Source organism: Pseudotamlana haliotis, from assembly GCF_008806375.1.
Taxonomy (GTDB): Bacteria; Bacteroidota; Bacteroidia; order Flavobacteriales; family Flavobacteriaceae; genus Pseudotamlana; species Pseudotamlana haliotis.
In genome coordinates, this window is record NZ_WAAT01000052.1 from 57,672 (window position 1) to 115,342 (window position 57,671).

Genomic DNA, 57,671 nt, shown 5'->3' on the forward strand with positions numbered 1-57,671 from the left:
GAGTTTTTGGCCAAAAGCTAAATCGCCAGCATCACCCAATCCTGGAACGATATACCCTTTTTCATTGAGATTTTCATCAACAGTTCCAATCCATAAGTTTACATTTTTATCAAAGTGTTTTTTAAGAAAGTCCACCCCAGGTTTGGCACCTATCACACTTATTAAATGAATGTTCTTGGGTGTTCCAAAGGCTTTTAAAGCTTCAAAGGTAGCCAGCATAGATTGACCAGTGGCTAGCATAGGGTCAGCCAAAATAAGGGTTTTGTTTTCCAAACTCGGGCAGGCCAAATATTCCACTACAATTTCAAAACTCTCAGGATTTTCTTTATGCTGTCTGTAAGCTGAAATGAAAGCATTTTCAGCTTGGTCAAAATAGTTTAGTAAACCGTTATGTAAAGGAATTCCAGCTCTTAAAATGGAGCACAGTACGATATCGTTTTTTGGTAATTTGGTGGAGTGCTCCCCTAAAGGGGTTTGAATGGTTTCAGACTGGTAAGTAAGTGATTTACTCATTTCATAAGCCAGAATTTCTCCTATACGTTCAATATTTCGTCTAAAACGCATGGCATCCTTTTGAATATTAACGTCTCTTAATTCTGAAAGAAAGCTGTTTAATATGGAGTTTTCCTTTGATAAATTATGAGTTTTCATAGCTTCAAATTAAGTATTCAATAGTAAAGTTAGTGAATTATAAGTATCTTTGCATTTCAAAAATTGAGACTATGTTTACAGATAAAGCAAATGCTATTTTTCAAAAAGTTATCGAGAAGTATCACATCATAAATACGGTAGATCAACCTTTTGAAAATGCCTATCCTGAAAGTGACTTAATTGAGCATTTATTATACAGAAAATGTTGGATTGATACGGTACAGTGGCATTATGAAGATATTATTCGTGATCCGCAAATTGATCCGGTAGCGGCCTTGACTTTAAAGCGTCAAATTGATGCTTCAAACCAAGATAGAACCGATATGGTTGAATATATTGATAGTTATTTTTTAGAAAAATATAAAGATGTTTCTGTAAAAGATAATGCGACTATCAATACTGAAAGTCCAGCTTGGGGTGTTGATAGACTGTCTATTCTTGCCTTAAAAGTGTACCATATGAATGAAGAGGCAACTCGCGATGACGCTTCCGCGGAACACAATGCGGCTTGTCAAAAAAAGTTAGACGTTTTATTAGAACAACGTTTAGATTTATCTACTGCTATTGATACGCTTTTAAGTGATATTGAAAAAGGTGATAAGTACATGAAAGTTTACAAACAAATGAAAATGTATAACGACGACGAGTTAAATCCAGTGCTTCGTTCTCAAAAATAAATTCCTTCGAAAGCAGGAATCTCACCCTATGTCGACGAGGTAATAAAGACCTTATGTGACAATTTATGTTGAAAAAACAAAAGCATATATTAGTGATACGTCTCTCAGCAATGGGAGACGTTGCTATGTCTGTACCGGTGGTACGCGCCGTTATTACGCAGTATCCTGAGGTTGAAATTACGGTTTTAACACGTGGTTTTTTTAAAGCATTTTTTAGAGGGATTCCTCGTGTTTCTGTTTTTTCTGCTGAAGTAAAAGGCGAGCATAAAGGTGTGCTCGGACTCTATAAACTGGCGAAATCCCTTAACAAAATGGGTTTCTATGCGGTGGCCGATTTGCATCAGGTATTACGAAGTAAAATTTTAAAACAATTTTTAAATTCTAAACGCTTTATTGCTTTAGATAAAGGTCGTAAAGCTAAACGTGCTTTAATTTCGGGAGAAAAATTTGAACCGATTAAAACCACGCATCAACGCTATGCCGATGTATTTGAGAAATTAGGTTTTCCTGTTGATTTATTAAATCCAATCTTTCCGGAGCGTGTTGTTTTAAATGAAAAGTTACTGGAGCTAGTAGGACGAGATTCTAAAAAGTGGATTGGTATTGCGCCCTTTGCTGCACATCAAGGCAAGGTCTATCCTTTAGAGTTGATGGAACAGGTGGTAGAGAAGTTAACTCCCGATTATAAAGTCATTTTATTTGGCGGAAAGGAAGACCGTGAGGCCTTAAAGACTTTTCATAATACCGTAAATCTTGCAGGAGCACTAAGCTTTGATGAAGAGTTAGATATTATCTCCAATTTAGATATCATGCTTTCTATGGATTCTGGTAATGCACATTTAGCCGCTATGTTAGGCGTGCCTGTGATTAGCATTTGGGGGGTTACTCATCCGTATGCTGGCTTTGCACCGTTTAATCAGCCTGAGGATTATGCCTTATGTGCCGATAGAACTCAGTTTCCTAAAGTGCCAACTTCCGTTTACGGTAATAAATATCCAGAAGGCTATGAAAAAGCCGCAGGGAGTATTGCTCCCGAAGTGATTGTTAGTAAAATAAATGCTGTGTTAACTTCATATAAGAGTTGATATAGGCATAGAAGACATGTTCTCGACTCCGCTCGAACACCGTTTAAAGTTATGTTTAATTAAAAAACACCACTACTTAACTTCTTTACTACTATTAACTCCTCTAACTTCTTACACATCATCAAAATCAACCGTAATAGTAGGCGTTGTAGGGTGCGCTTGGCAAGTAAGAATTAAACCTTCGGCAACCTCGCTTTCAGTTAGAATATTATTTTGTCTCATGCTCGCTTCACCTTCAGTAATACGAGCTAAACAGCTGCTACAAATGCCGCCCTGACAAGAATATGGCGCATCTAAATCTTCATCTAGAGAAGCCTCAAGAATGGTTTGTTTTTGAGACATATCGAAGGTCGTTGTTTCATCATCAACCGTAACGGTGATTTTAGTCGTGCCTTTTTCAACAGATTCAGTAGTAGATTCAACTTCAGTAGGTTTTGCTGCTTTAAAAAGTTCGTAGTGAATACGAGAAGCTTCAGTGTTATGATCAGTTAAAACATCTTTAACCGTGTGTATCATCGCTTCTGGCCCACATAAGTAATACGCATCAATAAGCACATCTTTGTGTTCGTTTTTAATGACATAATTTACCGTGCTTTTTTCAATACGCCCGAAAATTGCATCTTCCTCATCACGCTGACTGAAAACAAACTGAATGGTAAAACGCTCTTTATAGGCATGTTGAAGCTCTAAGAGTTCGTTTAAAAACATGGTGTCATCAGTGGTTTTGTTTCCGTAAACTAAAATGATCTTACTGTTTACTTCTTCTTCTAAAGCACATTTTATAATACTTAAAACTGGTGTAATTCCACTTCCGGCAGCAAAAGCCGCAATGTTTTTAGTTTTAGAATCATTAGGCTCAAAAATAAAACGCCCTTTTGGTGGAGCCACTTCTAAGGTGTCACCAACTTTTAAGGTTGTATTCGCGTATGCTGAAAAGGTGCCATCTTGAACTTCTTTAATAGCTACTTTTAATTCGCCGCTTTTTGGAGAAACGCAAAGTGAATAATCACGACGCACCTCATGACCGTCAATCTCGGTTTTTAAAGTGATGTATTGCCCCGCTTGAAAAGCGAAAGTGTCTTTAAGATTTTCAGGAACATTAAAAGAGATGCTTATTGCTTTTGAAGTTTCTCTATTTATATTCTTTACTGAAAGTTTATGAAATGATGCCATGCGAATTAATTTTTAGCAAAAATAGTGAAGCCTTTAAAAAATAGTGTCGTTTTTAAGAAAATTATATGTACGAATATTATGTATATTTGAGAGGTGTGAAAAAAATAAGGTGTTTGAGAGTTAGTTAATTTTACGACCTTTGTACCATTTTTAAATATTTTTATAATCAACGATGAATTAAAATCCCTTAAAAAATGAAAAATTTATTATTTACATGTTTGCTATTAGTAGTGAGTTTTACTCAAGCTCAGAACAAAGAAGCTTATAAAAAAGACGCGATTAAACTTATAAAACTAACAGGAGCTTCTTCGGCTTTTGAAGCTGGTATTGAGCAAATAGGCGCTGTAGTTTCAGAGAAAAATAAAGCCAAATATACTAAAAAAGCCGAAGCGTCTTTAGTGGATTTGTACGATGATATGGCCGATTTATACATGGAGGAATTCACTCAAGAAGAAATAAAAGAGTTATTAGGATTCTACAATTCGCCCATAGGAAAAAAATTCGCTTCAAAGCAACTGGAGCTTACTAAAAAAGGTGTCGAGTTAGGAAAAGACTGGGCGACCGATTTACAAAATTTGGCTCAAAGGTATCAGTGGTAATCCGTTAAGTTTTATTAATAGGGATAATAAGTAAAATGAAATACGGCGAATTTAGCATAGAGTCTCATAAAGTTGAATTTCACAACTCCGTATGGGGTGTTGAAACCGTCTTTGTTGATAATCATAAAGTTTCAGAAAAACTTTCAATTACAGGGGCTGAGCATGAATTTCAGTTAGATTCTAAGGCATTTACTCTAAAATCTGAAGCTAATTTTGCATTAAAAAACAATATTTAGATTCAACTTATTGAAAATGTGGAAGTTATTGAAACAATAGCTTGTGAGTATCATAAAAAAATCGGATGTATTGGATGGCTTTTGGTGTTTTTGTGGGATTAACTGGTTTTAAACTGGCAAAATTGCTCGTTGAAAGTTTTTGACCTATAAAATATTTCGCGTAAGCGGTTTTATGAGTGCGCGTTCTCATTTTGATAGCCAACGTTTAATTAGAGTATCCATGAAGCAACCAATTTGTACGTTCAATATTTAGGTTAATTCAAAAAGTTGCTTATTTTTACCACTATATATAATAATAGCGTGTCTTTACAGTTATTATTTTAGACTAAAAAAACCAACGTTGAATAGATATTTTAAAGTCTTAGTCACTTGTGTGCTTTGTGCGGTATGCGCCTTAAGTTGCTCAAGGAAAAAAGACAGATTTATAAGCAGAAATTACCACGCCGTTACAGCCGAATATAATACGCTTTTTAACGGTTACAATGCTTTGGAAGCTGGTAAAAGAACCATTAATGATGCTTATTTCGACAATTATTGGGAAGTCCTTCCTGTTGAGCGCATGCAAATCTCGGAAGACATTCTACTCCCGGGGCAATCCAGAAATGAAAATTTTAATATAGCAGAAGATAAGGCAGCCAAAGCCATTCAAAAGCACGGCATGCATATCGATAGTAAGGAAAAAAATCCGCAAATTGATGAAGCGTATCTGCTTCTGGGAAAAGCGCGGTATTTTGATCAGCGTTTTATTCCTGCTTTGGAAGCTTTCAATTATATTCTTTATAAATATCCAGCAAGTGATAAGATTAATCGTGCGAAAATTTGGCGTGAGAAAACAAATATGCGTTTGGATAATAACGAACTGGCTATTCATAATTTAAAGCGGTTGTTAAAATATGCCAATCTTGAAGACCAAGATCTAGCTGATGCGACCTCAACCTTGGCTCAGGCTTATATCAACACAAAAGTTATTGATACTGCAATAACACAGTTGGGAATTGCAGCACAGGCTACAAAAAGTCATGATGAGCGTGGACGATACCATATTATTCAAGGGCAACTTTATAATCAGTTAGGACAAAGAGATAGTGCGAATATTGCATTCGATAAGGTGATAGAACTGAATCGTAAAACTCCTAGAATTTATTTGATTGCGGCTCAACTAGGTAAGATCAACAATTTTGATCATGAAAATGGTAACAAACTTGAAACTACAGAATTACTTACCGAAATTGAGAAAAACAGAGAAAATCGTCCGTATTTAGATAAGATTTACCATCAAATTGGGCTCTATCACCAAAGAAACGAGAATGAAGATTTAGCTATACGTTATTACAATAAATCTTTGAGAACCAATACCAGAGATGCCTATTTAAAGTCTAGAAATTATGAGATTTTAGGTGATATCTATTTCGATAATTCGGTGTATGCCAAAGCAGGTTTGTATTACGATAGTACAATGACGAACATGGCCGAAAATTCGAAGCCTTTTCGTGTGATGAAAAGAAAACGCGATAACCTCGAGGATGTTATTTTATATGAAGGTATTGCTAAGGTAGATGATAGTATTATCCGTTTGGTTAATATGCCAGATGCTACTAGAACAGTTTACTTTAAGGAATATATAGACGAATTAAAACGTAAGGAGGAAGAAGCTAGAGCTCAAGAAGAAGCGGCTGCACGGAATTCAGGAATTGTGACGGTTAATAATCAAATAGGTGGTCAAGTTGGTGTAGGAGGAGCAGGTCAAGCGGTGCTGTTTTATTTCTATAACCCAACTACTGTAGCTTACGGTAAAAATGAATTCGTTAAAACTTGGGGTGACCGTACCTTAGAAGACGATTGGCGATGGTCAACGCGAGGGGCAACAGGTGGCGCAACTATTATTGAGCCTATAGCTCTTGCAGATGTCGCTTCAGATGATCAACGGTATGATCCTGAATTTTATATTTCGCAAATTCCTTCTGATGAAAAAGAAATTGATAGCATTTCAAAAGCGCGTAATTACGCTTATTATCAGTTAGGATTGATCTATAAGGAAAAATTTAAGGAGTATGAATTGTCTAAAGATAAATTTCAGGATTTATTAGAAAGCCATCCCGAAGAACGTTTGATCTTGCCTTCAAAATATAATTTGTACAAGTTGTACGAGTTATTGGGTCAAAACGACGAAGCTGAAATTGCTAAAACAGAAATCGTTTCAAACTATCCAGATTCGCGATATGCGCACATTTTGGAAAACCCAGAATTGGTTTCAGAAGATGAAAATAGTCCGCAAAACTTATATGAAGCCCTTTATATTAAGCATGAAAATCAGGAGTACGAAGAAGTGATTTCAAAATGCGACGAGTACATCAACCAATTTGATGGTGATGCTATAGCTGCCAAATTTGAATTATTAAAAGCTACAGCCACAGGAAGACTCTACGGTTTTGAGGCTTACAAAGAAGCGGTAAATCGTGTGGCGGTAACCTATGCAAATACAGATGAAGGTAAACAGGCCAAACACATTGTAGCAAAGGTATTACCTAATTTAGCCAATAAAGATTTTGTAGAAGTTAGCAGAGAAGCTTCAGTGCAATACAAGGTGATTTTTCAGTTTGACGAGGCTGAAGAAGAAACCATCTTAAGGTTTAAGAAAACCCTAGATGAGGTGTTGAAAAATATACGTCATTATTATGTTTTAAGTGCTTCAATTGATGTTTATGATCCTAATACGACCTTGGTAGTGGTGCATGGCATAAAGACAAAACAGATAGCTCAAACATTCAATCAAATCTTACTGAGTAAAGATCAGAAAAAAATAAAAGCCCCTTATTTTGTAGCCTCGTCTACGAATTATCAAATCATTCAAGTTCATAAAAATTTGGATTCCTATTTGAATCTCTACAATAAATAAAAATAACCGATTATGTTCTCAGATAATAAAAAAGAAAAAAGCATGGCAGAAAGTGGATCAAGTCAGAATTTAATAGCACAGGGTACAAAAATAGTTGGAGACCTAAGCAGTGAAGGTGACTTTAGAATAGATGGCACTATAGAAGGTAATATTAAAACCACAGGAAAAGTAGTGGTTGGTAAGTCCGGATTAATAAACGGAACTTTAGATGGCACAGATGCTTATTTTGAAGGTAGTTTTTCTGGAAAGTTGACCTTGTCAGGAACCTTAACTTTAAAAGCTTCAGCGCGTATTGAAGGTGAAGTGGTTTCTGGGAAATTAGCCGTAGAACCTGGTGCAACTTTTAATGTGACTTGCTCAATGAGTGGTACAGGTATAGGATCTAAACATGGAGAACAAAAAAGGAAATCAGAAAAATCAGCTTAATAAGTATGTTAGGTTTACATCTATTGCACTCCAAATGGGGCTTACCATCTATTTGGGTAGTCTCCTAGGAACTTGGATAGATTCTAAAACCGGAAATACAGATCAATTATATTTTAAGGTTATAACCTTGCTAGCTGTTTTCTTGGCTATGTTTTCTGTGATAAGACAAGTACTTAATATCACCAATAACGATAAGAATGATTAAAAGAATACTCGTTTTTACATTAAGCATTCTTCTGCTTTTTGCGATTTCATTTACGGTCCATAGTTATTTTGTTACTCAGCCTATGGCTTTCGAGCTGTGGCAGGTCTATGTCTTTCATGCTGTGGCAGCACTTATTGTTTATTTATGCATAGAAGGTATTGCGAGTATACTGCCCAATCAAGCGGGTTATGCTTACTTGGCATTAATGCTTTTAAAAATAGGGGTTTTTGTGCTTGTTTTTAAAGAATCGGTGTTTGAAAATGATGCCCTAACTAAGGTTGAACGCTTTGCTTTAGTACTACCTTTATTCTTGTTTTTAATAGCCGAGGCTGCTGGGATAGCCAAATTATTGAATAACCAAAAATAAGTACTCAAAGACTGAAAATCATCAATTTTATAGATGTATAAATACTAAATAAAAAAAAGCGTTTGCCTTTTTAAATTATTGTGTACATTTGCACAAAATTTTAGAGAGCGTAATTTTTCATTAGTATAAAAAAATATGATGCTAGTAAAACAGACTACCAAGATTATTGCAATTTTAGTGTTTTTGATGACTTCAGTTTCGGCCTTTGCAATTAGTGGGGTGCCTGATGATCAACACCAAGAAGGAGGAGGAGATAAGGTAGATACTCCAGAGGAAATTAAAGCATATATCTCTCATCACTTAAAAGACTCTCACGATTTTCACTTATATACAAATCATGAAACGGGTACTCATGTTGGTTTTCCGTTACCAGTTATTGTATGGACTAGTGAAGGATTAAAAACATTCATGTCTTCAGAATTTCACCACGATGATAACGGCCAAGTTATTGTAAATAAAGATGGTGTACAATTAACAAAAATTCACAGTAAAATATACGAGTTAGCACCAGGAGCTGATGCTGTTGTTTTTGACGACCATCACCACGCTGAAAATGCACATAAAGTTTTAGATTTTTCTATTACTAAAAGTGTGTTCGGTATGTTGTTAACGGGCATATTAATGCTGTTAGGTTTTGTTGCCTTAGCTAAAGGTTACAAAAAAGGCGCTATCCCAACTGGGTTTTCTAGAGTTTTAGAGCCATTAGTAATCTATGTGCGTGATGAAATTGCTAGACCAAATATTGGAGAGAAAAAGTATAAAAAATTCATGTCGTTTTTATTAACCGTGTTTTTCTTTATCTGGATATTAAATTTACTAGGATTAACGCCGCTAGGATTTAACGTGACTGGACAAATTGCTGTAACAACCTGTTTAGCTATTTTTACTGTGGTTATTTACCTGTTTAGCGGTACTAAAGATTTCTGGGGTCACACTTTATGGATGCCTGGAGTACCTTACATATTAAGACCAATTCTAGCTGTTATTGAGTTGATTGGTTTTGTAGTAATTAAGCCTTTTTCGCTATTAGTACGTTTATTTGCTAATATTACTGCGGGTCACTTTGTGGTAATGACATTAATTGCTTTAATGATTACCATGAAAGAAGCGTTCGGTCCTGCTGTATCAACAGGAATGTCCTTAGTATTATCATTATTTATTATGGTGATAGAAATTTTAGTAGCGTTTTTACAAGCATTTATTTTCACGATGTTATCATCGTTATTTATAGGTATGGCTGTTGAAGAACATGACCATCATTAATAAGAATTTGTTTAATTAATATTTTAAAAATCAATTAGTATGTACAATTTAATTGGAGCAGGATTAATCGTAATCGGAGCTGGTATCGGTTTAGGTCAAATTGGTGGTAAAGCAATGGAAAGTATTGCTCGTCAACCTGAAGCAGCTGGAAAAATCCAAACTGCGATGATCATCATTGGAGCTTTATTAGAAGGTTTAGCATTCGGTGCATTAATCTTAGGTAAATAATTCCTGCAAGAAACAAAGACAAAGACAGCATTCTGTAACGGTTGGTTACAGAAGCTGTTTTTAAATTAAACAAAAAACAGAAGTAAAACTTTTTATATAGTTACACATGGATCAGTTGTTAAATGATTTTTCGCCAGGATTGTTTTTTATGCAAGCCATTCTTTTATTAATCTTAATTGTATTAATGAAAAAATTTGCATGGAAACCTATTTTAGAGGCCTTACAAACTAGAGAAGATGGTATTAAAGATGCTTTAGATGCAGCACAGAATGCTAAATTGGAGTTAGAGAACCTTCAAGCAGATAACGAAAAGTTGTTACAAGAAGCTAGAATGGAGCGTGAAACTTTGTTAAAAGATGCACGTGATATCAAAGCTAAAATGATTGAAGAGGCTAAAGATGAAGCTGAAACTCAAGCCAACAAAATGATTGAGCAAGCACAAGTAGCTATTGAAAGTGAGAAGAAATCTGCTATGGTAGAGCTTAAAAAGCAAGTGGCTGATTTGTCTTTAGAAATCGCAGAAAAAGTAGTACGTACAGAATTATCTAGCAAAGACAAGCAACTAGAGTTGGTTGAAACCATGTTAGCTGAAAAATCATTAAACTAATTTTACAATGGCAGGAGCAAGAGCAGCAATACGTTATGCGAAAGCAGTATTAAATGTAGCATTAAATCAAAATGCAGCCGAGGTTGTAAATAATGATATGAAGCTCGTAGTTAGTACTGTTGCTGAAAGTAAAGACTTAAGCGATATGCTTCTAAGTCCTGTAGTACCTTCTTCAGTAAAAAAATCGGTTTTATTAGAAGTGTTTGGTAGTTCAAATGCTATTACTGTAAACTTAGTAGATTTATTAATTCAGAATAATAGAATAGACATTTTTGCAAATGTAGCTTCTATGTATGTTGAGTTATATGATGAGTCTCAAGGTATAAAACATGCAACCGTAACTACGGCTATTCCATTAACTGCAGCATTAGAAGAAAAAGTTTTAGCAAAAGCTGTAGAACTTTCTGGGCAGAATGTTGACCTAGAAAATATTATTGATGAAAGCATTATTGGTGGTTTCATTTTACGTGTAGGTGATGTGCAATACAACGCAAGTGTAGCAAATCAGTTAAACAATTTAAAAAGAGAATTTACATTAAATTAAAAGTTTTTAGATAACGGTGTAAAGCATCGCTATTTTAAAGTCTAATACTAAATAAAGATGGCAGAAGTAAAACCAGCTGAAATATCAGCAATCTTAGAAAAACAACTTTCAGGTTTTGAGGCAAGCGCTTCATTAGATGAAGTAGGAACTGTATTAACTGTAGGTGATGGTATTGTACGTGCTTACGGATTATCTAACGCACAGTACGGTGAGTTAGTAGAATTCGAAGGCGGATTAGAAGGTATTGTACTTAACCTTGAGGAAGATAACGTTGGTATTGTATTATTAGGTGCTTCAGTAGGAGTAAAAGAAGGTTCTACCGTAAAACGTACTAACCGTATTGCTTCTATTAATGTTGGTGAAGGTATTGTTGGTCGTGTTGTTGATACATTAGGAACACCAATTGATGGTAAAGGCCCTATTGCTGGAGAAACTTACGAAATGCCACTTGAGCGTAAAGCGCCTGGTGTTGTTTTCCGTGAGCCAGTAACTGAACCTTTACAAACAGGTATTAAGTCTATTGATGCTATGATTCCTGTAGGTCGTGGTCAACGTGAGTTGGTTATTGGTGACCGTCAAACGGGTAAAACTGCGGTTTGTATTGATACTATCTTAAATCAAAAAGAATTTTACGATGCAGGTGAGCCTGTATACTGTATATATGTTGCCGTTGGTCAAAAAGCATCAACAGTAGCTTTAATTGCTAAAACTTTAGAAGAAAAAGGCGCTTTAGCTTATACGACTATTGTTGCAGCTAACGCATCAGATCCTGCTCCAATGCAAGTATATGCGCCATTTGCTGGTGCTGCTATTGGTGAGTATTTTAGAGATACTGGTCGTCCTGCTTTAATTGTATTTGATGATTTATCAAAACAAGCAGTTGCCTACCGTGAGGTATCTTTATTATTACGTCGTCCACCAGGACGTGAGGCGTATCCAGGTGATGTATTCTACTTACACTCGCGTTTATTAGAGCGTGCAGCAAAAGTGATCAACAATGACGCTATTGCTAAAGATATGAATGATCTTCCTGACTCATTAAAACCTTTGGTTAAAGGTGGTGGTTCATTAACAGCTTTACCAATTATTGAAACACAAGCGGGAGACGTTTCGGCATATATCCCAACCAACGTAATTTCGATTACAGATGGTCAGATCTTCTTAGATGGAGATTTATTTAACTCTGGGGTTCGTCCAGCAATTAACGTAGGTATTTCTGTATCTCGTGTTGGTGGTAACGCTCAAATTAAATCCATGAAAAAAGTATCGGGTACTTTAAAACTTGATCAAGCACAGTTCCGTGAGTTAGAAGCTTTCGCGAAGTTTGGTTCAGATTTAGATGCGGTTACTTTAAATGTAATTGAAAAAGGTAAACGTAACGTTGAAATCTTAAAACAAGCACAAAACGATCCATTTAAAGTTGAAGATCAAATTGCAATTATCTATGCAGGATCTAAAAACTTATTAAGAGATGTGCCTGTTGAAAAAATTAAAGAATTTGAAAGAAACTATTTAGAGTTATTAAGATCTAAGCATAGCGACATCTTAGCAACTTTAAAATCTGGAAAATTAACTGATGAAGTTACAGATACGTTAACAGCTGTAGCAAAAGATTTATCAGCACAGTATAAATAGCCCCTCCCAACCTCCCCTAAGGGGAGGAGTTATATGGAGGATCTAAATTATTAAATACAACTAATAAAATCCCTCCCCTTTTGGGGAGGTTAGGTGGGGCCAATGGCAAATTTAAAAGAAATACGTAACAGAATATCATCGGTATCTTCAACGATGCAGATTACCAGTGCCATGAAAATGGTATCAGCTGCTAAGTTAAAGAAAGCCCAAGATGCTATTACAGGAATGCGTCCGTATTCAGATAAGCTTACTGAACTTTTACAAGGTTTAAGTGCGACTTTAGAAGGCGCTTCTCAAAGTAAATATTCTGAAGAACGTGAGTTAAAAAAAGTACTTATTGTCGCTATAACGTCTAATAGAGGTTTGGCGGGTGCTTTCAATGCAAATATTATTAAGGAGGTTAACAGACTAACATCTCAAAAATACGCTAACCAAGAAGTATCGTATTTAACTGTTGGTAAGAAGGCTTTTGATGCTTTCAAAAAAACCGATAGAGTTATAGCCAATGAAAGTGAGCTTTATGACGACTTAACTTTTGAAAACGTAGCTGTAATTGCAGAATCTTTAATGGAGAAATTTGTTGAAGGTGAGTTTGATAAAATCGAAATCGTATATAATAAGTTCAAAAATGCTGCAACTCAAATTGTAACAACTGAACAATTTTTACCTATTGTTCCTGTTGAAGTTGAAGAAGATACTGATACTTTCTATATTTTCGAGCCATCACAACATGACATTATCGAGCAATTAATTCCGAAGTCTTTAAAAACGCAATTATACGGTGGTATTAGAGATTCGTTTGCTAGTGAGCACGGTGCACGTATGACAGCTATGCATAAAGCAACCGATAATGCTACAGAATTAAGAGATCAACTTAAATTAACATACAACAAAGCACGTCAAGCGGCTATTACTAACGAAATCTTAGAGATTGTTGGTGGTGCTGAAGCTTTAAATAACTAAGTTTAGATTTAAATCTAAGTTTTATAATAATACAAAAGCCTTCTATATGTTTATAGAGGGCTTTTTTTATGCGATTCTTCTATTAGTTTTAAACTATTATATAGTTGCTTTACAAGGCCTATATGGCTAATAAAATTTCCTTAAGGAAATGAATGTTGCTAGAATAATTGTTTGTTTTGCTTAGGTATTAAATTGGTTATTCCCATGTTGCTTTCTTTGGTTTACAATTAGAAAAGCGTACTTTTAGCGGTAAAATTATTGGACCATTGGGCGCACTAAAAAATTTATTTAAACAAACTTTTATTTACGGCTTAGCCACGGTTTTACCTCGAATGTTAAGCTTTTTATTGGTACCGCTCTACACCACCAAAGGGGTGCTTGCCTCGGTGGCAGAATATGGTGAAGTCTCTGTGATTTTTTCCTACTTCGTGCTGTTTAATGTGATTCTCGCTTATGGTATGGAAACGGCCTTTTTTAGGTTTTTTAATAAGGAAGATGATAAAAATAAAGTGACCAGTACCGTGTCTATTTCGCTTATTGTGACTTCGTTCTTTTTTTTTCTTATAGTCTTCATCTTTAAAGATTTTATTGCTGAACTTGTGGAGATAAAAGTGAAATACATCAAAATTGTTTTCTGGATTCTACTTTTAGATGCACTGGTCATTATGCCCTTCGCTTGGTTGCGAGCTAATGAACAACCCATGAAGTACGCTATTATAAAATTCTTTAATGTCTCAGTTAACATTGGTTTAAATTTATTTTTTCTTTTAGCACTTAAAAATTTAGTTGAGAAAGGCGTTATTTTTGATAAGCTTTATATTCCTAATTTTGGTGTTAGCTATATCCTAATTGCTAACGTTATAGCTAGTGGTATTACCCTGTTAATCATGCTGCCGTTTTATGCAAGAATTAGCTATAAGTTTGATGCTTCTTTATGGAAAACCATGATGAAATATGCTTTTCCTGTGTTGGTCGCTGGAGTTGCCTTTTCAATTAATGAAACCTTTGATCGCATTTTATTAAACCATCTTTTGCCAGCCGATGTCGCGAAAACTCAAATTGGTTTGTATTCGGCATGTTATAAAATAGCCTTGTTTATGACCTTGTTTGCAACGGCATATAGGTTAGGTATTGAACCTTTTTTCTTTAGTCATGCTAAGGCTAAAAATCCGCAAAAAAATTATGCCCTTATTTTGGAGTTTTTTGTGATTTGTGGGTCTATTATTCTATTGGGGGCTATTGTTTTTGTAGATACCTTGAAAGTGATTATAGTGAGAGGTCAAGGCTATTGGGAGGCCATGTGGATTGTACCACTTATTCTTATTGCTAATTTCTGCTTAGGAATTTATCACAATCTATCGGTTTGGTATAAAATCACTGACCGCACGAAGTTTGGAGCCTACATATCTATTATTGGTGCCTTAATAACCCTAGCTTTAAACTTTTGGTTGATTCCAATTATTGGGTATAAGGGCTCGGCTATTGCTACATTAGCCGCTTATGCCACCATGATGTGTTTGTCGTATTATTTCGGTAGAAAATATTATCCCATTCCATATAACTTAAAGAAAATAGGGCTGTATATGGGGTCATCCATAGGACTTTCATTACTATCTTTTTATGAATTTAGAGGTGATTATGTTATTGGAGTATCTATGTTAATCGTATTTTTGGGTGTTGTATTTTATTCTGAACAAAAATTTATAAAGCAACTATTAACAAGAAAGCATGCAAATTAAAATCATAAATAAATCTACGAACGATTTGCCAAATTACGAAACTATGGCATCGGCTGGAGTGGATTTAAGAGCAAATTTATCGGAAGCTAGAGTGTTGAAGCCTTTAGAGCGAACCGTTGTAGGAACAGGATTATTTATCGAGTTACCTGTTGGTATTGAAGCACAAGTACGCCCAAGAAGCGGCCTAGCAGCCAAAAAAGGTGTTACCGTACTCAATGCACCTGGAACCATTGATGCCGATTACCGAGGTGAAATAGGCGTGATTTTGGTAAATCTTTCGCAAGAAAATTTTACCATTCAAAATGGTGAGCGCATTGCACAATTAGTAATAGCAAAACACGAACGCGCCGAGTGGCATGAAGTCGAAGAACTCACCGAAACCGATCGAGGCGAAGGTGGCTTTGGGAGTACTGGGGTGAAATAAGCCCCCTAACCCCCAGAAGGGGAACTCGTACGTTACGCAAATAGGAAAAAAAAATTTAATAATATAATAGTTTCTTCCCTTTGGGGAGATTAAGAGGGGCTTATGAAAATAATAGTACCAATGGCGGGACGAGGATCACGTTTACGCCCGCACAGTTTAACCGTACCAAAACCATTAATTCCAGTTGCTGGGCAACCTATTGTTCATCGCTTGGTAAAAGATATTGCTAAAGTATTGAAAGAACCTATTGAAGAGATTGCTTTTGTTTTAGGTGATGCTGCTTGGTTTGGTGATGATGTTGTAGCGAGTTTAGAAGATTTGGCTAAAAGTTTAGGCGCTAAAGCTTCTATTTACCGTCAGGATAAACCATTAGGAACCGGTCATGCCATTATGTGTGCCAAACCGTCCTTATCTGGACCAGCAGTAATCGCATATGCCGATACGTTGATTCGTGCGCAATTTGATTTAGATCCTGAAGCCGATAGTGTGATTTGGACTAAAAAAGTAGAAAATCCTGAAGCTTATGGTGTGGTAAAATTAAATACCAAGGAAGAAATTGTAGAACTGGTTGAAAAACCAGAAAGTTTTGTTAGTGATCAAGCTGTAATTGGTATTTATTACTTTAAAGATGTTGCTGTTTTAAAAAGTAAATTACAAGAAATACTCGATGAAAACGTTATGAACGGTGGCGAGTACCAAATTAATGATGGTATTAAGCGTATGATGGCTGAAGGCAAGGTGTTCAAAACCGGAACTGTTGATGAGTGGATGGACTGCGGAAACAAACCGATTACCATTGAAACCAACCAACGTATGTTGGGCTTTTTAAAGGCTGACGGTGAAGAACAACTCGTAGCCGATTCTGTGACATTAGAAAATGCAAACATTATCGAACCTTGTTTTATTGGTGAAAATGTCGTGCTTAAAAATACTACTGTGGGACCTTTTGTTTCTATTGGAAAAGATAGTGTGATTGAAAATTCAACCATTAAAAACAGTTTGATTCAAACCAACTCAAGCATCAAAAACGCCAATTTAGATCAAGCTATGATTGGAAATTATGTGAAGTATAACGGGGAATTTACGAGCATTAGTATTGGGGATTATTCGATTTTAGAATAACATTCCTGCGAAGGCGGGAATCTCATTAATATTAGTAGTACCTATGCAAGGTGTTCATCTGTGAAGTATTGCATTTCAATCAAGCATCTTGCTGCGTTAGGGATTGTAGCGGCATCCTTTTTGCCATTAGAAGCAAAAAGATATAGTCTTTCGACTGCGTTCAAGATAAACAACATGCCGACCCTTGTGGTAACGCCCATATGAAAACAGAAGTGTTGCATAAAAAATGAAACAAAAAATCTACATTCTTTTTTTATTTTTCGGAATAATTTTATCTCCGATAAGCAGTCATGCGCAGGTAGATTTTAATAAAAAGCCTGACGACGATTTAGGTAATCATGAAGACGAATTTCAAGAACTGTTTTATGAGGGCTTAAAGCAGAAAGGCATTGAGAATTACGATCGTGCGGCTGAAGCTTTTTTGAAGTGTATTGATATTGATAAATCGGTTCCGGTACTTTATTTTGAATTGGGTAAGTGCTATAACCATCTTAAAAATTTTGGGGAGGCTGAAGATGCTTTAAAAAAAGCGGTAGATAAAGATCCGGATAACGAATGGTTTTTAGATGAGTTATATGGATATTATGCGGCACATAATGAACACAATAAAGCTATTAAAACGGTAAAACAACTGGTTAAATACCACCCGGATTATAAGGAGGATTTGGCTGGCTTATATGCAAGAACCGAAGAATATGACGATGCCTTGGAGATTTTAGACGAACTGGATGCTGAGTTTGGTACTACGATGAGCCGTGACATTATGCGTAATAGAATTTACGAAGCTACGGGACGTAAAAAAGATCAAATAGAAAACTTAGAAGCGCGGGTTGAAAATAACCCTGAAAAGGAATCTAATTACTTGGCTTTAATTTTCCGCTACAGCGAAAACAATGAAAAGGATAAAGCCTTTGAAATTGCTAAGGAGTTACTCAAAATCAACCCGAATTCACAATTGGTTCATTTGGCTTTGTATAAATTTTATTTAGACGATAATGAAACCGATAAAGCGGTAGAGTCTATGAAAATTGTGGTTAAAAGCAATGAAATTAAGCCCGATGCCAAAATGAAAGTCCTAACTGATTTTATGGCCTTTGTTAAAGAACACCCAGAGTACGAAGCCGATTTATTGGAGGCTACTGCTTTGGTTAGTGATGCTAATAACAGTAAGGCAGTGATGGAACTCGGACAGTATTATTTGACAAAGGGCGATAAAGAAAAGGCTTTAATTCATTTTGAAACAGCTTTGCAATTAGAGCCTAATAATTTTAATATGCTGCGTAATGTGATGTTATTGTATATTGATTTAGGGCAGTATGAGCAAGCCAGAGATCTAAGCGCTCAATCCTTAGAGAATTTCCCATCACAACCCCTATTTTATCTAGTGAATGGCGTGTCTTTAAATAAATTGAAAGCACCTAAGGAGGCTTTAGAATCGTTAGAAATGGGCTTAGATTTTATTATTGAAGACTCTAAAATGGAAGCCGATTTTTATACTCAAATGAGTCAAGCTTATACTTTACTTAACAATACAGCCAAGGCTAAAACGTTTAGTGATAAAGCGAAACAAATACAATCCTCAAATTAATGCGTAAACACCTCTATTTTAGTTTAAGTTTAGTCTTTTTACTGCTGTTTAATTGTAAGTCGTCCAAAACCATTAAACCTGGTGAGGCGAATTACAAATTATCTACTAAGCAGCTGATAAAAGCGAATAAAGCGCAGGAAGCTGATTTTAGAACCCTGCAATCTAAGCTGAAAATTGGTTTTACTCAAGGCGGAAAAACACAAGCCTACACGCTTACTTTTAGAGCGAAAAAAGATGAAGTTTTATGGATAAATGCACCTTTTTCGGTAGTTCGAGCCATGGTCACACCTGAAAAGGTGAGTTTTTATAACAAATTGGATAACACTTATTTTGATGGTGATTATGAATATTTGAGCGATTTGTTAGGTACTGAACTTGATTTTCAGAAAGTGCAAAATTTATTGTTTGGCGAGGCTATTTTTGATTTAAATAGTGATACTTATAACGCGTCTGTAGCTGATGGTGCTTATGTGGTAAGTCCGAAGGAACAACGTGCTTTGTTTGAAATATTCTTTTTAATGAGTCCGAAGACTTTTAAAGTCACTTCACAACAAGTTTCTCAACCTTCAGAACATAGGCATTTGCAAGTCGATTATACTGCATACCATCTGGTAGAAGCGCAAAGACTGCCAGAGCGCATTAAAGTGATTGCCGTTGAAGCTAATGAAGAAACGATTGTAGATTTAGAATTTAGAAACGTGACGCTGAATGAAGACTTTAGGTTTCCGTTTAAAATACCTTCAGGGTTTAAAAAAATAAAACTTTAATGCAGCGCACCACATCATATAAAACCTTTTTTTTATGTCTAGTATTGCTTTGCAGTACACTTGGTTTTGCTCAAAGTAGTAAGCAAAAGCAGCTGGAATCGCGTCGCCAAGAATTACGTCGAGAAATTCAGAAAATTAATGAACTTCAAAAAGAGCATAAAACAAAAGCAAAAACAGAGCTTAGCTTAATTGAAGACTTCAATTATAAGATTAATGTGCTTACTAATTTGATTAAAGTTACTAATCAGCAGGCCAACTTATTAACCCGTGAGATTAATACTAATCAAGATCATATTTCAGAATTAAGAGACGAATTAAAGCAATTGAAGGAAGCTTACGCGGCTATGATAGTGAAATCATATAAAAGTAGAAATGCTCAAAGTCGTATTATGTTTTTGTTGTCTTCAGAAGATTTTAAACAGGCCTATAAGCGTATTCAGTATATAGAGCAGTATTCTAACTATCAAAAGAAGCAAGGCGCGCTTATTAAGTCTAAAACAGAAGAGTTACAAGAGACCAATGTGAAATTATTAAAGCAACAAGAGGATAAAAAGAAGCTTATTGCTGAGAATAGAATCACTCAAAAATCTTTAGAAAAGGAACGTCGAGATCATGAAGTTTTAATGCAGTCTATAAGAAAGAACCTGTCAATGTATGCTACACAAATTAAGCAGAAGCAGCGTGAAGCAGATAGAATTGATAAAGAAATTGATCGTTTGATTAAAGAAGCCATAGCAAAATCTAATGCCAAGGCTGGTAAGAAATCAAGTTCTAAAACTTTTGCCTTAACGGCGGAAGAAAAGGTGTTAGCGTCTAACTTTATAGCCAATAGAGGAAAATTACCTTGGCCAGTTGAGCGCGGTGTAGTACGTTTAGGTTATGGAACTCAACGTCACCCTATTGATAATTCTTTGACGATTAAAAGTAACGGCGTACGTATTGCCACGTCAAAAGGCGCTAAAGCACGTGCCGTTTTTGATGGTGAGGTGAGTGAGATTTTAAGAATGAAACACGTGAATCCTATTGTGATGATTCGTCATGGTAATTATTTAACCATTTATAAGAATTTATCGAAGGTTTATGTGAAAAAGGGTGATAAAGTGACTACAAAACAAGAAATAGGAGAGGTGGCTACCAACCCAAGTAATGGCGAAACCATTTTAAGTTTCATCTTGTCTAAAGGGCGTGACACTGAAAATCCAGCACGTTGGATTTATAAGATGTAATTAGTGTTATTGGGTCAACTAAAAATTAAAAGATGTTAGGATTAATTTTACTGTATTGGATCGGGAAGTATTTTAAGGAATTGGCTGAGGCTTATAATAAAAGTAAGTGGGGTTTTGCTATTTTAGGAATACTCTCTTATTACAGTGGCATTGTTTTGTTTAGTTTTATTATAGGGCTTCTGTTTGAACTTTTTTCTCCAGGGTCTATTGAAGGTGTTAATGATACGCTTTTAGGGATATTAATGTTGCCTTTCGGGATTTTAAGCTGTTATTTACTTTATAAATTTCTAGAAAATAAATGGAAGAAAAACAAGCCGAACCCCTTCGAATCTATTGAAGAAATTGGTAGATTGGATTAAATTTATTTATTGAAATACCATAATTTAATAGGCCTGCTTTAAAATGCCTTTATTTTATCGCACAGCTCTAATTAGTGCCGACCCAGTCTTAGTTTTATAATTTTAAGAATATTACATTCTTTTTTATTTCATTTTTTTTAAGAGTAGATATACTGGTTTTTATGGAGGTTACTTGACTGTGTATAGGTCTACAAGTTGAGTGTTTTCTCATTAAAAATGTTTATAGAGTATCGAATCTAGCTTGCCTTTTGTTTGGTAGATATAATCGAGATGTGTTATGAAATAAACACATCCTTGACTTGTAACATTAAACATATAATTAGTCGTTTAGGTATTATTAATTTATACTTAAGAAAAATCTCAAATAAAAAAACAGGCCTAGAAGTAAATCTAGACCTGTTTTGTTTTATAGTTATACGAAATGATTAATGACTCATTAACATACGCCTGGCTTCAGCCTCAAGGTTTCTATATGGTTCACCTTCTACGGATACTGCAACACCTCCAATAGTTCCACCTTCAAACTCTCCAGGTGATTTATAGTGCTTACTTACAGTATCTCCACTATCGTATCCAACACATAAACCATCACCTGAAAGGGTAAATTTAGCTGGCTGCGTTTTCATAGGACCTTCAGCTACAACCTGATCATTAATATACAGTTTCATTTGGCCTAAAGACTCTCCGTGCTCACCTGCTTTTTCGCGCGTAAACTCCATACCTAAAGTGTATTTACCAGGTTTTAAAGTGGTATTAGAAATAAAAGTTTGCTCTTCGATACCTAAGAAATTATAAGTATAATATAATTTATTGTTTTTGATAAACAATGAATGTCCTCCAAATCGCGATCCATGTGCAAATATTACACCAGAAGGTTTTTTATCTAGCTCTACGTTAGCTAAAATTTTATAATCACGTCCTCTTATATTTACAGCAACACCTTCAGGTACAGGAGCTGTGCCTGGGTAGTATATATAACGGTCTTTAGGTTCTTCTTCAGCAGGTCTTTCAATAGTTAGAATTTCTGCTGCTGACCTATCATCTAAAGGTAATACTTTGTTAATCTCTGCTTGATTAAACCATTCCTTTTTTAATGCTTCTAATTTTTCTGGGTATTCCGCTGCTAGATTGTGAGTTTCAGATCTATCAACATCAACATGATACAGTTCCCATTCATCTTTATCAAAATTACCTTTCCCAGTTAAAGGTGCATGTACGGCTACAGCTTTCCAACCGTCTTTCCAAACACCTCTCGTGCCCAACATAGCATAATACTGTACGTCTTTTTGGGTCTTACCATTTGGTTCTGCATCAAATGTGTATAACATCGATTTACCCGAAAGCGGTGTTTGTTTAACTCCGTTATATTCCTTTGGCATTTCTATACCACAGGCTTCTAGAAGGGTAGGTACAATGTCTACCGAATGATGATATTGGTGTCTAATCTCACCTTTAGCTTTTATACCTTTAGGCCATGAAATAACTAGTGGGTCATTTGTTCCTCCAGCATAATTAGAATAACGTTTAAACATTTTAAACGGTGCAGAAAATGCGGCTGCCCAACCTGTTGGATAATGGTTATAGGTGTCTGGTCCTCCTAATACATCCATATATTTTAAGTTTTCTTCTAACTCATCTGGATAACCGTTAAAGAATTTATTTTCATTTACAGAACCATCCGGACTTCCTTCTCCTGAAGCACCATTATCCGCAGCATATAGTACGATAGTGTTTTCTAATTGACCTGTTTCCTCCAAATAATCTATAATTCGCCCTACTTGAGCATCTGTGTACTCACTAAAGCCGGCGTATACTTCTGCCATTCTTGCGAAGAGTTTTTTCTGATCGTCATTTAACTGATCCCATGGGCGTACATAATCTGCTGGATTAGCAATATTTTCTGGAAGGGGATTAAACCCGACCATATCTGTATCTTCAGGTAAAATACCTTTTGATTTCATACGCTCAACAACCCACTCACGGTAAGCATCATACCCTTGGTCAAACTTACCTTTGTATTTAGCCGTATATTCTGCAGGAGAATGGTGGGGTGCATGATTAGCACCAGGGTTAAACCATAGGTAAAAAGGTTTTGATGGATTTGAAGCATTTTTATTACGTAGCATTGTAATGGCTTGATCTGCTAGGTCTTTTGATAAGTGATAGCCTTCCTCTGGAGTAGTTGGTGCCTCTATAAAGTGATTGTCTTCTACTAAATCAGGGTACCAATTGTTAGTTTCTCCTCCTAAAAAGCCATAAAAACGATCCCAGCCATTTTGAGTAGGCCAATGTGCTCTTGTAGCACCTGGTGCAATGTCAGTCTCTGAAACGTTATGGTTTTTACCTAACCAAAATGTACTCCAACCGTTGTCCTGAAGTATTTGTGCAAAAGGAACACAGCTCGCAGGAACTTTACCATTAGCGCCAGGAAACCCGTCTGCAGTTTCTGTAATTGCTGCCATTCCGTTTAAATGGTGATTTCTACCTGTTAATATCGTAGAACGTGTTGGTGAACATAATGCTGTAGTATGCCATTGTGTATAAGTTAAACCATTAGCGGCCAATCTATCCATGGTAGGCATGTTAATGGCTCCTCCGTAAGGAGACCATGCTCCTAGTCCTGTATCGTCATATAATACAAATAAAATATTAGGTGCCCCTTCAGGAGCTTTCTTGTCGGTATAAGGTCCCCAATCTGGTTCAGAATCTCGAACATCTAAGGCAATTTTACCTTTGAATTCAGGGGTGTCGGTTGTACTTTCTGCCTTTGAAGACGAAGGGTCTTTGGAGTCGCCAGCTGAATTACAACCTTGAAATAAACTTAAGCCCAAAAGTAAAATACAAGGGATTAAGTACGGTTTAAAAACATTTTTCATAAGGGTTGGTTTTTGTTTAAATTTATTTAAATGGATAATTGTTTTTATTACAAGGTACTAAAATATAGTATCTTACTTTGTTTTTATTTGAAATTGGGCTTGAAAAAGACAAAATTTAATATAAAAATAATAGTGCCTTTGCTTGGCGCGAGTAGTTGGAAGAGGTGTTAATTTATGAATAGACGCCATACTAGGCCTGCGGTCTTAAATAAAACTGCTTTTTAGGGGTTTATTAGCATAGATCGTGTTACGACCCGACTCCTGAATTTCAAAAATAGAATTAAACAACTTTATTCAAATAAAGCTTTTAATTCGGTAGCATCTTGAGGTTTTATTTTTCCCGCAAGTAGTAAGCTCAATTGTTTACGGCGTAAAGCGGCCGCAAAACGTTCTTTTTCTAGGTCGGTTTCTGGAAGGACCTCAGGAACCGCTACTGGGCGCCCGGTTTCATCAACAGCTACAAAGGTATAGATGGCTTCATTGGCTTTGGTACGTGCTCCAGATTCACGATCTTCAATCCAAACATCAATAAAGACTTCCATGGATGTTCTAAATGCACGTGACACTTTAGCTTCTACCGTCACGACACTGCCTAAAGGAACCGCGCTATTAAAAGCCACGTGATTTACCGAAGCCGTAACCACAATACGGCGGCTATGGCGTCTGGCTGAAATGGCGGCAGCACGATCCATTCTAGCTAATAATTCACCCCCAAATAAATTATTTAAAGGATTAGTCTCACTTGGTAAAACCAAGTCTGTCATTATTGTTCTAGATTCTTGAGGTGCTTTAGCGTTCATTTCTAACTTTTAAAGGCAAAGGTACAGCGTTTAAACGATTTTATTTAGTCCATTTTCTGTGGTATTGGCTTTTTACCAACTTGTAATAAGGAATGAAGACTTAATTGATAACAAACAGCAGAAAAATGTTAATTTTTTTAATAATTCCTATTAAAAGGAACTAAGTAAATAGTTGTCACTATTTTGTAAACCTTAATAATAAAATAATACCCCCTAAGACAATGGCAATCCTTTACCTTGTTTTTTCATTATAAGTAGAAAGGTTTTTGCATCCAAATCAATTTTTTTGATTGTTTGGTTATGGACTACCAAAACTTCGCCTTCTAAAGCATTGGTTGTGCTAGGAAAGAATACCACCGAGTTTTCTTCTTTTTCTTCAATGAGAAGCCCCGGTTTGTCGCCCATGGCGGTGCTAACTAATACAGGAATGCGGTTGTCTGGTTTCGGACTTATTTTATTTTCTAAATCGTTTTTATATTTACTGTATCCTGGAATAACATCTAACAACATGCCTTCAAACCAATTGTAAAACTTCATAAATCGCGGTAGGGTTGCTAGAAAACCAAAAACGTAAAAAATGACGAGTATGAGGACTCCTGTTGTGATGGTGATAGAATATTTACCAAGGAAGGCATCCAAATGTAAATTGTGGGCAATAAATTTTCCAAGGTGATGAATTTTGTACCAGAATTTTTCGACAATCACAAATAGAACAAACAAGGGCAATAAATACATCAAACCGCTTATAATTTTATTACGTGGTTTTTCTAGTCGTTTTTTGTAATTTCTCATGTGGTGGTTTTTTTTTTTTTTATTAACGATATTTTACTGCTAAATTAAAAATAAATAAAAAAATTCAGTTTGTTACGATTTGATCAACTTATTCATTATGAGTTTTCTGCATGACATTTTGTTGTTTTCTTATCACCTGAATGTATTTAACTTTTTTGTATAAAAAAAGGTTAGCTTCTAAAGAAACTAACCTTGTATTTATATGCGTATTTGTTCTAGTCTAATTCCTTCACTAACAACCAGGCATCAGAATTATGCGTTCTTTTAATAGTGCGTAGTGCTCGTAATGCTTCTAAGCGGTCTTCATAACTTGCATAAACTACTTGGTGCAAGCCATACTTGTTTACGCCAATTTTTCTAGCTTTAAAACCATCAACCTTAAGGCCTTTAATGATTTTATCGCAGTTTTCTTCAACGCGAAATGCACCAGCAATAATGTGATAATTGCCTGTTTGCTTGGTCACGTTTAGTTTTACGGCTGGAAGTGGATTTAAGTTAAAAGTAGCTTGCTGAATTTTAGTATCCAATTGTTTTTCAGCTTCTTCTTGTGCAATTTGATTGTGTGTTTCAACTTGATTTACATAAAATTCAGAAGCACCAAACCCACCTAAAGTTAAGGCAATTAAGGCAACTGCAGCATATTTTAAGTAAGATCTAGAAGCACGCTTTTCAGGAGTTACTGAAATAGGAACTACTTTTTCAATTTTTTCAGCTTCTCGCTTGTAAACTTCACGCTTAACTTCGGTCGAAGACAATTGGGTTAATCCAAAAGCATCGGTTAAGTAATTTAACTGATAGGTTGGTTCAAATAAAACCTTACCTTCTTTGTTTAAAACAATGTCACCAATGTTTTTAAACGTTAAGGTTTCACCTTCCGTTAAATAAGATTTAATCAGCCTAACGCGTTTTGCTATTTTTTTGTTTGCAACTTCAAAAGGGATTTTCTCAACATCAGCAATATAACTGGCTAACAAACCATCATTTTGCTGAATTTGCTCATTAAAAGACACTACTTTTTTTGGAGCATGAAAAGTATTGGTGTCAGCATTAATCGTTGCCGATACAGATTGTGTTAAAAATGCACCAAACTCAGGAATGGTAACACACTCATATCTATAGAGTAAATCGCTTATGTATGTTTCTAGTTGCATAAGTTCAAAGTTATAAAATTATAAGTTTAGATGAAATTTACGCTTAACTTTTTATTAACAGAATGAAAAATATTTTACTTTAGTTTAAAAATCAATGAGATAGAATGACAGAAATTGAGTTGCTTTATGCATTAGCTTTACAGCATGTTCCTAATATTGGCGATATCACAGCTAAAAAACTAATCGCGCATTGTGGTTCTGCCGAAGCGGTTTTAAAAGAGAAAAAGCAAAATTTACTTAAGATAGATGGTATTGGGCAAGTGGTTTTAAAGGAATTGTCTAAATCTCATCATTTGAAGGATGCCGAAAATGAAATGAAATTCATAGCCTCAAACAACATCAAAGTCAGTTATTTTGAAGAGGACAATTATCCTGAAAAATTAAAGCATTGCATTGATGGACCTATCTTATTATTCCAATCAGGGCATATAGATTTAAGCAAACAACCGATTATTAGTATTGTTGGTACACGAAAAATTACAACCAGCGGGGTTGCTTTTTGTGAAGACTTAATTGAACAACTCACGGTTTATAATCCCATAATTGTTTCTGGTTTTGCTTATGGTACTGATATTACAGCGCACAAAGCAGCCATGAAGCACGATTTGCAAACGGTGGCTTGTTTAGCACATGGCCTCAATCAAATTTACCCTAAGGTTCATAAAAAATATATGGTTGATATGGAGAAAAATGGGGGCTTTCTATCCGATTTTTGGAGTACCGATAGCTTTGATAGAAATAATTTTTTAAAACGAAATCGGGTAATTGCCGGATTGAGTTCTGCGACGGTCGTTATCGAATCGGCTGAAAAAGGCGGCAGTCTCGTGACGGCTGATATTGCTAACTCCTATAACCGAGATGTTTTTGCCGTTCCTGGAAGACCAACCGATAGCCAAAGTATTGGCTGTAATAATTTAATTAAACATCAAAAAGCACATATGCTCACCACGCCTCTAGATGTGCCCTATATTTTAAATTGGGAACTGGAAGATGTGAGTAAACCCGCCGTGCAAAAACAACTTTTTGTAGAGTTAGACGCTTCCGAAAAACTCATTTTTAACTACTTGAAAGATTTAGAACAGCAGCAACTTGATAGTATAGCCTTGCACTGTGAGTTGCCTATTTTTAAAGTCGCCAGTTTGTTATTGTCTATGGAATTAAAAGGTGTGGTGCGGCCTTTACCGGGCAAGTTGTTTGAACTTATTTAATTCCCGCTTTCGCAGGAATGTTTAAAAACCAATTTTAGCGCGTACACGGTCTAAAACATCATGGGCTACGGCTTGTGCTTTTTCAGCACCAATAGCTAAAGCTTTGTCAATTTCTTCTAGGTTATCCATGTAATAAGCAAAGCGCTCGCGTTCGGTTGCAAATTTCTCTACAATCAATTCGAATAAAGCTTGCTTTGCGTGTCCGTAACCATAATTGCCATTTTCATAATTGGCTTTCATGGTTTCTATTTGAGCGTCATCGGCTAAAAGCTTATAAATGGCAAAACAGTTACAAGTTTTCCAATCCTTGGGGTCTTCTAGGGCTGTGCTATCGGTTTGAATCCCCATAATTTGCTTGCGAAGCTTTTTATCGTTTAAAAAGATGTTGATCGTATTATTTCTACTTTTACTCATCTTTTCACCGTCAATACCTGGAATAAGCATGGTGTTTTCCTGAATTTTCCCTTCCGGCAACACAAAAACCTCACCCATTTTTGCATGGAAACGAGAGGCGACGTCACGCGTCATTTCAATATGTTGTAACTGGTCTTTTCCAACCGGAATGATATTGGCGTCGTATAATAAAATATCGGCCGCCATAAGCATGGGGTAGGTGAAAAGTCCGGCGTTAACGTCTTCCAAGCGATCTGCTTTATCTTTAAAACTGTGTGCTAGGGTTAAACGTTGGTATGGGAAGAAGCAGCTTAAATACCAAGAAAGCTCAGTGGTTTGAGGCACATCACTTTGTCTGTAGAATACTGTTTTTTCAATATCTAGTCCGAAAGCAAGCCAAGTCGCTGCTACCGCATAAGTATTTGCTCTTAAGGTTTCTGCATCTTTAATTTGTGTTAAGGTGTGCAGGTTTGCTATAAATAAAAACGATTCATTTTTAGGATCGTTAGCCATTTTAATCGCTGGAATTAGTGCTCCTAATATGTTTCCTAAATGTGGTATTCCTGTACTTTGAATGCCTGTAAGTATTCTTGCCATAGTTTTTCGTAAAGCGCAAATTTAAAGATAACTTCGCCAATAAAAAAAGTGGCAGCTGCCACTTTTTTAAATAAGATAGAAATGGTTTATTTTTTAAACAAGCTGGCAATAAATAATATCACCGAGGCACCAATGGCACCAGTAATAACATCGCCAATAAAGCCATCCATAATTGATACACCCAGTGCACCAAATAGCCAATTTCCAACAATACCACCAATAATACCAATAATGATGTTAACGAGTAGTCCAAAACCACCACCTTTCATAAGGTTTCCAGCTAACCAGCCGGCAATTGCACCAATTAATAGAGCGTACAGTAATCCCTAATTTATATTTTTAATAATTGGTTAGGCTTAAATATAGTCAAATTATAATAGTATTTTTGATGCTTATGAAAATTCTGAAATACATTTTCTGGACACTCTACCGCATCTATTTTTACATTTTGGTGGTTTTACCTATCCTAGTGATGTTTCCCATTTTAGTAATTTCTATTTTAAAGGAGTCTTGGTATCCTTTCTTTTTTAGGCTAGCACGTATTTGGTCAAAATTTATTTTAATAGGTATGGGATTCGCGTATCATATCAAACGTGAACAAAAACCAGAAAAAGGAAAAAGCTATATGTTTATAGCCAACCACACCTCTATGGCCGATATCATGCTCATGTTGGTCTCAGTAAAAAGTCCTTTTGTTTTTGTGGGGAAGGCTGAGCTGGCTAAAATTCCACTTTTCGGGTTCTTCTATAAACGAACCTGTATTTTGGTGGATAGAAGTTCTGCGAAAAGCAGGCATGCTGTATTTTTAAGAGCGCAAAAACGGCTACAAGCGGGATTAAGTATCTGTATTTTTCCTGAAGGCGGTGTGCCTGAAGAGCATATCGAATTAGATAGCTTTAAAGATGGTGCTTTTAGGTTGGCCATTAACCATCAAATTCCTGTAGTACCTTTAACCTTTGGCGATAATAAGAAGCGTTTATCTTATACGTTTTTTAGCGGAGGACCAGGACGTATGCGGGTTAAAATCCATAAGTTTATTCCAACAAAAGGTCTCACTATTGAAGATACTAAAACCTTAAATGCTCAGGCACGAGGGGTTATTCTGAGGCAATTGAAGGTTTTCAACCCTGATAGGTAGTTACGTTGCAGTAGTTGCTATTCGTCTCGAACACCGTTCAAGTTAGATTACTATAATACACGCTGATTTGCCGTTAACCGAAGCTTTAATACCAGAGTTAACAGCCTAAATTTTAGAACTTCGTTTTAATAAATAGCCAATACTGAAAATAAGAAGGGCGCAAATAACAAACATGAGGCGACCCCAAAGCGGATTTGGAATTAGCGCCATCAGAAGAATACCTGCACTCATCACTAAAACCATACCTCCTAGTTTATTGCGTTGCTGACGGTCAAAATCACTTTGTTGAGCATCTGAGATGAAAGGTGTTTCAAAATCTTTAAAGAAACGTTTGGTTTCTTCACTATGGGTATCGCGTTTTTCACTGTAAAATAAAGCCGTGAAGCAGAAAAATCCACCAGTAACAAATACATGCGAAGCCACCATAAGGATGATATTCATATCAATGGTTTCTCGGTTGGTGAGTGCGTCAATGCCGAATAAAGAACCTACAACATCAGCTGTAAAGACATTCATCACTAGCCAAGACACGAAAAGCCCGAGTACAATGGTTGCCCAAGGTGCCCATTTTGGTGTTTTCTTAATGAAAATTCCGAATACCAAAGGAATCATCATAGGTACTTGAACCATGGTAGAAACCGACATCATCAATTCAAATAAACTCAGCTCCTTAAGTGAGGCGAACCACCAAGCTACAGCAATAACCCCCAGACCGCTAATGGTGCTCACCAATCTACTAATATGTAATAATTTCTTGTCGTTACTAACTCTTTTACGCTTAGCAAGAAAGGGTTGGTAAATACTTCTCACAAAAATACCTGCATTTTTATTAAGCGCTGAGTCCATGGAAGACATGGTTGCGGCAAATAATCCTGCCATGAGCAAACCAGCGGTTCCAACAGGCATGATATTTCGGGCAAATTCTAGATAAATGGCATCTCCTGCTTTATTACCAAGTTCAGAATAACCCGCAACAGCATCCGGCATAATACTGGCTGCTGCCCAAGGTGGAATAAACCAAATAATGGTACCAACGCCCATTAAAGTCATGGCTAATAAAGCGGCTTTTCGTGCGTTAAACGAATCTTTAGCATTCAACCAACGAAAGGAATCGTGTAGATTCATAACCGTAATGACTTGTTTTGGAAGAAAGAAAATAAAGGTTCCGAAGAGAATTAAAGGATAATTCATATTCGGACCAATAAGAAAGCCACCAGGGAAATTTTCAATCATATTCGCTGGCCCTCCTACTTTTACAAGTGCTACGATAGCGCAGGCTACTGATACTACAGCCACTACTAAGGTTTGTACAAAATCTGAAGCGACAACGCCCCAAGCTCCTGAGAGTACCGATACGAATAATACGGTGAGTCCTATGGCTACAATGGTTAAACTTAAATCGGTTTGAAAAACAGCACTGGTAAAAACGCCCAAAGCATTAAGCCAGACACCAGCATTAAGAAATGAAAAAACAATTAAAGCACATGAAAAGAAGAGTTCGTTTTCAGGGCCAAACCGTCTTTTTATGGCCTCGGTTGGGGTGTCAACTCGCATTTGTCTAAAGCGATGCGTAAAATAGGCCCAACCACAAAAATAGGCAAAGGTATTCCCCAGATAAACGGCACAAATGGCAAAACCATCAGCAAAGGCTTTTCCTGCCGAACCAGTAAAAGTTACTGCCGAAAATTGCGCCATAAAAGCACTAGACCCAACCATCCACCAAAGCATTCTACCACCACCACGAAAATAGTCACTTGTAGAATTACTAGCCATTCGGGAAAATACCACGCCAATGGCTAGTATTAAAATAAAGTAAATTCCGATTACGAGATAGTCGTAAAACATGCTTTAGTTTTTAGTGTTGAAGATGACGAACATCGGTCCAGTTGTTATTTTCTCTAATCAAATCGATAAGTTGCTGGTACAGGCTGCCGTCTTTAAAAGATTGATACGGCGCAACGTTTTCACCTTTAATGTCTTTTACAAATTCTCTCACGAGGTAATGCCAGTTACGTTCGGTATCGCCATCAACTTGCGGTTGATTGTCAACAATGTCTTGGGGTAATGCTTGCTCGTTCCAAGTTTTAGAATCGTCCCATAAATATAATGGGCCCATACCATAATGACCTTTAATATAGATTGCGCCTTTAGTGCCATAAAAAACGATATGGTCTTCATTAAAACGAGGGTTCAATCCGCCGTGTTTAAAAAGCACCGATACAGGTTTTGTTGCAATCTGACTTTCTAGTTGCGCCATAACGGTATACGACCATTCTACGTTACTCTCGCCCCATTTTAGGGTGGGGTCGTTTAAATCTTTAGGTATAAAATCACGTCGAGTTTTAAAATTATGCACGCCTTCAACAATAGGGGCTTTTCCAAGATCATCGCGAACTTCCCCGATAATCGACAAAATGTTTTCACCAATGACAGAGGTAACAATAGACATCATATGGGTGAAGTTATTGTTGAGTCTTCCGCCGCCATCTTCCTTGCGGTGCGACCAACCAAAGGGAATATCACGTTCTAAATTAAAGTGTGACATGCATTCTACTTCGGTAGGTTCACCTATAGCCCCATCAGCAATAAGTTGTTTGGCGTGAAGGATATGAGGCATATACCGGAAACTCGACGCAAAGGCGGTTTTTACCTGTTTCTTTTCTGCTAACTCATAGAGTGCTATCGCAGTTTCGCCGTTATGCGTTAATGGTTTATCACTAAACACGTGACAACCATAATTAATAGCTTGCGTGATGGTTTCGTAATGGGCGCCACCGGGTGTGGCTATAGAAACAATATCAGGTTTACAATCTTCCAAGGCTTGTTGCCAGTTCGTGCCATAATAGGAAATGCCTTTTTTTAGCGCCACTTCTTCTACTACTTTTGGGGTTCTCCCAACGATACCAACCACTTTGACGCCAGCGGCTCGAAAGGCATCGGCGTGACCTTGACCGGCAAATCCAGTTCCAGAAATAAGTACTTTTAATGTGCTATTCATGGGTTTTCGTTTTTTATTGATGATTTCAGAAGCGAAAAGGCTTCTTATGTGATGTTTTTATGATTGATGTTGTGATTACCAGCTCCAAAGTGTACCATCTTCTAGTCGGGTTACGGGCAGATAAGAACGTTTATACGGATACTTTTCAGCGGCAGCTTCATCAAAGTCAACGCCAATACCAGGTACATCTTCAATGTGAATGCTACCATCTTTTAATTCGGCTTTATACTTAAAAACCTCGTTAAGGGTTGAGGTTCCAAAGCCAATAAATTCTTGAACTCCGAAATTAGGTGCCCATAAATCGAGGTGCATGTGTGCCATAAAACAAATTGGCGATAAATCTGGAGCGCCATGAGGTGCCATTCTAACATGGTAAAGCGCCGCAAAATCGGCTAGCTTTTTTAAGGCTGTGATGCCACCACCATGAGTTGCTGCGGTTCTTACAAAATCTATGGTTTGGTTTTCAATAAAGGGTTTGGCATCCCAAATGGTATTGAATTTTTCACCAAGAGCTAAAGGCATGGCGGTTTGGTTTCTAATCACTTGATAGCCGTCGGTGTTTTCATAAGTGACGGGGTCTTCAAGAAATTTTAAACGATAGGGTTCTAACATTTTACCTAATTGTACCGCCTCAATGGGTGTTAATCGGCTGTGGACGTCATGACACAATTCGATATCGTAACCAAAGCGTTCACGGGCTTGTTTAAATAATTCAGTAATAAAATTGAGGTATTTTGTAGTAGACCATCCGTGTTCTGGAGGTAGCGGTCTGTCTCCTTGTAATTCGTAGTAATTCTTCTTTTTGCCTAAAGTACCGTAAGTGCCAGCAATCCCAGGAATGGTACATTGCAATCGGGCCACTTTATAACCTTGGTCAATGGCGACTTCTAAATTGTTAAGCACATCATCTACGGTCTCACCGTTTACATGGGCGTAAACAGTTACTGCTTTACGGCTTTTTCCGCCTAATAATTGGTAAACCGGGAGTCCAGCGATTTTGCCCTTAATATCCCAAAGTGCCATATCTATAGCCGAAATGGCCGCGATGCTTATGGCGCCATTTTGCCAATAGGCCCCTTTGTAGAGGTATTGCCAAATGTCTTCTATCTGTTGGGCATCTTTGCCGATTAAGCATGGAATTACATGTTCTTCTAGATAGGCGACTACCGCCATTTCTCTGCCGTTTACGGTGGCATCACCAATGCCGTAGGTAGCGTCTTCTGTAATGACTTTTATAGTGACAAAATTTCTGCCAGGACAACAAACAAATACTTTTATTTCTTTAATTTTCATTTCAACCAATTTTTAGTTGCTCAGAGTTTATTTTATTAATATACCTTTTTTTATAAAGGTATTCATTTTATGGCGCCCTTAAATCATAAGCTAAAGAATACAATTTGCTGCACTATATTGGTAAACCAAACTGGTGCACCAAATATAATAAAATTAATATGCTATGCTAAAAATTTCTATGAATTCTCTATGTAAATTCTTAGAAATAGGAGTGAATCATTGTCATCTAAGAAATATTAGACTTAAGATTTTTGGGTAAAATATAAGGTATTACGAAACCATGATACCAAAAGAAGTGAAACTAAACTACCCGCTGTTTAAAATCGTTACAAAATTCAATAAGGAGTTCAAAATGGAATTCCATGGCTTTAATTGCTTGTTCGGCGTCTTTGTTTTTAATGGCGTTAAAAATGTTGTCGTGCTTATTGACTTCATAATTAAAACCTTCTTCATCACGCACTCTGGTTTTTTCAAAAATGCCAATTATTTTCGGCATAATTTGCAACATCATGGCGTAAATCGTCGTGTTTTTACTGGCTTTGGCTATAGCTAGGTGAAACAGAAGGTCTTCCTGTAAAGCATCTTCTTTACTTAAGATTTTAGATTTGTAGCGGTCAAGAATATCTTCCATTTCAACCAAATCCTCATCTGTTCGACGTGTTGCCGCCAAAAACACTGCTTTATTTTCTAGCATGAGTCGTGACTCAACCACTGATAGAAAATCATCTTCACCTAAACTTAAAATACCATTGATAATCGCCATAAAAAGGACGCGACCGGTATTGATGAAAATCCCAGCCTGAGGCACCGATTTTATTAAACCGTATTGCTCTAATTTTTGAATGGCTTCATCAACATTTCTTCGACTTACCTGAAGGGTGTCACACAAGCTACGCAGCGATGGTAATTTATCGCCTGGCGCTAAGTTTCGTAATTCGATGTAATCTCTAATTTTAGAAATGACCAAATTATGGACCTCGATATTGTCTTTTATCCTTACGGGCTTCATGTATGTATTTTGGTGGTTAGGTTGGGATAAAATTACGAAAAAATTGAATGAGAAGCCTGTGAATATACGGGAAACCCGTAAACAATTATGAGGTTATACTGTTTTTGTCTTATGTTCTTTAGAAGCGAAAAGGTTATAAAAATCAGTGTTTCAGATAATTACATTTTGTAGTTACCACTAACCTTTAACACCCGATAATTAGGAAGTTTTAAAAAAAAGCTAGAAATTCGCAGCGTGAAAACAGCAACCCTTTTTTTAGCGGTATTTCTACTTGTTAAGCCAGTGCTTCCATTGGTTGACTATGTTGTTTTCTACGATTATATAAAAAATGAACTTTGTGAAAACAAAGAAATAGTTGAAATGCAGTGTAACGGTAAGTGTCACTTAGCTAAAGAAATGGCTAAAGCTTCTGAAGCACCAGATAACGGAAATGATGAAAAACTCGTAAGTTTTGAAACCACCGTTGTTTTTTATCAGGATATTGTTAATCAATTGCCTCCACCATGCGTTTACTTCAGTAAAAACGCCATATCTACAGATTATAATCAAGAATATTCTTATTTAAATCTAGATGCTGTTTTTCACCCACCTCAGGTTTAATACCAATTAGTTTTTAAGTATGTATGCACTACCAATGTTCGCATTGGAAGCAGTCTTTGCTTGTATTAGCACGATGCTGCATATCACGGCATGCTTTTTAAAACTACACCCACCCACATTTTTCATACTTTGAAATCTGTTTTTTGGCTATTTTAAACATGATTTTCTTCGCAAATTCAGGTTTAAGTTGTTTTGAAAAAATCGGTTTTCATGAGTATTTACGTTAATTAACTCTAGGAGTGATCCAAAGTGTTGTTCGTCATAAATTGATTGCATTGTAGCACCGTCATGCTGTGTAATATGCAGAGGTAAACAGGTTTTTAAATCATGAAATATTCAAATTATTTGCTACTGGCTATTAGTGTGGTTGCGGTTTCTTGTACTGTAGAAAAAACAGACTATGAAGCTGAAATTGCTACAGATACTACCGAATATTTCGATTTTGAAGAAGTAAGCACCATAAATACTGGTGATTATAATTTAACTATCGAAGCATTAAACGGGACGCTTTACAAAGGTTATAATGAAATTCATGTAACTCTTGAGCATGCACAATCGCAAGAAGAGCTGAGTAACGCAGCAGTTACTTTTTTACCCATTTTGACCGATGCTAATGGGAAACAGTCTTCTTGTCCGCATGACTATCAACTCACTTATGATACCGCTAATGGATATTATGTGGGCTATGCAGTTTTTACAGATATCACCAGTAGCACGGCAGGTTGGGAGCTTTTTATGGAGGTTACCCTTTCGGGGGAAATCCAAGCCGTTAGTCAAACTATTACAGTTGAAGAACAGGTGAATAAAAACTTGAATATGACAGCTTTCACCGGTAACGATAATGTTCAATATTTTATCGCACTAGTAGCACCTCAACGTCCCGATGTGGCTGAAAATCATTTGGTAGCGGGGGTTTATAAATACATTGAACCTACTCAAGTCGCTGGTGATTTTCCTGATCCCTCGCAGTTTATCTATGCCGTTGTAAATGACCATACTTTGCTGCTAGATCCACGAATGCCTGAACCTTCTATGGGGAATCATTCGTCACCTAATAATGAAGATTTAACTCAGCAAAATGACGGACTCTACCACGGGGTGGTGAATTATACCATGACAGGTAATTGGACGTTGAATTTCATTTTTCAGGATGCTCAGGGTAACACCATAAAAGGCACCGAAGTCCCAACAGATTTCACACCAGGTATTGAAGGGGTTAAAAGCGAACTTTATATCGATATCTTATTTTAAATGCGATTAGTAACACTTATCATATTTGTTTTAGGAACTTGGGCTCATGCGCAGGATAAGCCAGTCAAAAGCGATAGCTTAGATGTGGTCTTAGACGAAGTTCTAATCGTTGCGGCTAAAAAGGCTAAAATTGAAACCGATATGAAAATGGCGGTTTCGGTAGATGAATTTTTAGCGTCTTCTGAAAGTATCAGTTTCATTAAGCGTGGCGCTTATGCTTGGGAGCCTTTACTGAATAATATGAGTTCCGAACGTTCTATTATAACTATTGATGGCATGCACATTTTTGGTGCTTGTACCGATAAAATGGACCCAGTAACGGCTTATGTTGAAAGTAATAACTTGTCTGAAATTGATATAAAATCGGGGCAAGAAGGAGGTTTACAAGGGGCTACAGTAGCAGGAAGTATTGATTTGAAGCGAAAAAGCTCTGCTTTTGGGCGTGCCAATATTTGGGATGCTGCCTATCAAACCGGTTTTGAGTTTAACAACAAACAGTTTTTTAACCTGGCCAATGCCTCGTATTCAAGTGATAAATTAGTGGTTGACGCTAGTATGTCGCATAGAAAAGCTGATGATTATTTCGATGGCAATAATGATGAGGTAGATCATTCACAATTCACAAAGTTTAATACTTCTTTAGGAGTGGCTTATAAAACCAGTGATTTGTCGTCCCTGCGTGTCGATGCCATTTTTGATAAGGCTCAAGATGTGGGGTACCCAGCGCTTCCTATGGATTTGTCGCTTTCAAGAGCTTTAATTACTTCAGCAACCTATAAGCAGTTTTTTGAAAATAAACTCCTAAAGGTTTGGGATTCTAAAGTCTATTACAATGCCATAGAGCATTATATGGACGATACCACGCGCCCTGAGAATTTAGTACACATGGACATGCCGGGTTGGAGTACCACCTATGGTTTGGTTTCAAAAGCAAACCTAAAAAGTGCTAATTATTCGGCCGAAATTCAGCTTAATGCTTATGATAATTTATCAATTGCTGAAATGCGCATGTATCCGCAAGACCGCAGTGAACAAACCATGTTTGCTTACAGCTGGCCTTGGGTGACCACACGTTACGCTGGACTTTCAATGAGCAATGCTTTAGATGTGTCTAGCAGCAGCGTTTTGAATTTTGGCGGTACCATGGGTGTGAATTATAACTACTCTAAGTATATTGAATTCAATAGAATTTTTCACCCAGGTGCTTCACAGGAAAAAACCAGATTTCTACCTAGTTTATATGCCAGTTATCAATGGTATCCAGGTAAATTTGATGTTTCTGTAGGTACGGGTTACGGGCATCGTGCGCCGTCGGTTTCTGAAGGTTACGGCTATTACATCTATAACAGCTTTGACCGTTACGATTACATAGGTGACCCCGACTTAGAAAATGAAATTTCTTATGAAGTGAATGCCAGTGTGGGGTTCACTCATAACAAAGGTCATGTGAAGGCTAAAGTGAACTATTTCTACATTCAGAATTACATTATTGGTAGAATTTTGAGCGCCGGAAGCCCCATGAATTATCAATCGGTGGGCGTGAAGGGCTATACCTCTTTAGATTATGCCACCCTGTTTAATTTTTCATTACAGGCCGATTACCACTTACTGCATAATTTGCATTGGAATGGGACACTTACCTATGCCCGTGGCCTTGATGATAACCAGAACAACCTGCCATTTATTCGTCCGCTAAGTTACCAAACCGCTTTACATTATAGGTTTGGTGATTTCAGGTTTCAAGCCGAATTAAATGGTGATGCCATGCAAGTGAATTACAGTCCGGAATACGGTGAAGATGAAACACCGTCTTACACCAATTTAAATGTTTCAGCTGATTATAGCTTTTACATTAGTAATTACAAAACAGTCGTACAAATTGGTGCCGAAAATGTATTTAATACGTACTACAGTACCTATGCCGACTGGGGGAATATCCCAAGAATGGGACGTAATTTTTTTACGTCATTAAAAATAAATTTATAACAATTAAAAAAGTATAACAAACCATTAAACACAAAAAACAATGAAAACACAAACTATTAAAAACATGAAAAAGTATCTTTTATTACCTGCAATCGCTTTAGCCTTCGTATCCTGTAGTGACGACGATGTGCCTGTGGCCAACGATGTGACTTTAGAGTTTAACAATACCTTTAAAGGCCAAACCATTGTGCTTGGTGATGCAACTAGTGCAGAGGCTACGACTAACACTTCCGTGGAAGATCAAGTACACCATTTTTCAGAATTAAAATATGTGATAAGTAATATCATTTTGGTTAAAGAAGATGGTACTGAAATTCCATACAACGTGAATGATTTAGATGAAGGGGCTATAGTAATTGACCAATCTAAAGAAGAAACTTTAGAATATGTTTTAAACGATATTCCAACGGATGATTATACTCAAATTATATTCGGATTAGGAGTGCGTTCAGATTTAAACACTTTAGATGAGGTGAGTAATCCAGAATTTTACGCTGAAGCAGGAGCTAATGATACGCAAATGCATTGGGAATGGGGAACAGGATACCGTTTCACAAAAATTGAAGGCTTCTATGATACCGATAATAAAACATTGTCTTTCCACTCAGGAAGCACAGTTGAAGGTACTGTAGATGATGAAAGTTCATATATTCCAGGTTTTGATGCCTACAGAGAAATTACTCTAGATTTACCTTCAATGGCTAAAGTTGGTGAGCACAGTCCTAAAATTGTAATTGAAGCTGATTTTGATGCTTTACTAAGTGGGAAAACCAATACCATTTTACTAGATGATAAAAATGCAACACCAAGTGTGCATACTTCAGTTTCTATGTCTAAATATGTAGATAATATTGGAGGTGATGGTACTAACGATGTTACTGGGATGTTCTCTATTTCTAAAGTAGAAAACTAGAATCATTGGGGTTAGTAATTAATAAAGAAAATTATTTGACAATCAATATGGTTCTCGACTCCGCTCGAACACCGGTTCAATTCACATTTTTAACGGTCTTCGAGGGCAGTCGAGATTGGGATTTTACTGTTAAGCGTTCTCGTTTACACCATCATTGATGTGATAAGACCCTTCAGGTTTCAAAAACCTGAAGGGTTTACAAAGCCACATTTCAACATCCGTTATAGATTCATCGAACTACTAACCCCTATTTTAATCATGAAGCTTTTATTTCCAATGAAAAATTTAATCAGAAGTCTTATTCTTTTTGCTTTGTTTTCTGCTTGCAGCAGTGAGGATACTGTTCTTGTTTCTTATGAAAATCCGGAGCTCGAGCTAAACGTACCTTTTGGGTTTCCAGACTTTAATAATTCGGTTTATACCAACAAACCTACTAAGTATGGTGTGGCATTGGGAGAAAAGTTATTTCATGATACTAAACTTAGTACCGATAACAGTATTTCCTGTGCGAGTTGTCACATTCAGGAAAATGCTTTTGCCGATCACAATGCCAAAGGGATTGGTATTGAAGGTCGCATCGGACTCCGAAATACACCACCCGTGCAAAATATGGCTTTTATGAAGGTATTTAATTGGGATGGTAACATACGTGTGTTAGAAAACCAACCCCTAGTGCCTATTATCACTCATTTTGAAATGGATTCTTCCATTTTAGAAGTGATGGGCAAGCTTGAAGAAGACCCTGAATATATTGAATTATTCAACAAAGCATTTAATGGCGAAGGCATCACCGCTGATGGTATTTACAAGAGTATCGCACAATTTGAATACACGCTAATATCGGCCAATAGTAAGTATGATCAAGTCATTCGAGAAGCAGGTGGGACCTTTACGGAAACTGAAGCTTTGGGTTATCAAGTGTTTCAGGATAAATGTATAAGTTGTCACAGTTCAGAATTATTTACAGACCAAAGTTTTAGAAATATAGGCTTTCCGTTAAATCCAGACCATGAAGAAGCCGGACGTGCTCGTGTTACCGGTTTGGCTGAAGATTTTATGCGTTTTCGAGTGCCCTCATTACGGAATATTGCCCATACCGCACCTTATGGTAGCTTCGGACAATTTGAAACCTTAAGAGCTGTTCTTGATTATTTTGATAATGGTGTTTTAGATGTTGAAAATCTGGATCCAATTTTAAAGGAAAACAACAACCGCATTCCGCTTTCTGAAGCTGAAAAAGATCAGTTGATTGCCTTTATGCAGACCTTAAGTGATTCCGAATTTATTGGAAAATAATAAATTGGAATAAAACTTTAATTTTAGCCTAATAATAGCATTAGGCTCGGCGATCAATAACCATTAAAGGTTTTCTACTCATTTTTGGGAATTGAATCTTTTGAATTTCCTTCCTATCACAAAATTCTATCTTCGGAAGTACTCTTAATTTAGCTCTAAAATGATCTTTGATACGTCGTAAAAACAAATCAGTTGGATTGGTAGTGGCAATTTTAAGCAGAATTTCATCAGTACCAATGCTGTTATGTGAAATCTCAATGATATACGATTCAATCTCGTTAAAATCATTCAGTATGTTATGCATGGCTGGCGGATACAAAGTGGTACCCTTATACTTTATCATTTGTTTCTTTCTGCCTATTACGGGGCCTAAACGTGTGGTATTTCTACCACAGGAACAAGGGTCATGGTGCGCTTTTACAATGTCACCGGTTTTAAATCGCAGTAAAGGCATGCCTTCAACTCCTAAAGTTGTAATCGTTAGTTCACCAGATTCGTTGGGAGCTACAGGCTGATTGTTTTCATCTAGAATTTCAATGATAATTAATTCTGGATGGTGATGGCCACCCTGTTGGGCTTCACATTCGGTAAACGCCGTGTTCATTTCTGTAGAAGCGTAGGTAGAAAACAAATTGATATCCCATTTTTCTTTAATCTTTTTAGATAAAATATTTAATGAAAAATCTTGTTCACGAAGGGATTCGCCAATGCAAATAGCTCCTTTTACAGATGAAGCATTTAAATCGATGCCCTGTTTTTCAGCGTGTTCTATAAGTTTCAGTAAAAAAGAAGGTACGGCAATGATGTAAGTGGGTTTGAATTTTTTAATAGAATCCCATTGCAATTCCGGAATGCCGTTTCCGACTCTAATAATACCAGCACCCAGTTCACGAGCGCCCAAAAAATATGCCAGTCCTGCCATAAAACGACGGTCTATGGTGGTCATTAGCTGAATCACATCCTCTTGTTTTACGCCAGCGCAGGCAAAAGAAATGGCCTCATTGTGTGCTAAACGTTTTAAATCATTATCGGTTAAAGCAAAGGTTACGGGCTCGCCTAAGGTTCCAGAAGTCGTTACATAATCAATAATTTTGTGTCGTGGCACGCAAATAAAGTCGTCGTTAAACTGTTGTAAATCTTCTTTTGTTGTCGTTGGAATGCTCGCTAAATCCTCTAAGGTTTTTAACTGGTTGATGTCTATGTTCTCAGTTTCAAAAAGCCGTTTATAGAATGCAGAATGTGTACTTAAATAATTAAGTAGGGTTTGTAACTGCCCTTCTTGAAATGCTTTTATTTCGGCTGAAGATGCTTTTTCTATATCTGGAATCATAAACGTAATTTTCTTTTTAATTTTTTAATATAGTCTTCTACATTTTCACGGTCTGGAACCGTAGTAATTTCTTTGGTTTGGGCCAATTCAAAGGCTTCTAGCGCAGCTGTATAATAACCGTTGTTGTATTGGTACAAACCTACTAAATAATAAGCTTCCCAATATTCAGGATTTGTTAATTTTATTTGTTGGAGTACCTTATCGTCAAGTGCTGTTTTGTTGTTTATGGCTGAAGTGACCTGAGTTCTAAGTTGACGGTAGTTTTGGTAATTTTTATAAGTTTCGGTGTACTGAAACGGATCTTTTTCAATGGTTAGCTCTTGCTTTGAAAAACCGGTTTGCTGCGGGTTATCAAACACCTCGTTTAAATTATAGGCCACAAACTCTCCCAGTTGATAAGGGTTTGAAGACACCCAAACTAAGCGCTGCTCAGGTTTAAACACCACGGCGTGATGCGCCAAGAGCTGGTTCAAGGCTTTTTCATTGCCATAACCTATAGTTTTGTTGTTTAAACCTTCTTTGTTTCTTAATATGTCAACCGCAATTTGGGGCGTGATTTTGCTGTGTGCCTTCAGAAGCTCCTCCATACGCTCATAGCGGTACATGGAATGGCTTTCTTCAATATGTTTTTGGTTGTTTTTGTCTTCCGCGTAAGCGTCACTTTGAAAGTGATTGGAGCAAATTAACTGATTGGCATTCTCCACCTCATAAACCCCGAAATTATCTGGAGAGACTTCAATAATCACGGCTTTATTGTCTTTAGCACTGCCTACAAAAATAGATTCTGAAACAAAGACTTCACGTTTCTTAGCAATGTTAATGGCTTCTTCAATATTTGTGGCATATTGTAAAATCTCACGATTGACAATAGATATTGGTGTTTTTGCAATTAAAGGTACTTTTGATTTTCCGGCGTTAATGGTCACGGTTAAGCCGTGTTCGTTCATCCCTGAAACTACGCCAATCATCCCTGCCCAGGCCACCGACATAAACTTGTAACCTGATGTTGGACTTACAAAACTCACAATTTTATCTTTTGCGAAATCATCACCAGCGTAAAAATCAAAATTCCTACCAATAATTAACTGACCGTCTGCTGATTTATCACCCCAGGCTGCAAATGAGGAGCAGCCCACTAAAGCGAGGTCTTGTAATGCATGGCCAATGTCATGAGCACTATGAAAGTACAAGCCCCTTAGGTATGCATTGTCAAAAGCCGTAACATCAGTTATGGCATATTGTGACAAGCCGTAAATTTCTGTTTTAAATTCGTTGGGTACATGGAGATACATTTTACGGTTGTACCAGGATAAAAAGTGGCGTAAAAATTTTTGACTGCTTTTTGATGGCACTAAATCTTCAATTTTAGAAATGAAATAGCGCTCTTGATTTTGGAATAATTCTTCTGTAAGACTGCCTGTGATTAAGCCTCGTTCATAAGGGTCGCCTTGTACATAAAGTTCCCATAGGCCTTGCTTGTTTTTGTTAAGCGAACTATTTGCCAACACAAAACTAGAATCATTGGTTTTAGTACGTTGCGGAATGGAATCGTTGTACTGACTAATGTCAGGCACATGATTTAAGGAGTTGGACACGCCACAAGAAGTGATGAGAAGTAAAATAGCACCGTAAACAAGGGCTTTGAAGGTTGTTTTAGGCATGTTTTTTCATCAATTTTTCGGCTTTTTTAATAGAAAGGCGCTCTTTGTAATCCAACCATTTCTGTCCGTTAAAACGACGCATCCCATTATCAAAATGGCGCATAATAAACACGTTATAGAGCATAGTTAAAAAAGCTTTAGGACGTCTAGGTAATGCTCTGAGTGTCATTGAAAATCCGCCGTCTAAATACTTGATGTAATGCCAGTAACCGCTAGGCATAAAGAGGGCATCACCGTGTTTCATTTCGGCTTGAATCCCTTCGGCATACTGTAATGCTGGGTATTTCTCGAAATCGGGGTTATCCATATCTATTTTTTCTAGGTTATGGATTGAATACGGAATTTGATAAAGGTATTTCGATTGCTCTTGTGAAAACAGAGTCACACTTTTATGGCCATGAAAATGAAAATGCATACTGTCTGGTAAGTCAATATCGTAATGCATAAAGACTTTAGATTCGCCACCACCAAAAAATAAGGCTGGCAAACGTTTAAAGAATTTTAGTCCGATATCTGGGTAACTAAAGTCTTTAAGGAGTTCTGGCATGCTATCTAAAATATTATAAAAGAAAATACGTAAATCTGTAGGTTCTGTTTTTAACAGTTCGATATACTCACGGAGTTTGACTTTTTTTACGGGTTCGTAAACACTCTGTTTTCCAGAAGCTGGTTTATTATTGTATAAAGGCACAATTTGGTCACCCGCACGCTCTTGAATGTAATCGAGGTTCCACTTTTTAAAAGCAGGCCAATCTGCAGTGAGGTTTTCAATTAAAACAGGACGCTGGGGTTTGTAGTAATGCTTAATAAAATCTGCTTTACTAATGTTCTTTACTCTGGTGATCGGCGTTGTATTAAATTGTCCCATAGCACTAACTTAAAGGGTTCTCTTCTATTTTATTTGCTTCTTGTATTTTGTTTAATAAGGGTTCCATACCAACAATTTCTGAACTCGTAAGCACAGCCCCTATTGTAACGCCTAAAATACCATGCATATTTAAACTTTGTCCCGTTAAGAGTAAGTTTTTAATTTTTGTTCGAGGCGAAACAAATGATTTTAAGGGATTGTTGGCATCTTTAACATAACCGTACATGGTACCGTTGTGCGAGCCGATGTAATCACGATAAGATAATGGGGTTGAGGTATACGTTTCTTCAATGCAATCTCTAATATTTGGGAACTTTTTTTCTAGCTCATCAAGGAGTATTTCGGCTTTTTCAGCTTTAAATTGTTCGTAGGTTTGGCCTCTGTCGTTTTTATTAACCACGGTGTTTACGGTGTTTGCCCAAGGCTCGACTTCCTCGTAGCGCATGTAGGTTAAAACCGTTAAGCTATCACCGTAATCAGTTGTTTTTTTATTAATTCCCATAGAAATCATATAACCTTCAGGCCAGCTTTCTTCAGTGTAATTTTGACTATTCCAAACCATGTCGCGCTCCTTAAAATGGTAGAAATTACGATTTTCGTATTTAAAGCTATTGGGTTTTAAAACGATGTACAGACTGAAACCCGCTATCACGGGTTCTATGTTTTTAATTCTATTGGCGTAAACTTTTCTGAATTTATCTTCACCAACCAACTGTATAGTCAGTTTAGGTTCAATGTTAGAAATAAACACATCTCCTTTAATAATGTCGCCTTTTTTGGTGGTGACAGAGGTGATTTTTTTGTCTTCATATCCAAATTTTACGACTTCTTGGTGCTTGTAAGCTTCGCCTTGATGTTCTTTCAAGCGTCTCACTAAGAGTTTAGAAATTTGACTGCCACCGTTAACGCATCGGTAAGCACTTTCAATGTAGGAGTTTATGCTTAGAGCATGTACGTAAAACGGGGTCCGGTTAGGGTCGCCGGCATATAAAAAGTTAGAGCCCACTAATACGGCTCGCAAGGTCTCGTTTGTTGTTATAGAATCTATGAAATCTTTGGCTTTTAAACTGAAAATATCAGAATTTTGATGGTAAGGTTTGCCTAGTTTTAATCCGTATAACGGGAATTTTCCACAAAATTCTTTGAGCTTATCACAGTAGGCCTTTATGGCTTTTTCTTCTTCTGGAAATTGGGCAATGAGTGCTTTGGTAAATTTTTCATAGCCTTGAGCATGTTTGTATTCCTTGGGATCGTCACCAAAAGTCACGATGTCAAAACCATCCTCATCTAATTTTTTCAGCTTTAATTCATCCATGATACCTAGATAATTAAAATACTGATAGAGGTTTTGGCCTTCACTCAAGCCCCCAATGTAATGTACGCCGGTATCAAAAATGGTTTTATCACGAACAAAGGTTTGTAGGTTGCCGCCGTATTGGTTGTTCTTTTCTAAAACACAAACGCTGTAACCTTCTCTGGCCAAAATATTGGCACACACTAAACCGCCTAATCCACTTCCTATAATGACTACATCGTAATGCGATTTCATGTATTAATGCCCTGTTTTGGTTAAGATAATGCTATTTTGGTCTTGATAGCTCAATTGAAAACCATGTTGAAAAATCCAAGTCGAATCAAAATCTCTACTTGCTTTCAATAATACGATATGGTTTACAGTGTTTAGAAACGGTGTTATGGCCGCTTCATGGTTTGTTTGGTTTGTGTTTAAAATTAAAACATTTGCGGGATAATTTAACAATTCGTCTAAAGAATCTACGCAAGTAATGTATCGCGTATTGCTAATACAATTGTGCTTGACAATTGTGCGATACTTTTGGTTTTCAATATAAGAAATGATTTTTCTGTCTACGGCATGTAAGGTTAGTAAAAGATCGAGTTGTCCAGCATCATTAGAGATATGTGCGATACGAGCCTTTTCGCCTAATGTATCTAATATGTTTTGGTAAGTGATTTTATAGGTTTTTAAATCACTACGAACGTCATTATACAAGGCCTGACCTTTATAACGATAATCGTCTAAAAGTGTTTTATGGAAATAGGTTGGCCCTTCTTTTTCTTTTCTCAACTTACTAAATTCACTTCTAAAATAAGCCCCCACATACTTAGCCCGCTGTGAGTAGTTTTTGCCGAAACTGGTATCGTTTGGTGTAATGCGGTCTAAAACCTTTAGGGTGATTTGTCCGTCTCTAATCATGGCTTCCCCTTTTGGGATGATTTCAGAATTACCGTGAATAAGCACCGGAATAATATCTAAATTAAATTGCTCAGCCAAGTAAAAAGCACCTTTATGGAAACGTTTTATTTTATGGGTTGTTGACCGTGTGCCTTCTGGAAAGGCCATTAGCGTATAGCCTTGGTCTACTTTTTTCTTTAAATGGTCCAAGCCGTTATCAATACCATTGGATACAGGATAAAAACCAGCCAGTTGCACGGCTTTTCCGAAAACAGGTGAGTTATATACCCAGTCATTTACGAGGAAAATGATTTTTGGATGCAGCATGCCAATGGCTAAAATGTCTAAAAATGAGCTGTGATTCGCAATGATGATGGCCTGTTTTTTGAAATCTTCTTGAACCGTGTTGATCACTTTTTTTCCGAGGAAAACCTCAGTGTATAATACCGATTTCATGAATTTCGACATCAAGACATGAAAGCCATTCATTTTTGTTTTCTTCGGAAGTGGAATGAGTTTTAAAATGGTCACACTGAATAGTGATAACAAAAGACCTCCTAAGCCAAAATAAGTAAACGATAGGATGGAATACAGAAAAACACGAACAGAAACCGGACGTTTTTTTGAGCTACCAATAAATAATTTAAATAATAAGGGTTGAATAGTAAAGGCCACCAATACGGCAGAAAGAATCCCGATTAAACAAACCAGTGCAATAGAATGCAAGGCTGGATGTTTGGCAAATATTAAAACACCCACCCCAAGAATGGTTGTGATTACCGAAAGTAATATGGATGTTTTGTGTGTGGTTAAAGCCTTTTCCCCAGTACGGTATTCATGTAGTAAACCGTTGGTGATAAAAATGCAGTAATCGATACCTAAACCAAAAATAAAGGTAGAAATGATGATGTTGAAAATATTAAATTGAATATGGAATAGTCCCATAATCCCCATGGTTAATAACCAAGTGAGACAAATAGGTAAACTAGTCACTACAGTGAGCGAAAAGCTTTTGTAAAAAATGAGTAAGAGGATGATAACGACAACTAAGGAATACCCAATAAGCTTGTTAAAATCACTTTTAAGATGGCCTAAAAAGGCTTCGTTCATTTGTTTGCGGTCAATGAGAAGCGTTTGGTCTTGGTCTTTAAAAGTCTTTAAAACAGGGACTTCATCTTTGGTTTTTACTAAGGTTGTGATTGTGGTAAAACCGTTTTTGGTGTTGAGGTAATCGTCAACTGAAATCGATTTTAGAGTTTTATAGTCGTTCGTGCTTAAAGGACTAAAATCTGTTTTTAGTAAATTATAAAAAGTGCTAAAGGTATTGGGTTTAAAACCTAGAGTCTCGCCACTTTCAATGATGTTATTTTTGGTGGTTTCTACAGTTTGGGTGTCCCAGAAAGTTTTCCATTTTGCGATTTGCTGCTTTTGTTGTTTTTCCGAATGGACTAAAGTACTCAGTGAGCTAAAATTGAGAATACTGTTATCGCCTTTTAAGGCTTCAAGTTTTTTGAGAATGACTTCATTATTTTGAAGGGTTTGCTCTTCGGAAGTGCCGTAAGCAGCAATGTAAATAGATTTAGATTTACTGCTAATAAGCGTGTCTAAACGTAATTCGGCGGCTTTTAAATGCTCGGGTTGATAGTTGAGCTGACTGATGTCGTTGTTGAAGGATAAGCTTTTGTAGGTGAATAAACTTCCTATACACAGTAATACCAAGGCGATAATAGCCCATTTTTTTCGATGGAATTCATAGGAAGCAAGCTTATCTAAAAGCGTTATTTTTTTGACTTTCTTATCTGATTCTTTATACACCTGCGGAATAAAAATCAACGCAAAAACTGAAGCCCCCATCACACTAATAGCGGTGAAAAGGCCTAAATCTTGAAGCGCCTGTGATTTTATAAAAAGCAGACATAAAAAGGCCAAAGCCGTAGTTAAACTGCTCATTAAAATGGGCTTTGTAATTTCTTTGTAGAGGCTTTTTACCTCATTATTGTTTCTAAGGTGTGTTAAAATATGTAAAGCATAATCTAAGGTGACCCCAAGTAAAACGGAACCGATACCTAATGAAATGGCTGAAATTTTTTCACGTACTAAAAACAAGATGACTATAGCCAATAAGCCCCCTAAAATGGTAGGAACAAACAGAATGATAGGAATGGTTAATTTACGGTAGAACACCATGAAAATAAGTAGTAAGACCGTTAAGGCAATAGCCACCGTAAGCTGAATGTCCTTTTTTATTTGATTGGCATTGGCTACGGCAATTAAGGTGCCACCGTAGTATTCGCTGGTTGCTTTTCCTTTAAAAGTGGCATTCAATTTGTCTTGCGTGACGTATAAGTTTTCAACAAAACCGGCATTTTCTGAGGTTTCGCTGGCATCTAAAGCTGGTGTGATAAATAATAAGATGTGTGATTTGTCTTTGCTTACCAAAAAACCATTTTCTAAGCTAAACTCTTCACCGTAATTTAAATCTTGCAACCTTTTTAAGGCGATAAAAGATAGCCCTAAAGGGTCTTTTAAAATCACATCTTTGGCTACAATTCCGGAAGGAGAAATTAGGGTTTTGTAGTTATTTAAGGTGCTTTGGTTGATGCTGTCTTTTCTGATTTTATCAGCAATGGTTTTATAGTCCTGGTCTTCTAAAAACAACGGCAGATTGTTATACACAAAATCCATAGTTTGTTGTATGTCTGCTTGGTCTACCTGGCCTTGGATGTCTTTGATGTATGCACTCGAATTTTGAGAAATACTATCTATAAATGCACTGGCATATTGGGTTAAATCATCCACCGAAGCCTCTGGCGATTTGGTGATGTGAACAATGATTTTATCAGTAAAATTAACCTGCTTTAAAACCTTTTGAATTTCTGAGTTTTCAGCAGTACTTGGGATGAGTTTTGTGATGTCTTCTTCAAATTCAATTTTGGAAGCGGTAAAGAGTAAAGCAGAAAAAATGAAAATTAATAAACCAAAACCCAATGCTTTTCTAGCATGAAAGTAAGCGTATATGTTGTAAAACCAATTATGCATTGACTACAGATACTTTTTTCTTTTGAAACACTGAAAAAAGCAAATAACTTAAAGGGCCTACGATTAATGCGGCTATGGTAGCAAGGCTAAAACTACCCACGAGATAGGTTTTAAGGTGTTTTAAAACTTCAACATCTAAGCTGATTTTGTGAAGCTGAAAGGTTTCATTCTGACCCAAAATAAAATTGCCTAGTACAAAACTTATAAAAACAATAAACGGAATAAATGGCGGAATACTAATATTTGAAAATGTAAATGCAATGGCTTTATTTAATTTAAAAATCACTGCTAAAAAAATGGCTAAGGCCGAGTGCAGGCCCCACAAAGGCGTGAGTCCAATGAAAAGTCCCAATGTTAGTGACAATGCTTTTTTTCTAGGCGAGTCGTTATGACTTATAAAATCTTCTATAACGAAGCGCTTAATGCCTTTTTTTTTTAATTTTCTGAAAAGGTTTCTTGGTTTTATATAGAGAAAGGTTAGGATAACAAACCAAGTATTTAAAATGCTAATACGTGTAAAATCTTTAAAGGGTCTGAAGTGCGAAACACGCTCAGTTTCATCGTATAAAATTTGAATCGGAATATTTTTAACTTGAGTGCCTTTCCAAGCGGCTTTTACGATAATTTCAATTTCAAATTCAAACTTTGAAGTGTAGAATTTTAAATCTTTAAGCTGATGAATCGGGTAGAGTCTAAATCCAGACTGCGTGTCTTGCAGTTCAATACCCGTTTCTAGTTTATACCAAAAATTGGAGAATTTATTACCAAAGCTGCTTTTTTTAGGCACGCTTTTTTGGTTCATATTACGGGCGCCAATGAGTAGTAGGTTCTTGTTTTCGGCTTGTTCTAGGCTGTTGATAAACACAGGAATGTCTTCCGGGAAATGCTGACCATCAGAATCTATGGTTATGGTGTAATGATAGCCTAAACGAAGAGCTTCTTTAAATCCAGCGCGTAAGGCTTGACCTTTACCTTTGTTTTGCTCAAAATGAATTTGATGTACTTCAGGGTAATGTTTTAAAATGCTCGAAGTACTATCTGTAGCGCCATCGTTAACCACAATAATGTTGTGAGTCTGTTTTAAAACACCATCAATAACCTGTTGCAATGTTTTTTGGTTATTATACGTGGGTATAATAACGCAACATGACAAGTTGGTTGATGGTTTATGTGTTACGGTCTCCTTCATTGTGGTTAGCATTTGACTTCCTCAAAAAAATCAAATATAATATTATACAAATATACTATTACATTTTAAAGCATTTATGCAAAGTGCTAATTTACTGCTATAATACAGAAAAGCATCTGTAATAACAACAGATGCCCTTTATGTGTTTATCAACTAGGTATGTAAGTATTTGGTTACGAATTGCAACCATAGGTTTTACTATAAATCTAACTTAATTTATTTTCAATAAGGTCGTAAAAATCCTGAAGTGTTTCTACATTTATAAAATCATGACTTACTAGTTTTACTCCAAAATTGGATTCTATAGCCACTACTAAATCAACAAAATCTAAACTATCTAGTTCTAGAGTGTCTTTTAAATTAGCTGTAGGCATTATGTCTTCCGATTCCACTTCAAACTCATCAACAAGAAAGTTGTTTATTTTTTCAATAATAACTTCTTTTTCCATCACTGTTTTACAATTTTTTTATTATTAATGCTGAATTTGTTCCCCCAAATCCGAAGGAATTCGATAAAAATACATCAATTTTTTTATCTAGGGTTTTGCTTACTAAATTTAATTTACTGGCATCTTCGTCAGGATTTTCTAAATTAATATTCGGTGCAACAAAAGAGTTTTGCATCATGAGCATGGAGTAAATCACTTCACTAGCTCCGGCCATCCAACACTCGTGTCCGGTCATGGATTTGGTTGAACTCACATGCGGCCCGTTTTCGCCAAAAACATCAAAAATAGCCTTAGCTTCATTACTATCACCAACGGGTGTAGATGTGGCATGGGCGTTCACATAGTCTATCACTTCTGTAGACATCTGAGCTTGGTCGAGTGCTTTTTTCATCGCTCGTGCTGGTCCGTCTACATTAGGCGTAGAAATATGTTCGCCATTAGAAGAAAAACCATAACCAACAATTTCAGCTAAAATAGGGGCGCCACGTTTCACAGCCGATTCATAGCTTTCAACAACCAGAGTTGCTCCGCCGCCACTAGGCACTAAGCCATCACGGTTTTTGTCGAATGGGCGAGATGCTTTCCCTGGAGAGTCTTCATTTACTGAAAACACACCTAAACCATCAAAACTACCCATGGCGAGTTCGTTTATTTCCTGTGCGCCTCCACAAATAATGCAATCTTGAAGTTCACTTTTTATCAATTGATAAGCCATACCAATAGCATGCGAACCACTGGCACATGCGGCGCTTACCGTAAAATTAATGCCTGTTAATTTAAATATGGTAGAAAGGTTCATGGTAATCGAGGAGTTCATGCCTCTAAAAATAGCTCCTGAACCTACTAAATTGGTGTCTTTTTTTTCGCGAATTAAATCGGCCGACTCTACAATCGATTTTGCCGTACTGTCGTTACCGTATATGATACCTACCTCATTGGCATCGAGATAATCCTGAGTTATTTTAGCGTTTTCTAGGGCTTCCAGGGTTGCTAAATAAGCATAAGCACCTTCTTCGCCTAAGCTAATACGCTGTCTTCTTCCAAGTTGTTTTTTTAGGTCTGGCATATCTACCATACCCGTTAAACAGGAGCGAAAACCGTAAGGCTTTCTTTTGTCATCATAGATAATTCCTGAAGTTCCATTGTATAAGGATTGTTTGACCTCTTCTAGATTTTTACCGATGCAGGAATAAATTCCCATGCCTGTTATAACAACTCTTCTCATTTTAAACGTGTTTAGGAGTAAATACCACCATTTATATTAATGACTTCTCCCGTAATATAAGCCGATTTTTTAGAAGCTAAAAATGATACTAAATGTGCCACTTCTTCAGGCTCACCAAAACGATTAGCTGGCACGAGTTTTTTCAACTCTTTTTCATTCAATTCTCCTGTCATATCGGTGTTAATAAATCCTGGAGCCACAGCATTTACGGTGATATTTCGTTTAGCAATCTCCTGAGCTAGTGCTTTTGTAGCTGAAATTACAGCACCTTTAGCGGCTGAATAATTGGTTTGGCCTGGGGTTCCTTTTAGTCCCGATACAGATACTAAATTGATAATACGTCCATATTTATTGACTAGTAATTTTTGAATCAGGTGATTGGTCACATTAAAGAACCCGTTTAAACTGGTGTTGATGACATCATTCCAATCTTCTGGTTTCATCCACATGAATAAACCATCTTTAGTAATGCCTGCGTTGTTTACTATCACTTCTATAAGCCCATTCTCATGATGGTCTTGCCATGAATCTAAGGCTTGAGCAACTTCGCTAAGATTAGATACATTAAATGGTAATAGTTCACCAGTGCCTCCAGCTTCTTCTACTAATTTTAAAGTTTCTAAAGCGGCTTCTTTATTGCTGTTATAGTTGATGATGATTGGGTAGTCTGAATCTTTGGCCAATTGCACGCAAATGGCTCTACCAATACCTCGTGACCCTCCGGTGACTAAGGCGTATTTTGTTATGACTTCCTTCTCTTTCATTATGCAATATTATTTTCGTGGTTCATAATAAAGGCTTTCACCTCATTTACATAAGGGTACATGATAATATCGTCCTTAAATGCAGGCACGATTTTTCTAATCGCCTCGTATGCTTTTTTAGTTTTTGAAGAGATTTTATCTTGAACCTCTAAATATTCAATGGCTTGAACGATGGTAATCAATTCAATCGCCATAACTTCATAAGCATTCTCTATAACCTTTTTTGTTATGAGCGCTGCATTAGTTCCCATACTCACAATATCTTGATTGTCGTTGTTATTTGGGATACTGTGTACGTACATTGGGTTAGAAAGCGTTTGGTTTTCTGCAGTTGTTGAGGTTGCCGTAAACTGAACACCTTGCATACCAAAGTTTAAACCTAATGTTCCTAAATTAACAAAAGCAGGTAAGGTATTATTAAGGTTTGGGTTTAATAAATAGTTAAGTTGACGCTCGGCAAGCATGCTCATTTTAGTAACGACCAATTTAAGTTTGTCCATTTCTAAAGACACGTAATCTCCGTGAAAGTTTCCACCGTGATACACATGTTGTTTTTCAACACTCACGATTGGGTTGTCGTTTGCCGAATTCACTTCTTCCATTAAAATGCGTTCCACATCATTTAGGGTGTCTAAAACAGGACCTAAAATTTGAGGCACACAACGGATAGAGTAGTATTCCTGAACTTTTTCTTCAAAAACCTTAACATCAGGGTTTTTATTATATAAGAATTCTTCACGTTTTCTGGTTAATTGTGAATCGCTTAAGTGCTCACGCATCAGTTTAGCGATTTCACGTTGGCCTTTATGTTTTTTTGACTGGTTTAATTCTAGCGATAAATGGTCATCATAGGCCTGCATGATTTCATTAATGGCTGAAGCACATAAAATCCCCCAGTTTAATAAGCGTCTGGTGTTTATGGTGTTTACAATACCAATACCAGTCATTACTGAAGTACCGTTCATAAGCGCTAAACCTTCACGTAAAACTACAGAAATAGGTTTTAGATTTTCAATTTCGAAAACGTCTTTTGTAGGTTGCAATTTGGCTTTGTAAAACACTTGGCCTTCTCCAATTAAAACAAGGGCTAAATGCGCCAATTGTACCAAATCTCCACTGGCACCAACACCACCGTGCTCATAAATTAATGGAATAATGTTTCTATTAATCAATTGGTTCATCAATTCGATAACCGATTTGTGAACGCCTGAATGTCCTAACGATAGCGTATTTAAACGAGCTAACATCGCTGCTTTCACATATTGCGGTGGAATGAAATTTCCCGTGCCAGAAGCGTGACTTCTAATTAAATTATATTGTAGTTTTATACGATCGGCGTCGTTGATTTTATATTGAGCCATGGGCCCAAAACCAGTATTCACGCCGTATATGGTTTTGTTATCTGAAAAATCTTTTAAAAAGTTAAAACTGTTTTCTATAGTTTGATAAACACTCGGGTCAATTTCTAAAGGGTTATTTTCAAAAATAATTTTATAAAATTCTTCAATCCTGAGCGTGCCATCTAGTTTTAACATCGATATTGTTTTTATGCGTGAAATATTGTTTTAATAACGGCTTGTAAAGTAGTTATTTTGGTGTGCAAATTTAGAATAATAAATGATTTTATACTAAGAAGATTTTGAGACTCTTAAAAGTAAGGTTTTAGGAAGGGCTTTTTACTATGAAAAGTAGTCCTGTATATGGTAATTTTTAGTGGAATTTTGAGTATTTACCGGATGTAATAGAAAAAGCACTGATTAAAAATTGAAAAATGCTTTAATCAGTGCTTTTGTATTTAATGCTATAAGTGTCTACTAAGCTTAGATCACTTTGTTTATTTTTTTAGCAACTTCTTTGGCCAGCTTGGCATAAGCTTCAGAGATGCGGTATCCAGAGTTGTAATCATAACCCATGGCACCTTGACCTTCTACTTTAGTGATGTCTGCAGAAAATAGAATTTTACTAGGATCATTAGTTTCATAAACTGAAACGGTTGCTTCTATTTTTGCGTTTTGGCGCATCACACCAACGTTGTAACCCGCATACATCATGTTGGTTTTTACAAGCATGGTATAAGGAGCTTCAACATCTTTAGCTACTTTAACTTCATCATCATCAAATCTTTTATTAAATGATTCAATGAATTTTGGTTCATAGCGGTCTTCGCGGTCATCAAACCAAGATTTTTTGAAAACCTCACCAGCACCAGCTTCTTTTTCTTCTCTTTTAGACATTTTATCTTCCAAGAATTCCTCTTCAGAGTCGTATTTAGGAATCTCTAGGTTGCTGTAGTCGAAGGTTAAAGCGTAAGCATTGATATCTTTTAAGTCTTTAAAACTACCTGTTTTTACTTTGATTTTCTGCGCATAAGTAAAGCTTGTAAAAAGGCAGATTAATGCAATAGTAAGATTTTTTCTCATTTTTAATTTAGGTTAAATGGTTAGTTGTTTGCTAATATATAGAAATAAGTGTACGAATTGTTTTATTGTTTGTCTTTTATTTCATGACATTACATGTCGCATAAAGCATGGGTCAATTGGGGTAATTTTGGGGTATAATAATTATAGAAAGTCAAAGCGATTTGTTTTAAGTCGATTGCTTTTTAATTAAACCTCAATGTTATGAATACTTTAGAAGTCAACAATGAAACTGAAATTTTAGGATACAATTTATTTAAAATTACGTATTTAACCTTATTTGTGTTTAGTTTAAGTGCTCTTACCATACATTTATTACTAAATGGGTTTTAGTAAGAAGAAGAAAAATTAATTTATAATTATAAAAAGCTCCTAAAAGTTTAACTTTTAGGAGCTTTTTTTAGGAATATAATGATTCCCTTTATGTTATGCTTTTTTAAGCTTCTTGTTGAAGTATTTTTTTCGTAACCAAAAGGATACGCGCACTAATAGTATTAAGGCGGGTACTTCTACCAAGGGGCCAATAACCCCTGTGAAGGCTTGCCCAGAATTGAGTCCGAAAACCGCAATAGCTACGGCAATAGCTAATTCAAAGTTATTTCCGGCAGCGGTAAAAGCAACTGCAGCGGTTTTATCATATTCTGCACCCATGGCTTTTGTAAAAAAGAAGCCAATAATAAACATCAGGGCGAAGTAAATAAGTAAAGGCACTGCAATGATTAATACATCCATTGGGATTTCAACAATCAATTCCCCTTTTAGTGAAAACATCACAACGATAGTAAATAGAAGCGCGATTAAAGTTAAGGGCGAAATCGCAGGAATAAATTTATTGTTGTACCAATCTTCACCTTTTAATTTTACCAAGACCACACGGCTTAAAATTCCTAAAAGAAAAGGAATACCTAGGTATATCGCAACACTTTCAGCAATGGTAGCAATAGAAATATCTACGATAGCGCCTTCAAATCCGAAATAAGGAGGTAAAACCGTAATAAAAATCCAGGTGTAGAAGCTATAAGCAAATACTTGGAAAATACTATTTAAGGCTACTAATCCAGCGCCGTATTCTGCATTTCCTTCCGCAAGGTCATTCCAAACTAAAACCATGGCGATACAACGGGCTAAACCAATAAGAATGAGCCCTACCATGTATTCTTCTGGGTAATCGCGTAAAAAGGTTATCGCTAGGAAAAACATGAGTACAGGACCCACAATCCAGTTCAGAATCAGGGAAATCGACAAGATTTTGGTGTTTTTAAAAACCTTTGGAAGTAGGGCATAATTCACCTTGGCAAGTGGCGGATACATCATTAATATGAGTCCGATTGCTATAGGAATATTTGTTGTGCCAACGCTAAATGAGTTTATAACATCTGGAAAAGAAGGTGCAAAATACCCAATACCAACTCCTAGGGCCATGGCTAAAAATATCCAAAGCGTGAGGTAGCTGT

53 protein-coding genes (3 of these 53 running past the window's edge) are annotated in these 57,671 nt (G+C 36.5%); 29 read left to right on the forward strand and 24 right to left on the reverse strand.

Annotation, left to right across the window (positions count from 1 at the left end):
- A protein-coding gene (locus F6U93_RS14005) for a DUF6427 family protein (RefSeq protein WP_150940851.1) crosses the window boundary here: on the forward strand, positions 1–21 show its end. Its footprint begins 924 nt before the window's first position; only the last 21 of its 945 coding nucleotides appear in the window; the start codon falls outside the window, past its left edge; the stop codon is at positions 19–21.
- Here the strand turns inward: F6U93_RS14005 and upp are convergent.
- Positions 1–651: the 5' portion of a uracil phosphoribosyltransferase gene (gene upp / locus F6U93_RS14010; RefSeq protein ID WP_150940852.1), read on the reverse strand. 9 nt of this gene lie to the left of the window's left edge; only the first 651 of its 660 coding nucleotides appear in the window; its start codon is at positions 649–651; its stop codon lies off the left edge, out of view. The genes F6U93_RS14005 and upp overlap by 30 nt on opposite strands.
- A 71-nt stretch (positions 652–722) precedes the next feature.
- On the opposite strand from upp, the gene F6U93_RS14015 reads away from it, so the two are divergent.
- Positions 723–1,328, forward strand: a complete 606-nt coding sequence (locus F6U93_RS14015) for a DUF4254 domain-containing protein (RefSeq protein ID WP_150940853.1) — start codon at positions 723–725, stop codon at positions 1,326–1,328.
- Between the two features lie 65 nt (positions 1,329–1,393).
- A complete protein-coding gene (locus tag F6U93_RS14020; protein ID WP_225312723.1) occupies positions 1,394–2,413 on the forward strand; it encodes a glycosyltransferase family 9 protein in 1,020 nt (339 codons plus the stop codon).
- Between the two features lie 111 nt (positions 2,414–2,524).
- On the opposite strand, the gene F6U93_RS14025 is transcribed toward F6U93_RS14020, so the two are convergent.
- Positions 2,525–3,586 (reverse strand): ferredoxin--NADP reductase, encoded by a 1,062-nt coding sequence (locus tag F6U93_RS14025; protein WP_150940854.1) that lies wholly within the window; start codon positions 3,584–3,586, stop codon positions 2,525–2,527.
- Between the two features lie 194 nt (positions 3,587–3,780).
- On the opposite strand from F6U93_RS14025, the gene F6U93_RS14030 reads away from it, so the two are divergent.
- The 19 genes from F6U93_RS14030 (at position 3,781) to F6U93_RS14120 (ending at position 20,780) form a co-directional block, all read left to right on the forward strand.
- A complete protein-coding gene (locus F6U93_RS14030) occupies positions 3,781–4,185 on the forward strand; it encodes a DUF2059 domain-containing protein (protein WP_150940855.1) in 405 nt (134 codons plus the stop codon).
- A gap of 35 nt (positions 4,186–4,220) precedes the next feature.
- Entirely contained in the window at positions 4,221–4,421 is a 201-nt protein-coding gene (locus F6U93_RS14035) for a hypothetical protein (RefSeq protein WP_150940856.1), read from the forward strand.
- Between the two features lie 340 nt (positions 4,422–4,761).
- Positions 4,762–7,317 carry a type IX secretion system periplasmic lipoprotein PorW/SprE gene (porW, locus tag F6U93_RS14040; RefSeq protein WP_150940857.1) on the forward strand — a complete coding sequence of 852 codons (2,556 nt, stop codon included), beginning with the start codon at positions 4,762–4,764 and terminating at the stop codon, positions 7,315–7,317.
- Positions 7,318–7,329: 12 nt separating this feature from the next.
- Complete coding sequence (locus tag F6U93_RS14045; RefSeq protein WP_150940858.1) at positions 7,330–7,743, forward strand: bactofilin family protein; 414 nt, start codon at positions 7,330–7,332, stop codon at positions 7,741–7,743.
- Positions 7,706–7,948: an AtpZ/AtpI family protein gene (locus tag F6U93_RS14050; protein WP_150940859.1), complete on the forward strand. Its 243-nt coding sequence runs from the start codon at positions 7,706–7,708 to the stop codon at positions 7,946–7,948. Before F6U93_RS14045 ends, F6U93_RS14050 begins: the two co-directional genes overlap by 38 nt.
- Positions 7,941–8,315, forward strand: coding sequence for a DUF6168 family protein (locus F6U93_RS14055; RefSeq protein WP_150940860.1), 375 nt, complete (start codon positions 7,941–7,943; stop codon positions 8,313–8,315). The genes F6U93_RS14050 and F6U93_RS14055 overlap by 8 nt, the downstream gene beginning before the upstream one ends.
- Positions 8,316–8,450: 135 nt before the next feature.
- A complete protein-coding gene (gene atpB / locus F6U93_RS14060) occupies positions 8,451–9,578 on the forward strand; it encodes a F0F1 ATP synthase subunit A (protein ID WP_191963531.1) in 1,128 nt (375 codons plus the stop codon).
- A 39-nt stretch (positions 9,579–9,617) separates the two neighbouring features.
- Positions 9,618–9,806, forward strand: a complete 189-nt coding sequence (gene atpE / locus F6U93_RS14065; protein ID WP_150940861.1) for an ATP synthase F0 subunit C — start codon at positions 9,618–9,620, stop codon at positions 9,804–9,806.
- 106 nt (positions 9,807–9,912) lie between these two features.
- Positions 9,913–10,413 carry a F0F1 ATP synthase subunit B gene (locus F6U93_RS14070; RefSeq protein WP_150940862.1) on the forward strand — a complete coding sequence of 167 codons (501 nt, stop codon included), beginning with the start codon at positions 9,913–9,915 and terminating at the stop codon, positions 10,411–10,413.
- 7 nt (positions 10,414–10,420) lie between these two features.
- A complete protein-coding gene (gene atpH, locus F6U93_RS14075; RefSeq protein WP_150940863.1) occupies positions 10,421–10,957 on the forward strand; it encodes an ATP synthase F1 subunit delta in 537 nt (178 codons plus the stop codon).
- Positions 10,958–11,014: 57 nt separating this feature from the next.
- A complete protein-coding gene (gene atpA, locus F6U93_RS14080; protein ID WP_150940864.1) occupies positions 11,015–12,592 on the forward strand; it encodes a F0F1 ATP synthase subunit alpha in 1,578 nt (525 codons plus the stop codon).
- 102 nt (positions 12,593–12,694) lie between these two features.
- Positions 12,695–13,555, forward strand: a complete 861-nt coding sequence (gene atpG / locus F6U93_RS14085; RefSeq protein ID WP_150940865.1) for an ATP synthase F1 subunit gamma — start codon at positions 12,695–12,697, stop codon at positions 13,553–13,555.
- 266 nt (positions 13,556–13,821) lie between these two features.
- Positions 13,822–15,294 (forward strand): oligosaccharide flippase family protein, encoded by a 1,473-nt coding sequence (locus tag F6U93_RS14090; protein ID WP_150940866.1) that lies wholly within the window; start codon positions 13,822–13,824, stop codon positions 15,292–15,294.
- On the forward strand, positions 15,284–15,718 hold the full coding sequence (gene dut / locus F6U93_RS14095; protein ID WP_150940867.1) for a dUTP diphosphatase: 435 nt from the start codon (positions 15,284–15,286) through the stop codon (positions 15,716–15,718). Before F6U93_RS14090 ends, dut begins: the two co-directional genes overlap by 11 nt.
- Before the next feature lie 102 nt (positions 15,719–15,820).
- Complete coding sequence (locus tag F6U93_RS14100) at positions 15,821–16,840, forward strand: sugar phosphate nucleotidyltransferase (protein WP_150940868.1); 1,020 nt, start codon at positions 15,821–15,823, stop codon at positions 16,838–16,840.
- A gap of 226 nt (positions 16,841–17,066) precedes the next feature.
- Positions 17,067–18,428, forward strand: a complete 1,362-nt coding sequence (locus F6U93_RS14105; protein WP_150940869.1) for a tetratricopeptide repeat protein — start codon at positions 17,067–17,069, stop codon at positions 18,426–18,428.
- Positions 18,428–19,195 (forward strand): DUF4292 domain-containing protein, encoded by a 768-nt coding sequence (locus F6U93_RS14110; RefSeq protein ID WP_150940870.1) that lies wholly within the window; start codon positions 18,428–18,430, stop codon positions 19,193–19,195. The genes F6U93_RS14105 and F6U93_RS14110 overlap by 1 nt, the downstream gene beginning before the upstream one ends.
- The gene (locus F6U93_RS14115) at positions 19,195–20,421 is read left to right on the forward strand and encodes a murein hydrolase activator EnvC family protein (RefSeq protein ID WP_150940871.1); all 1,227 of its coding nucleotides are present in this window, start codon (positions 19,195–19,197) and stop codon (positions 20,419–20,421) included. Before F6U93_RS14110 ends, F6U93_RS14115 begins: the two co-directional genes overlap by 1 nt.
- Positions 20,422–20,453: 32 nt before the next feature.
- Complete coding sequence (locus F6U93_RS14120) at positions 20,454–20,780, forward strand: hypothetical protein (RefSeq protein ID WP_150940872.1); 327 nt, start codon at positions 20,454–20,456, stop codon at positions 20,778–20,780.
- 425 nt (positions 20,781–21,205) lie between these two features.
- Here F6U93_RS14120 and F6U93_RS14125 read toward each other — a convergent pair whose 3' ends face one another.
- The 4 genes from F6U93_RS14125 to F6U93_RS14140 form a co-directional block, all read right to left on the reverse strand.
- The gene (locus F6U93_RS14125; protein ID WP_150940873.1) at positions 21,206–23,656 is read right to left on the reverse strand and encodes an arylsulfatase; all 2,451 of its coding nucleotides are present in this window, start codon (positions 23,654–23,656) and stop codon (positions 21,206–21,208) included.
- Between the two features lie 290 nt (positions 23,657–23,946).
- A complete protein-coding gene (locus F6U93_RS14130) occupies positions 23,947–24,456 on the reverse strand; it encodes an acyl-CoA thioesterase (protein ID WP_150940874.1) in 510 nt (169 codons plus the stop codon).
- A 213-nt stretch (positions 24,457–24,669) separates the two neighbouring features.
- Positions 24,670–25,248 (reverse strand): DUF502 domain-containing protein, encoded by a 579-nt coding sequence (locus tag F6U93_RS14135; protein ID WP_150940875.1) that lies wholly within the window; start codon positions 25,246–25,248, stop codon positions 24,670–24,672.
- 215 nt (positions 25,249–25,463) lie between these two features.
- On the reverse strand, positions 25,464–26,399 hold the full coding sequence (locus F6U93_RS14140) for an HU domain-containing protein (RefSeq protein ID WP_150940876.1): 936 nt from the start codon (positions 26,397–26,399) through the stop codon (positions 25,464–25,466).
- Between the two features lie 104 nt (positions 26,400–26,503).
- On the opposite strand from F6U93_RS14140, the gene dprA reads away from it, so the two are divergent.
- The gene (gene dprA, locus F6U93_RS14145) at positions 26,504–27,607 is read left to right on the forward strand and encodes a DNA-processing protein DprA (RefSeq protein ID WP_150940877.1); all 1,104 of its coding nucleotides are present in this window, start codon (positions 26,504–26,506) and stop codon (positions 27,605–27,607) included.
- A 21-nt stretch (positions 27,608–27,628) separates the two neighbouring features.
- Here the strand turns inward: dprA and trpS are convergent, their stop codons facing one another.
- Together trpS and F6U93_RS14155 are read right to left on the reverse strand one after the other, a co-directional pair.
- A complete protein-coding gene (trpS, locus tag F6U93_RS14150; RefSeq protein WP_150940878.1) occupies positions 27,629–28,597 on the reverse strand; it encodes a tryptophan--tRNA ligase in 969 nt (322 codons plus the stop codon).
- A gap of 86 nt (positions 28,598–28,683) precedes the next feature.
- Complete coding sequence (locus F6U93_RS14155; RefSeq protein ID WP_150940879.1) at positions 28,684–28,866, reverse strand: GlsB/YeaQ/YmgE family stress response membrane protein; 183 nt, start codon at positions 28,864–28,866, stop codon at positions 28,684–28,686.
- A gap of 125 nt (positions 28,867–28,991) precedes the next feature.
- On the opposite strand from F6U93_RS14155, the gene F6U93_RS14160 reads away from it, so the two are divergent.
- A complete protein-coding gene (locus F6U93_RS14160; RefSeq protein ID WP_150940880.1) occupies positions 28,992–29,735 on the forward strand; it encodes a lysophospholipid acyltransferase family protein in 744 nt (247 codons plus the stop codon).
- 105 nt (positions 29,736–29,840) lie between these two features.
- Here the strand turns inward: F6U93_RS14160 and F6U93_RS14165 are convergent, their stop codons facing one another.
- The 4 genes from F6U93_RS14165 to F6U93_RS14180 form a co-directional block, all read right to left on the reverse strand.
- Positions 29,841–31,580, reverse strand: a complete 1,740-nt coding sequence (locus F6U93_RS14165; protein WP_150940881.1) for a sodium:solute symporter family transporter — start codon at positions 31,578–31,580, stop codon at positions 29,841–29,843.
- A gap of 10 nt (positions 31,581–31,590) precedes the next feature.
- Positions 31,591–32,733, reverse strand: a complete 1,143-nt coding sequence (locus F6U93_RS14170; protein WP_150940882.1) for a Gfo/Idh/MocA family protein — start codon at positions 32,731–32,733, stop codon at positions 31,591–31,593.
- A gap of 75 nt (positions 32,734–32,808) precedes the next feature.
- On the reverse strand, positions 32,809–34,026 hold the full coding sequence (manD, locus tag F6U93_RS14175; protein ID WP_150940883.1) for a D-mannonate dehydratase ManD: 1,218 nt from the start codon (positions 34,024–34,026) through the stop codon (positions 32,809–32,811).
- A gap of 301 nt (positions 34,027–34,327) precedes the next feature.
- Positions 34,328–35,035 carry a FadR/GntR family transcriptional regulator gene (locus F6U93_RS14180; protein ID WP_150940884.1) on the reverse strand — a complete coding sequence of 236 codons (708 nt, stop codon included), beginning with the start codon at positions 35,033–35,035 and terminating at the stop codon, positions 34,328–34,330.
- 234 nt (positions 35,036–35,269) lie between these two features.
- On the opposite strand from F6U93_RS14180, the gene F6U93_RS14185 reads away from it, so the two are divergent.
- The 5 genes from F6U93_RS14185 to F6U93_RS14205 all read left to right on the forward strand — a co-directional run bounded on the left by F6U93_RS14185 (position 35,270) and on the right by F6U93_RS14205 (position 41,081).
- Positions 35,270–35,635, forward strand: coding sequence for a hypothetical protein (locus tag F6U93_RS14185; protein WP_150940885.1), 366 nt, complete (start codon positions 35,270–35,272; stop codon positions 35,633–35,635).
- 327 nt (positions 35,636–35,962) lie between these two features.
- Entirely contained in the window at positions 35,963–36,886 is a 924-nt protein-coding gene (locus tag F6U93_RS14190) for a hypothetical protein (protein ID WP_150940886.1), read from the forward strand.
- Entirely contained in the window at positions 36,887–38,872 is a 1,986-nt protein-coding gene (locus F6U93_RS14195) for a TonB-dependent receptor plug domain-containing protein (protein ID WP_150940887.1), read from the forward strand.
- A gap of 40 nt (positions 38,873–38,912) precedes the next feature.
- Positions 38,913–39,785, forward strand: a complete 873-nt coding sequence (locus tag F6U93_RS14200; protein ID WP_225312724.1) for an MbnP family protein — start codon at positions 38,913–38,915, stop codon at positions 39,783–39,785.
- Between the two features lie 276 nt (positions 39,786–40,061).
- Positions 40,062–41,081, forward strand: coding sequence for a cytochrome-c peroxidase (locus tag F6U93_RS14205; RefSeq protein ID WP_150940888.1), 1,020 nt, complete (start codon positions 40,062–40,064; stop codon positions 41,079–41,081).
- Positions 41,082–41,121: 40 nt separating this feature from the next.
- On the opposite strand, the gene F6U93_RS14210 is transcribed toward F6U93_RS14205, so the two are convergent.
- From F6U93_RS14210 to arsB, 12 genes are all read right to left on the reverse strand, one after another.
- Entirely contained in the window at positions 41,122–42,411 is a 1,290-nt protein-coding gene (locus F6U93_RS14210) for a phenylacetate--CoA ligase family protein (RefSeq protein ID WP_150940889.1), read from the reverse strand.
- Positions 42,408–44,072, reverse strand: a complete 1,665-nt coding sequence (locus tag F6U93_RS14215; protein ID WP_150940890.1) for a C45 family autoproteolytic acyltransferase/hydolase — start codon at positions 44,070–44,072, stop codon at positions 42,408–42,410. Before F6U93_RS14215 ends, F6U93_RS14210 begins: the two co-directional genes overlap by 4 nt.
- The gene (locus tag F6U93_RS14220) at positions 44,065–44,940 is read right to left on the reverse strand and encodes a cupin-like domain-containing protein (RefSeq protein WP_150940891.1); all 876 of its coding nucleotides are present in this window, start codon (positions 44,938–44,940) and stop codon (positions 44,065–44,067) included. Before F6U93_RS14220 ends, F6U93_RS14215 begins: the two co-directional genes overlap by 8 nt.
- A gap of 4 nt (positions 44,941–44,944) precedes the next feature.
- On the reverse strand, positions 44,945–46,489 hold the full coding sequence (locus F6U93_RS14225) for a phytoene desaturase family protein (protein ID WP_150940892.1): 1,545 nt from the start codon (positions 46,487–46,489) through the stop codon (positions 44,945–44,947).
- Positions 46,490–46,492: 3 nt separating this feature from the next.
- Positions 46,493–50,173 (reverse strand): MMPL family transporter, encoded by a 3,681-nt coding sequence (locus tag F6U93_RS14230; RefSeq protein ID WP_150940893.1) that lies wholly within the window; start codon positions 50,171–50,173, stop codon positions 46,493–46,495.
- On the reverse strand, positions 50,166–51,362 hold the full coding sequence (locus tag F6U93_RS14235; protein WP_150940894.1) for a DUF2062 domain-containing protein: 1,197 nt from the start codon (positions 51,360–51,362) through the stop codon (positions 50,166–50,168). The genes F6U93_RS14230 and F6U93_RS14235 overlap by 8 nt, the downstream gene beginning before the upstream one ends.
- A 206-nt stretch (positions 51,363–51,568) precedes the next feature.
- On the reverse strand, positions 51,569–51,811 hold the full coding sequence (locus F6U93_RS14240; protein WP_150940895.1) for an acyl carrier protein: 243 nt from the start codon (positions 51,809–51,811) through the stop codon (positions 51,569–51,571).
- A 7-nt stretch (positions 51,812–51,818) separates the two neighbouring features.
- Complete coding sequence (locus F6U93_RS14245; RefSeq protein WP_150940896.1) at positions 51,819–53,036, reverse strand: beta-ketoacyl-[acyl-carrier-protein] synthase family protein; 1,218 nt, start codon at positions 53,034–53,036, stop codon at positions 51,819–51,821.
- Positions 53,037–53,047: 11 nt separating this feature from the next.
- Complete coding sequence (gene fabG, locus F6U93_RS14250; RefSeq protein ID WP_150940897.1) at positions 53,048–53,800, reverse strand: 3-oxoacyl-ACP reductase FabG; 753 nt, start codon at positions 53,798–53,800, stop codon at positions 53,048–53,050.
- Positions 53,800–55,335 (reverse strand): HAL/PAL/TAL family ammonia-lyase, encoded by a 1,536-nt coding sequence (locus F6U93_RS14255; protein ID WP_150940898.1) that lies wholly within the window; start codon positions 55,333–55,335, stop codon positions 53,800–53,802. The genes fabG and F6U93_RS14255 overlap by 1 nt, the downstream gene beginning before the upstream one ends.
- Positions 55,336–55,620: 285 nt before the next feature.
- Complete coding sequence (locus tag F6U93_RS14260; protein ID WP_150940899.1) at positions 55,621–56,220, reverse strand: hypothetical protein; 600 nt, start codon at positions 56,218–56,220, stop codon at positions 55,621–55,623.
- Between the two features lie 423 nt (positions 56,221–56,643).
- Positions 56,644–57,671 carry the 3' portion of an ACR3 family arsenite efflux transporter gene (gene arsB / locus F6U93_RS14265; protein ID WP_150940900.1) on the reverse strand. 31 nt of this gene lie beyond the right edge of the window, so 1,028 of the gene's 1,059 nt are visible here — the last part of the coding sequence; the start codon falls outside the window, past its right edge; it ends in the stop codon at positions 56,644–56,646.

Excerpts from the sequence above, each read along its gene's own strand:
- F6U93_RS14015 (WP_150940853.1), top strand. The coding sequence starts at position 723 with ATGTTTACAGATAAAGCAAATGCTATTTTTCAAAAAGTTATCGAGAAG.
- F6U93_RS14020 (WP_225312723.1), top strand. The coding sequence starts at position 1,394 with ATGTTGAAAAAACAAAAGCATATATTAGTGATACGTCTCTCAGCAATG.
- F6U93_RS14025 (WP_150940854.1), bottom strand. The coding sequence starts at position 3,586 with ATGGCATCATTTCATAAACTTTCAGTAAAGAATATAAATAGAGAAACT.
- F6U93_RS14030 (WP_150940855.1), top strand. The coding sequence starts at position 3,781 with ATGAAAAATTTATTATTTACATGTTTGCTATTAGTAGTGAGTTTTACT.
- F6U93_RS14035 (WP_150940856.1), top strand. The coding sequence starts at position 4,221 with ATGAAATACGGCGAATTTAGCATAGAGTCTCATAAAGTTGAATTTCAC.
- F6U93_RS14045 (WP_150940858.1), top strand. The coding sequence starts at position 7,330 with ATGTTCTCAGATAATAAAAAAGAAAAAAGCATGGCAGAAAGTGGATCA.
- F6U93_RS14050 (WP_150940859.1), top strand. The coding sequence starts at position 7,706 with ATGGAGAACAAAAAAGGAAATCAGAAAAATCAGCTTAATAAGTATGTT.
- F6U93_RS14055 (WP_150940860.1), top strand. The coding sequence starts at position 7,941 with ATGATTAAAAGAATACTCGTTTTTACATTAAGCATTCTTCTGCTTTTT.
- atpB (WP_191963531.1), top strand. The coding sequence starts at position 8,451 with ATGATGCTAGTAAAACAGACTACCAAGATTATTGCAATTTTAGTGTTT.
- atpE (WP_150940861.1), top strand. The coding sequence starts at position 9,618 with ATGTACAATTTAATTGGAGCAGGATTAATCGTAATCGGAGCTGGTATC.
- F6U93_RS14070 (WP_150940862.1), top strand. The coding sequence starts at position 9,913 with ATGGATCAGTTGTTAAATGATTTTTCGCCAGGATTGTTTTTTATGCAA.
- atpH (WP_150940863.1), top strand. The coding sequence starts at position 10,421 with ATGGCAGGAGCAAGAGCAGCAATACGTTATGCGAAAGCAGTATTAAAT.
- atpA (WP_150940864.1), top strand. The coding sequence starts at position 11,015 with ATGGCAGAAGTAAAACCAGCTGAAATATCAGCAATCTTAGAAAAACAA.
- atpG (WP_150940865.1), top strand. The coding sequence starts at position 12,695 with ATGGCAAATTTAAAAGAAATACGTAACAGAATATCATCGGTATCTTCA.
- dut (WP_150940867.1), top strand. The coding sequence starts at position 15,284 with ATGCAAATTAAAATCATAAATAAATCTACGAACGATTTGCCAAATTAC.
- F6U93_RS14100 (WP_150940868.1), top strand. The coding sequence starts at position 15,821 with ATGAAAATAATAGTACCAATGGCGGGACGAGGATCACGTTTACGCCCG.
- F6U93_RS14105 (WP_150940869.1), top strand. The coding sequence starts at position 17,067 with ATGAAACAAAAAATCTACATTCTTTTTTTATTTTTCGGAATAATTTTA.
- F6U93_RS14110 (WP_150940870.1), top strand. The coding sequence starts at position 18,428 with ATGCGTAAACACCTCTATTTTAGTTTAAGTTTAGTCTTTTTACTGCTG.
- F6U93_RS14115 (WP_150940871.1), top strand. The coding sequence starts at position 19,195 with ATGCAGCGCACCACATCATATAAAACCTTTTTTTTATGTCTAGTATTG.
- F6U93_RS14120 (WP_150940872.1), top strand. The coding sequence starts at position 20,454 with ATGTTAGGATTAATTTTACTGTATTGGATCGGGAAGTATTTTAAGGAA.
- F6U93_RS14125 (WP_150940873.1), bottom strand. The coding sequence starts at position 23,656 with ATGAAAAATGTTTTTAAACCGTACTTAATCCCTTGTATTTTACTTTTG.
- F6U93_RS14130 (WP_150940874.1), bottom strand. The coding sequence starts at position 24,456 with ATGAACGCTAAAGCACCTCAAGAATCTAGAACAATAATGACAGACTTG.
- F6U93_RS14135 (WP_150940875.1), bottom strand. The coding sequence starts at position 25,248 with ATGAGAAATTACAAAAAACGACTAGAAAAACCACGTAATAAAATTATA.
- F6U93_RS14140 (WP_150940876.1), bottom strand. The coding sequence starts at position 26,399 with ATGCAACTAGAAACATACATAAGCGATTTACTCTATAGATATGAGTGT.
- dprA (WP_150940877.1), top strand. The coding sequence starts at position 26,504 with ATGACAGAAATTGAGTTGCTTTATGCATTAGCTTTACAGCATGTTCCT.
- trpS (WP_150940878.1), bottom strand. The coding sequence starts at position 28,597 with ATGGCAAGAATACTTACAGGCATTCAAAGTACAGGAATACCACATTTA.
- F6U93_RS14155 (WP_150940879.1), bottom strand. The coding sequence starts at position 28,866 with ATGAAAGGTGGTGGTTTTGGACTACTCGTTAACATCATTATTGGTATT.
- F6U93_RS14160 (WP_150940880.1), top strand. The coding sequence starts at position 28,992 with ATGAAAATTCTGAAATACATTTTCTGGACACTCTACCGCATCTATTTT.
- F6U93_RS14165 (WP_150940881.1), bottom strand. The coding sequence starts at position 31,580 with ATGTTTTACGACTATCTCGTAATCGGAATTTACTTTATTTTAATACTA.
- F6U93_RS14170 (WP_150940882.1), bottom strand. The coding sequence starts at position 32,733 with ATGAATAGCACATTAAAAGTACTTATTTCTGGAACTGGATTTGCCGGT.
- manD (WP_150940883.1), bottom strand. The coding sequence starts at position 34,026 with ATGAAAATTAAAGAAATAAAAGTATTTGTTTGTTGTCCTGGCAGAAAT.
- F6U93_RS14180 (WP_150940884.1), bottom strand. The coding sequence starts at position 35,035 with ATGAAGCCCGTAAGGATAAAAGACAATATCGAGGTCCATAATTTGGTC.
- F6U93_RS14190 (WP_150940886.1), top strand. The coding sequence starts at position 35,963 with ATGAAATATTCAAATTATTTGCTACTGGCTATTAGTGTGGTTGCGGTT.
- F6U93_RS14195 (WP_150940887.1), top strand. The coding sequence starts at position 36,887 with ATGCGATTAGTAACACTTATCATATTTGTTTTAGGAACTTGGGCTCAT.
- F6U93_RS14200 (WP_225312724.1), top strand. The coding sequence starts at position 38,913 with ATGAAAACACAAACTATTAAAAACATGAAAAAGTATCTTTTATTACCT.
- F6U93_RS14205 (WP_150940888.1), top strand. The coding sequence starts at position 40,062 with ATGAAAAATTTAATCAGAAGTCTTATTCTTTTTGCTTTGTTTTCTGCT.
- F6U93_RS14210 (WP_150940889.1), bottom strand. The coding sequence starts at position 42,411 with ATGATTCCAGATATAGAAAAAGCATCTTCAGCCGAAATAAAAGCATTT.
- F6U93_RS14215 (WP_150940890.1), bottom strand. The coding sequence starts at position 44,072 with ATGCCTAAAACAACCTTCAAAGCCCTTGTTTACGGTGCTATTTTACTT.
- F6U93_RS14220 (WP_150940891.1), bottom strand. The coding sequence starts at position 44,940 with ATGGGACAATTTAATACAACGCCGATCACCAGAGTAAAGAACATTAGT.
- F6U93_RS14225 (WP_150940892.1), bottom strand. The coding sequence starts at position 46,489 with ATGAAATCGCATTACGATGTAGTCATTATAGGAAGTGGATTAGGCGGT.
- F6U93_RS14230 (WP_150940893.1), bottom strand. The coding sequence starts at position 50,173 with ATGCATAATTGGTTTTACAACATATACGCTTACTTTCATGCTAGAAAA.
- F6U93_RS14235 (WP_150940894.1), bottom strand. The coding sequence starts at position 51,362 with ATGAAGGAGACCGTAACACATAAACCATCAACCAACTTGTCATGTTGC.
- F6U93_RS14240 (WP_150940895.1), bottom strand. The coding sequence starts at position 51,811 with ATGGAAAAAGAAGTTATTATTGAAAAAATAAACAACTTTCTTGTTGAT.
- F6U93_RS14245 (WP_150940896.1), bottom strand. The coding sequence starts at position 53,036 with ATGAGAAGAGTTGTTATAACAGGCATGGGAATTTATTCCTGCATCGGT.
- fabG (WP_150940897.1), bottom strand. The coding sequence starts at position 53,800 with ATGAAAGAGAAGGAAGTCATAACAAAATACGCCTTAGTCACCGGAGGG.
- F6U93_RS14255 (WP_150940898.1), bottom strand. The coding sequence starts at position 55,335 with ATGTTAAAACTAGATGGCACGCTCAGGATTGAAGAATTTTATAAAATT.
- F6U93_RS14260 (WP_150940899.1), bottom strand. The coding sequence starts at position 56,220 with ATGAGAAAAAATCTTACTATTGCATTAATCTGCCTTTTTACAAGCTTT.